The sequence below is a fragment of the Pseudomonas sp. Z1-12 genome, from assembly GCF_051132015.1.
GTDB classification, from domain to species: domain Bacteria; phylum Pseudomonadota; class Gammaproteobacteria; order Pseudomonadales; family Pseudomonadaceae; genus Aquipseudomonas; species Aquipseudomonas zanjanensis.
This window is the reverse complement of record NZ_CP071647.1, coordinates 286,364-343,580: the sequence shown is the minus strand read 5'-3', so window position 1 is coordinate 343,580 and position 57,217 is coordinate 286,364. Positions and strand designations below refer to the sequence as shown.

53 protein-coding genes, 2 tRNA genes and 1 pseudogene (1 of these 56 only partly in view) are annotated in these 57,217 nt (G+C 60.3%); 34 read left to right on the top strand and 22 right to left on the bottom strand.

What is annotated here, in order from left to right:
• A protein-coding gene (locus J3P85_RS01530; RefSeq protein ID WP_434704658.1) for a methyl-accepting chemotaxis protein crosses the window boundary here: on the top strand, positions 1-1,099 show its 3' portion. It extends 794 nt beyond the left edge of the window; 1,099 of the gene's 1,893 nt are visible here — the last part of the coding sequence; the start codon falls outside the window, past its left edge; it ends in the stop codon at positions 1,097-1,099.
• 122 nt (positions 1,100-1,221) lie between these two features.
• On the opposite strand, the gene J3P85_RS01525 is transcribed toward J3P85_RS01530, so the two are convergent.
• From J3P85_RS01525 to J3P85_RS01505, 5 genes are all read right to left on the bottom strand, one after another.
• On the bottom strand, positions 1,222-1,818 hold the full coding sequence (locus J3P85_RS01525) for a DUF924 family protein (RefSeq protein WP_434704657.1): 597 nt from the start codon (positions 1,816-1,818) through the stop codon (positions 1,222-1,224).
• Positions 1,819-1,821: 3 nt separating this feature from the next.
• Entirely contained in the window at positions 1,822-2,832 is a 1,011-nt protein-coding gene (locus J3P85_RS01520) for a class 1 fructose-bisphosphatase (protein WP_030141457.1), read from the bottom strand.
• 245 nt (positions 2,833-3,077) lie between these two features.
• Positions 3,078-4,454: a DUF3999 domain-containing protein gene (locus tag J3P85_RS01515; RefSeq protein WP_434704656.1), complete on the bottom strand. Its 1,377-nt coding sequence runs from the start codon at positions 4,452-4,454 to the stop codon at positions 3,078-3,080.
• On the bottom strand, positions 4,451-8,074 hold the full coding sequence (locus J3P85_RS01510; protein WP_434704655.1) for a DUF2339 domain-containing protein: 3,624 nt from the start codon (positions 8,072-8,074) through the stop codon (positions 4,451-4,453). The genes J3P85_RS01515 and J3P85_RS01510 overlap by 4 nt, the downstream gene beginning before the upstream one ends.
• Before the next feature lie 291 nt (positions 8,075-8,365).
• Positions 8,366-10,816, bottom strand: coding sequence for a glycogen/starch/alpha-glucan phosphorylase (locus tag J3P85_RS01505; RefSeq protein ID WP_434572943.1), 2,451 nt, complete (start codon positions 10,814-10,816; stop codon positions 8,366-8,368).
• Positions 10,817-11,070: 254 nt separating this feature from the next.
• Here J3P85_RS01505 and J3P85_RS01500 point away from each other — a divergent pair, with 254 nt between their 5' ends.
• Positions 11,071-11,508 carry a YkgJ family cysteine cluster protein gene (locus J3P85_RS01500; RefSeq protein ID WP_024778075.1) on the top strand — a complete coding sequence of 146 codons (438 nt, stop codon included), beginning with the start codon at positions 11,071-11,073 and terminating at the stop codon, positions 11,506-11,508.
• A gap of 222 nt (positions 11,509-11,730) precedes the next feature.
• Here the strand turns inward: J3P85_RS01500 and typA are convergent, their stop codons facing one another.
• Both typA and thiI read right to left on the bottom strand, forming a co-directional pair.
• The gene (gene typA / locus J3P85_RS01495; RefSeq protein WP_212798610.1) at positions 11,731-13,551 is read right to left on the bottom strand and encodes a translational GTPase TypA; all 1,821 of its coding nucleotides are present in this window, start codon (positions 13,549-13,551) and stop codon (positions 11,731-11,733) included.
• A gap of 133 nt (positions 13,552-13,684) precedes the next feature.
• On the bottom strand, positions 13,685-15,139 hold the full coding sequence (thiI, locus tag J3P85_RS01490) for a tRNA uracil 4-sulfurtransferase ThiI (protein ID WP_434572946.1): 1,455 nt from the start codon (positions 15,137-15,139) through the stop codon (positions 13,685-13,687).
• Between the two features lie 328 nt (positions 15,140-15,467).
• Between thiI and glnA the strand changes: the two genes are divergently transcribed.
• From glnA to ntrC, 6 genes are all read left to right on the top strand, one after another.
• Entirely contained in the window at positions 15,468-16,874 is a 1,407-nt protein-coding gene (gene glnA / locus J3P85_RS01485; protein ID WP_014336114.1) for a type I glutamate--ammonia ligase, read from the top strand.
• A gap of 121 nt (positions 16,875-16,995) precedes the next feature.
• Positions 16,996-17,559, top strand: a complete 564-nt coding sequence (locus tag J3P85_RS01480) for a chorismate mutase (protein WP_434704654.1) — start codon at positions 16,996-16,998, stop codon at positions 17,557-17,559.
• Between the two features lie 232 nt (positions 17,560-17,791).
• Positions 17,792-18,310 carry a DUF4124 domain-containing protein gene (locus J3P85_RS01475; protein WP_434704653.1) on the top strand — a complete coding sequence of 173 codons (519 nt, stop codon included), beginning with the start codon at positions 17,792-17,794 and terminating at the stop codon, positions 18,308-18,310.
• The gene (locus J3P85_RS01470) at positions 18,307-18,930 is read left to right on the top strand and encodes a DUF4124 domain-containing protein (protein WP_434704652.1); all 624 of its coding nucleotides are present in this window, start codon (positions 18,307-18,309) and stop codon (positions 18,928-18,930) included. Before J3P85_RS01475 ends, J3P85_RS01470 begins: the two co-directional genes overlap by 4 nt.
• A gap of 253 nt (positions 18,931-19,183) precedes the next feature.
• Positions 19,184-20,269 (top strand): nitrogen regulation protein NR(II), encoded by a 1,086-nt coding sequence (gene glnL, locus J3P85_RS01465; protein WP_003186732.1) that lies wholly within the window; start codon positions 19,184-19,186, stop codon positions 20,267-20,269.
• Positions 20,266-21,702 (top strand): nitrogen regulation protein NR(I), encoded by a 1,437-nt coding sequence (gene ntrC, locus J3P85_RS01460; RefSeq protein WP_186706133.1) that lies wholly within the window; start codon positions 20,266-20,268, stop codon positions 21,700-21,702. Before glnL ends, ntrC begins: the two co-directional genes overlap by 4 nt.
• A 504-nt stretch (positions 21,703-22,206) precedes the next feature.
• Here ntrC and J3P85_RS01455 read toward each other — a convergent pair.
• Positions 22,207-22,647 (bottom strand): hypothetical protein, encoded by a 441-nt coding sequence (locus tag J3P85_RS01455; RefSeq protein WP_434704650.1) that lies wholly within the window; start codon positions 22,645-22,647, stop codon positions 22,207-22,209.
• Between J3P85_RS01455 and trmL the strand changes: the two genes are divergently transcribed.
• The gene (gene trmL / locus J3P85_RS01450; RefSeq protein ID WP_053117534.1) at positions 22,646-23,101 is read left to right on the top strand and encodes a tRNA (uridine(34)/cytosine(34)/5-carboxymethylaminomethyluridine(34)-2'-O)-methyltransferase TrmL; all 456 of its coding nucleotides are present in this window, start codon (positions 22,646-22,648) and stop codon (positions 23,099-23,101) included. The genes J3P85_RS01455 and trmL overlap by 2 nt on opposite strands.
• Positions 23,102-23,250: 149 nt before the next feature.
• On the opposite strand, the gene secB is transcribed toward trmL, so the two are convergent.
• The 3 genes from secB to J3P85_RS01435 are packed head-to-tail and all read right to left on the bottom strand — an operon-like array spanning position 23,251 to position 24,443.
• Complete coding sequence (secB, locus tag J3P85_RS01445; RefSeq protein ID WP_058546235.1) at positions 23,251-23,733, bottom strand: protein-export chaperone SecB; 483 nt, start codon at positions 23,731-23,733, stop codon at positions 23,251-23,253.
• A 40-nt stretch (positions 23,734-23,773) separates the two neighbouring features.
• Positions 23,774-24,028 (bottom strand): glutaredoxin 3, encoded by a 255-nt coding sequence (gene grxC, locus J3P85_RS01440; RefSeq protein WP_186710850.1) that lies wholly within the window; start codon positions 24,026-24,028, stop codon positions 23,774-23,776.
• A 1-nt stretch (position 24,029) separates the two neighbouring features.
• Entirely contained in the window at positions 24,030-24,443 is a 414-nt protein-coding gene (locus J3P85_RS01435; protein WP_186710851.1) for a rhodanese-like domain-containing protein, read from the bottom strand.
• Positions 24,444-24,595: 152 nt separating this feature from the next.
• Between J3P85_RS01435 and gpmI the strand changes: the two genes are divergently transcribed.
• From gpmI to J3P85_RS01415, 4 genes are all read left to right on the top strand, one after another.
• On the top strand, positions 24,596-26,125 hold the full coding sequence (gpmI, locus tag J3P85_RS01430) for a 2,3-bisphosphoglycerate-independent phosphoglycerate mutase (RefSeq protein WP_434704649.1): 1,530 nt from the start codon (positions 24,596-24,598) through the stop codon (positions 26,123-26,125).
• 272 nt (positions 26,126-26,397) lie between these two features.
• Positions 26,398-27,690 carry a murein hydrolase activator EnvC family protein gene (locus J3P85_RS01425; protein WP_434704648.1) on the top strand — a complete coding sequence of 431 codons (1,293 nt, stop codon included), beginning with the start codon at positions 26,398-26,400 and terminating at the stop codon, positions 27,688-27,690.
• 31 nt (positions 27,691-27,721) lie between these two features.
• Positions 27,722-29,047, top strand: coding sequence for a S41 family peptidase (locus tag J3P85_RS01420; protein WP_434572961.1), 1,326 nt, complete (start codon positions 27,722-27,724; stop codon positions 29,045-29,047).
• Position 29,048: 1 nt separating this feature from the next.
• Entirely contained in the window at positions 29,049-29,828 is a 780-nt protein-coding gene (locus J3P85_RS01415; RefSeq protein WP_411386236.1) for a divergent polysaccharide deacetylase family protein, read from the top strand.
• 272 nt (positions 29,829-30,100) lie between these two features.
• Here the strand turns inward: J3P85_RS01415 and J3P85_RS01410 are convergent, their stop codons facing one another.
• Positions 30,101-30,856, bottom strand: coding sequence for a substrate-binding periplasmic protein (locus J3P85_RS01410; protein WP_434704647.1), 756 nt, complete (start codon positions 30,854-30,856; stop codon positions 30,101-30,103).
• Positions 30,857-31,061: 205 nt separating this feature from the next.
• Between J3P85_RS01410 and J3P85_RS01405 the strand changes: the two genes are divergently transcribed.
• Entirely contained in the window at positions 31,062-32,561 is a 1,500-nt protein-coding gene (locus J3P85_RS01405; RefSeq protein ID WP_434704646.1) for a trypsin-like serine peptidase, read from the top strand.
• A gap of 31 nt (positions 32,562-32,592) precedes the next feature.
• Here the strand turns inward: J3P85_RS01405 and hisF are convergent, their stop codons facing one another.
• The 6 genes from hisF to J3P85_RS01375 form a co-directional block, all read right to left on the bottom strand.
• Positions 32,593-33,363, bottom strand: a complete 771-nt coding sequence (gene hisF / locus J3P85_RS01400; RefSeq protein WP_186613228.1) for an imidazole glycerol phosphate synthase subunit HisF — start codon at positions 33,361-33,363, stop codon at positions 32,593-32,595.
• Between the two features lie 9 nt (positions 33,364-33,372).
• The gene (gene hisA, locus J3P85_RS01395) at positions 33,373-34,110 is read right to left on the bottom strand and encodes a 1-(5-phosphoribosyl)-5-[(5-phosphoribosylamino)methylideneamino]imidazole-4-carboxamide isomerase (RefSeq protein ID WP_014336098.1); all 738 of its coding nucleotides are present in this window, start codon (positions 34,108-34,110) and stop codon (positions 33,373-33,375) included.
• 42 nt (positions 34,111-34,152) lie between these two features.
• Positions 34,153-34,407 carry a DUF2164 domain-containing protein gene (locus J3P85_RS01390; RefSeq protein WP_030141479.1) on the bottom strand — a complete coding sequence of 85 codons (255 nt, stop codon included), beginning with the start codon at positions 34,405-34,407 and terminating at the stop codon, positions 34,153-34,155.
• Entirely contained in the window at positions 34,407-35,045 is a 639-nt protein-coding gene (hisH, locus tag J3P85_RS01385) for an imidazole glycerol phosphate synthase subunit HisH (protein WP_186707248.1), read from the bottom strand. Before hisH ends, J3P85_RS01390 begins: the two co-directional genes overlap by 1 nt.
• A complete protein-coding gene (gene hisB / locus J3P85_RS01380; RefSeq protein WP_003186751.1) occupies positions 35,045-35,638 on the bottom strand; it encodes an imidazoleglycerol-phosphate dehydratase HisB in 594 nt (197 codons plus the stop codon). The genes hisH and hisB overlap by 1 nt, the downstream gene beginning before the upstream one ends.
• Positions 35,639-35,928: 290 nt before the next feature.
• Complete coding sequence (locus J3P85_RS01375; RefSeq protein WP_434704645.1) at positions 35,929-37,590, bottom strand: OFA family MFS transporter; 1,662 nt, start codon at positions 37,588-37,590, stop codon at positions 35,929-35,931.
• Between the two features lie 386 nt (positions 37,591-37,976).
• Between J3P85_RS01375 and J3P85_RS01370 the strand changes: the two genes are divergently transcribed.
• The 9 genes and pseudogenes from J3P85_RS01370 (at position 37,977) to J3P85_RS01330 (ending at position 44,526) form a co-directional block, all read left to right on the top strand.
• Positions 37,977-40,208 (top strand): AsmA family protein, encoded by a 2,232-nt coding sequence (locus J3P85_RS01370; RefSeq protein ID WP_434704643.1) that lies wholly within the window; start codon positions 37,977-37,979, stop codon positions 40,206-40,208.
• The gene (gene mutY / locus J3P85_RS01365) at positions 40,205-41,272 is read left to right on the top strand and encodes an A/G-specific adenine glycosylase (protein WP_186707252.1); all 1,068 of its coding nucleotides are present in this window, start codon (positions 40,205-40,207) and stop codon (positions 41,270-41,272) included. Before J3P85_RS01370 ends, mutY begins: the two co-directional genes overlap by 4 nt.
• Positions 41,269-41,541 (top strand): oxidative damage protection protein, encoded by a 273-nt coding sequence (locus J3P85_RS01360; RefSeq protein ID WP_434704642.1) that lies wholly within the window; start codon positions 41,269-41,271, stop codon positions 41,539-41,541. Before mutY ends, J3P85_RS01360 begins: the two co-directional genes overlap by 4 nt.
• Before the next feature lie 102 nt (positions 41,542-41,643).
• Positions 41,644-41,719: transfer RNA gene (locus J3P85_RS01355), tRNA-Phe, on the top strand.
• A 115-nt stretch (positions 41,720-41,834) separates the two neighbouring features.
• Positions 41,835-42,164, top strand: a complete 330-nt coding sequence (locus J3P85_RS01350) for a DHCW motif cupin fold protein (RefSeq protein WP_186707254.1) — start codon at positions 41,835-41,837, stop codon at positions 42,162-42,164.
• A gap of 61 nt (positions 42,165-42,225) precedes the next feature.
• On the top strand, positions 42,226-42,633 hold the full coding sequence (locus J3P85_RS01345) for a hypothetical protein (protein WP_434704640.1): 408 nt from the start codon (positions 42,226-42,228) through the stop codon (positions 42,631-42,633).
• A 220-nt stretch (positions 42,634-42,853) separates the two neighbouring features.
• Complete coding sequence (locus tag J3P85_RS01340; RefSeq protein WP_434704639.1) at positions 42,854-43,912, top strand: PDDEXK nuclease domain-containing protein; 1,059 nt, start codon at positions 42,854-42,856, stop codon at positions 43,910-43,912.
• Positions 43,913-43,914: 2 nt separating this feature from the next.
• A pseudogene (locus J3P85_RS01335) lies at positions 43,915-44,039 on the top strand (ATP-binding protein); the annotation flags it as partial.
• Positions 44,040-44,079: 40 nt separating this feature from the next.
• The gene (locus tag J3P85_RS01330) at positions 44,080-44,526 is read left to right on the top strand and encodes a hypothetical protein (protein ID WP_434704638.1); all 447 of its coding nucleotides are present in this window, start codon (positions 44,080-44,082) and stop codon (positions 44,524-44,526) included.
• A 9-nt stretch (positions 44,527-44,535) separates the two neighbouring features.
• Here J3P85_RS01330 and J3P85_RS01325 read toward each other — a convergent pair whose 3' ends face one another.
• On the bottom strand, positions 44,536-44,985 hold the full coding sequence (locus tag J3P85_RS01325; protein ID WP_434704636.1) for a carboxypeptidase regulatory-like domain-containing protein: 450 nt from the start codon (positions 44,983-44,985) through the stop codon (positions 44,536-44,538).
• Between the two features lie 182 nt (positions 44,986-45,167).
• Here J3P85_RS01325 and vapB point away from each other — a divergent pair, with 182 nt between their 5' ends.
• From vapB to J3P85_RS01270, 11 genes are all read left to right on the top strand, one after another.
• Positions 45,168-45,398: a type II toxin-antitoxin system VapB family antitoxin gene (gene vapB / locus J3P85_RS01320; RefSeq protein ID WP_058546214.1), complete on the top strand. Its 231-nt coding sequence runs from the start codon at positions 45,168-45,170 to the stop codon at positions 45,396-45,398.
• Positions 45,398-45,817, top strand: coding sequence for a type II toxin-antitoxin system tRNA(fMet)-specific endonuclease VapC (gene vapC / locus J3P85_RS01315; RefSeq protein WP_434704635.1), 420 nt, complete (start codon positions 45,398-45,400; stop codon positions 45,815-45,817). The genes vapB and vapC overlap by 1 nt, the downstream gene beginning before the upstream one ends.
• Positions 45,818-45,992: 175 nt before the next feature.
• Positions 45,993-46,493: a hypothetical protein gene (locus J3P85_RS01310; RefSeq protein ID WP_434704634.1), complete on the top strand. Its 501-nt coding sequence runs from the start codon at positions 45,993-45,995 to the stop codon at positions 46,491-46,493.
• A 299-nt stretch (positions 46,494-46,792) separates the two neighbouring features.
• Positions 46,793-47,566 carry an ABC transporter ATP-binding protein gene (locus J3P85_RS01305; protein ID WP_014336086.1) on the top strand — a complete coding sequence of 258 codons (774 nt, stop codon included), beginning with the start codon at positions 46,793-46,795 and terminating at the stop codon, positions 47,564-47,566.
• A gap of 13 nt (positions 47,567-47,579) precedes the next feature.
• Positions 47,580-48,332, top strand: a complete 753-nt coding sequence (locus J3P85_RS01300; protein WP_434704633.1) for an ABC transporter substrate-binding protein — start codon at positions 47,580-47,582, stop codon at positions 48,330-48,332.
• A 78-nt stretch (positions 48,333-48,410) separates the two neighbouring features.
• Positions 48,411-49,106, top strand: coding sequence for an ABC transporter permease (locus J3P85_RS01295; protein ID WP_434704632.1), 696 nt, complete (start codon positions 48,411-48,413; stop codon positions 49,104-49,106).
• Complete coding sequence (locus tag J3P85_RS01290) at positions 49,103-49,792, top strand: ABC transporter permease (protein ID WP_039592683.1); 690 nt, start codon at positions 49,103-49,105, stop codon at positions 49,790-49,792. Before J3P85_RS01295 ends, J3P85_RS01290 begins: the two co-directional genes overlap by 4 nt.
• On the top strand, positions 49,773-51,005 hold the full coding sequence (locus tag J3P85_RS01285) for a methyltransferase (RefSeq protein WP_434706308.1): 1,233 nt from the start codon (positions 49,773-49,775) through the stop codon (positions 51,003-51,005). The genes J3P85_RS01290 and J3P85_RS01285 overlap by 20 nt, the downstream gene beginning before the upstream one ends.
• Positions 51,006-51,336: 331 nt before the next feature.
• The gene (locus J3P85_RS01280; protein WP_434704631.1) at positions 51,337-52,161 is read left to right on the top strand and encodes an FkbM family methyltransferase; all 825 of its coding nucleotides are present in this window, start codon (positions 51,337-51,339) and stop codon (positions 52,159-52,161) included.
• A 75-nt stretch (positions 52,162-52,236) separates the two neighbouring features.
• Positions 52,237-52,312, top strand: a tRNA-Thr gene (locus tag J3P85_RS01275).
• Between the two features lie 171 nt (positions 52,313-52,483).
• On the top strand, positions 52,484-53,806 hold the full coding sequence (locus J3P85_RS01270) for a tyrosine-type recombinase/integrase (protein ID WP_434704629.1): 1,323 nt from the start codon (positions 52,484-52,486) through the stop codon (positions 53,804-53,806).
• Positions 53,807-54,005: 199 nt separating this feature from the next.
• Here the strand turns inward: J3P85_RS01270 and J3P85_RS01265 are convergent, their stop codons facing one another.
• The 3 genes from J3P85_RS01265 to J3P85_RS01255 are packed head-to-tail and all read right to left on the bottom strand — an operon-like array spanning position 54,006 to position 56,444.
• Entirely contained in the window at positions 54,006-54,542 is a 537-nt protein-coding gene (locus J3P85_RS01265) for an ATP-binding protein (RefSeq protein ID WP_434704628.1), read from the bottom strand.
• A complete protein-coding gene (locus tag J3P85_RS01260) occupies positions 54,539-55,006 on the bottom strand; it encodes an ASCH domain-containing protein (RefSeq protein ID WP_065946692.1) in 468 nt (155 codons plus the stop codon). Before J3P85_RS01260 ends, J3P85_RS01265 begins: the two co-directional genes overlap by 4 nt.
• Positions 54,966-56,444 (bottom strand): GNAT family N-acetyltransferase, encoded by a 1,479-nt coding sequence (locus J3P85_RS01255; protein ID WP_434704627.1) that lies wholly within the window; start codon positions 56,442-56,444, stop codon positions 54,966-54,968. The genes J3P85_RS01260 and J3P85_RS01255 overlap by 41 nt, the downstream gene beginning before the upstream one ends.
• Between the last annotated feature and the right edge of the window lie 773 nt (positions 56,445-57,217).

Here is a 57,217-nt window from a genome sequence, read left to right as displayed (position 1 = left end):
GGACACCGCCCTGGCGATGCTCAGTGAGTTCCGCACTTCGGCGCTGATCGCCATGGTCATCGCCGTGGTGTTCATCATCGCCCTGCTGGGCATGTTGATCCGCGTGTTGATGCAACCGCTGCTGACCATGGGCCGCGCCATGCATGACATCGCCGAAGGCGAAGGCGACCTGACTCGGCGCCTGGTGATCCACGGCCAGGACGAATTCGGCGCCCTGGGCACGTCGTTCAACCGTTTTGTCGAGCGCATTCACACCTCGATCCGCGAAGTGGCCTCGGCCACCGGCCAGGTCAACGAAGTCGCCCTGCGCGTGGTCAGTGCATCCAACTCGTCGATGTTCAACTCCGACCAGCAGGCGTCGCGCACCAGCAGCGTGGCCGCGGCCATCAACCAGCTCGGCGCCGCCGCCCAGGAAATCGCCCAGAATGCCGCCCTCGCCTCGCAACATTCCAGCGAGGCCCGCAACCTGGCCGAAGATGGCCAGCAAGTGGTGGATAAAACCATCGCGGCCATGCAGCAGTTGTCAGCCAAGATCAGCGATTCGTGCGGCAACATCGAAACCCTGAACAGCAACACGGTGAACATCGGCCAGATCCTCGAGGTGATCACCAGCATCTCCCAGCAAACCAACCTGCTCGCCCTCAACGCCGCCATCGAAGCGGCCCGGGCCGGTGAAGCCGGGCGCGGCTTCGCGGTGGTGGCCGATGAAGTGCGCAACCTGGCCCACCGCACCCAGGACTCGGCGCAGCAAGTGCAGAAGATGATCGAAGAACTGCAAGTCGGCGCACGGGAAGCGGTACTGACCATGACCGACAGCCAGCGCCAGAGCGAAGGCAGCGTCAGCATCGCCAACCAGGCCGGCGAACGGTTGGGCAGCGTGACCCAACGCATCGGTGAAATCGACGGCATGAATCAATCCGTGGCGACCGCCACCGAAGAACAGACCGCCGTGGTGGAATCGATCAACGTCGACATCACCGAGATCAATACGCTGAACCAGGAAGGCGTGGAAAACCTGCAAGCCACCTTGCGGGCCTGTGCCGACCTCGAGCAGCAGGCGGCGCGGTTGAAGCAGTTGGTGGGCAGTTTCCGGATCTAGTGCTTTCAAGGGCCATTTCGCGAGCAAGCCCGCTCCCACAGTTGACCGCGTTCCGCCAGGGAAACCTGATCAGCTGTGGGAGCGGGCTTGCTCGCGAAGACGGCATCAGCCTCGCAAAAAATTCAGAACCTGGACCCAGGCCTGCTCAAGAACGCCACTTCCTCCGCCGTGGACTCGCGCCCCAACACCGCATTGCGGTGGGGAAAGCGGCCAAACCGCGCAATGATCTTCTGATGCCGTTCGGCATAATCCAGGTTGTCCTCAAACACCGCACGCTGCGCCTCGGGCTGTTCTCGAACCAACTCGATGAACCGCGACACGGCTTCGTTCTGCACCGCGAGGTTTTCGCAGTGTTCGAGTACGAGGTAGATGAATACGCGCTGGATGGGTTTGAGTTGCCGGTCGAAGCCCGCCGCCAGTCCTTGAGCCACCAGCGCTTGGGCACGCAGGTCGCCGGAAAAACCTTCGGGGGTGTTGCGATAGATCATCCGGGGAAGTTGATCCAGTAGCAGCACCAAGGCCAGCCAACCTTCCGGGCGTTGCGCCCAATCGGTCAATCCGCCGGCCAGTGCCTGCTCGACCTGATCACCGAAGCGCTCTTGCGCCTGGCGATCATGGCCTTTGCCAAACCATAGCTTGCCCTTGTCAGCTGCGATCTCATCTGGTTTTTCGGCTGTGCCAAACCACCAATCGAGCAACGGCTGCCAGGGCTCGGCCATGATTTACTCCTTGTGGTAAGCCGTGGCGCGGGCCACTTCTTCCTTCGAACCGAGGAACACGGCCACACGCTGGTGCAGGCCTTCAGGCTTGATATCGAGAATGCGCTGGTGGCCATCGGTGGAAGCGCCACCGGCCTGCTCCACCAGGAACGACATCGGGTTGGCTTCGTACATCAGGCGCAGCTTGCCTGGCTTGGAGGGCTCGCGGCTGTCGCGCGGATACATGAACAGGCCGCCACGGGTCAGGATCCGGTGCACATCGGCAACCATCGCGGCAACCCAGCGCATGTTGTAGTTCTTCTTCAGCGGGCCTTCTTCACCGGCCAGCAACTCACTGACGTAGCGTTGTACCGGAGCTTCCCAGTGACGCTGGTTGGACATGTTGATGGCGAATTCCTGGGTGGTTTCAGGAATGGTGATGTCTTCGTGGGTCAGGACGAAGCTGCCCATCTCGCGGTCCAGGGTGAAGCCCTTGACGCCGTCGCCCAGGGTCAGCACCAGCATGGTCTGCGGGCCGTAGATGGCATAACCGGCGGCAACCTGCTCGGTGCCTGGCTGCAAGAAGGCCTTTTCATTCAGGGCTTCGTTCTGGCTCAGGTACTCGTTCGGGCAACGCAGTACCGAGAAGATGGTGCCCACCGGCGCGTTGATGTCGATGTTCGACGAACCGTCCAGTGGGTCGAACACCAGCAGGTAGGCACCCTTGGGGTATTTGCCCGGGATCTGGTAGGCGTTGTCCATTTCCTCGGACGCCATGCCCGCCAGGTGACCGCCCCATTCGTTGGCTTCGAGCAGGATTTCGTTGGACAGCACGTCCAGCTTCTTCTGCACTTCGCCCTGCACGTTTTCGGTGCCCATGCTGCCCAGGACACCACCCAAGGCGCCTTTGGAGACGGCGTGGCTGATCTCCTTGCACGCACGCGCCACCACTTCGATCAAAAAGCGCAGATCGGCAGGGGTATTGTTGCTGCGGGTCTGCTCAATCAAATAGCGACTCAAGGTAACGCGGGACATGGACGGCTCCGAAGAATAGGGGGCGGAAAACCCGCGCAGTTTAGCGCGAGTCGGGACTTAATTCCTCCTATGAGACGGGATATGGAGGATTGAGTTCACGGCGCAGCGGTTCGCTTGGGTATTTCTGTTGAATGACAGGGCGCCATCGCGAGCAAGCTCGCTCCCACAGTTGACCGAGTTCTTTCGAGGAACACGGTCCAGTGTGGGAGCGAGCTTGCTCGCGATCCGGGTGCGAAGCGCCCGCCTCAGGATTTGACCGGCGGCTTGCGCAGCAGGCTGAAGGCCATCGCCGCGAGGAACAGCACGCTCAGCAGCAGCACCGCCCACAAGCCGATTTTCTTCCAGTTGGTATCGACCGTCGCCGGCACAGTGGTAGCGGCCGCAGTCGGCGTCGAAGTGGCCGAGCCGTTCACCGTCGCCGTCCCCAGCGTCGCCAGGCGCGACGGTTTGTAATCGGGCACCAGCGTGGTCAATGGCAAGCTGGCCGCCTTGGCTGTCGCGCTGCCCAGCGCCAGGCGGTAGGGGCCTTCGCCCCGCGCCAGGAACACCACTTGGGTCGGACGCACGGCAAAGCGCAACGCCGGGGCTTCGGTTCCCAGGCCACCGCCGCGCTCGTCCACGGTCAATTTCAGTTGCTGCACGGTCTGGCCGGACAGTTGCAGGCGGTTTTGCAGCACGTCCTGGCCGTTCTGGGTCAGGCGATAAAGCAAACCAGCGCCCAGCGGCTGCCACGGATGGCTGCTTTCGCGGCGGCCAGCCAGGGTCACCGGCGCCAGGCTGTTGGCCTGGCTCAGTTCGACCTCCACCTGTTCGATGTTCAGCCCCATGGGCAGCAGCCAGGTGTATTCACCGGTCTTCGTCGTGCTGCCGGCCAACGGCTGCGACCAGGCCAGTGGCAACGGCAGGTTTTCGCGGCTGGCGCTTTGCAACTGGGCCGAGGTCAGCACCGGCGCCGAGGACGGCGAATCCCACAGCAGCCGCAGATAGCGCGCCGGCTGCCCCGGCAGGTTCACTTCATGCTGTTCGACCTGCTCGTCGGCAAAGGTCAGGCGCGCCACCTGGCCTTCGCCCCATGACTGCCAGTGCTGCAAATCGTCGCTGGCTTCGATGGTGAATCGCTGGAAGCCGTCGCGCTCGCTGGTCCAGTCGAGGATCAACTGTTGCAGCGGTGCCTTGATCGCACTGGCATCCAACAACCAGCCACGCAACGCCTCTTCCCCGGCTTCGAGCCGGCTGGCGGGTTGCACTTCCACCAGGGTGCCATTGGCGTTCGATTGCACCCGCACACTGGGCGCGCGCTCGTTGTCATCGGCGGCGTTGTACAGCGGGAACCACTTCACGTCGGTGAAGGTGCGGTTTTCCCGGCTCTGGGCCGACTCGCGCACCAGGGCGTAGGCCTGGGCCTGGCCGGCGGCGTTGAAGACCCGCAGGTCGCTCAGGTCGGTCTGCCGCGCTTGCAATTGAACGTCCAATGGCAATGGCAGGCGATACCACGGCCCTTCGCCGCTCAAGGCCAACGGCACCTGATGGGCGAAATCCGCCGGTTGCTCCTGGGCCGTAGCCGACAAGGCCACCCACAATCCAACCACCCCCAGCCCGATCCGATTCAACGTGCGACTCAAGATGACACTCCCTCACTGACAGGCATCGGCGGCTCGACCGGTGAGGCCGTTTCCGGACGTTTTGGCGGCAGCGGCGCGAAGTAGCCCACCACCAGCAACAACACGCCCACGCCGATAAACGACACGATCCGCGCCAGACCGCCACGGTTACTCAATTCGACAAAGAACAGCTTCGCCACGACCACGGCGATCAACGCCGCGCCCACCAGCCACACTTCCCGGCGATGGCGCAGGTGCCCCCCGATCATCAGGCCCAGGGCGATCAGGGTCCAGGCAATGGACAAGCCGGCCTGCACGAACATTGACTCGAGCAGCGCATCCAGCTCGTACGGGACACCCATCCACTGGTGAGCCGTACGCATCACCAGGGCAGTAAAGAACGCGAACAGCGACACACCGGCGATCAACTGGGCGATGTGCCCGACGCGACTCCAGCGGTTCGTCGATTGCGCCACGGCGTTGCGGGCCCACACATAGATACCGAACAAGGCGAACAGCAGGCCCAGTTCCAGGGGATTGAGCAACGGCACATAAGGCAGTGGCTCTGAGTTGCCATCGCTGAAGGTGTTGGTCAGCCAGAACCAACCGAGCATCAATAGCGCCATGGGCGCCGCCGCATAGACCCGGTATTCGCGCGGCTGGGCCGAGACCGGCCATGGCAAGGCACGCGGCGTGGCCATCAGCACCAGGTACAAGCCCGGCAGGATCGCCCAGGCCAGCCAGCGCCAGGCATTGTACTGCTCGGACAGCAACAGCAGGCCGTAACGCAACTCCAGCATCAACACCGCCATCAGCAACCAGCAACCCAGGACGTGGGCCGTACTGCGCGCCTGCGCCGGTAGCGTCTCGGCCAAGCGCTTGAGCGAGAGGAAATGCACGGCGAATACCGCCAGCCAGGCCAGCCAACCAAAGTTCGCCGCCGGGTGGTAATGGCTGTGCCCCGTTGCCACCAGCACACAACCCGCCGCCGGGATCAACAAGGTGCACAGCAGCCCCAGCGCCGGCCATTTCAAGCGCAGCGACAATACGCTCCACACCGCCACGCTGAGCGCCGCGACCGCCAACAGCAAGCTGCCTTGCAGATTCGCCGGGGCGAAGCGCAGCACTTCGCTGACCCACGCCAGCGCCCACCAACCGGCGCCCCAGATCAGCAGCAGCTCGGACAGGCGCTGCAAGCTCAAGGCATCGAGTTCCTGCGCGGCATGCGCCCGTTGCAGGCGCCATGCCCCCACCAGCGCTGCCAGCCCCAGCACCAACGGCGTCCAGAAGCCGCTATGGGCCAGGGGCCGCAGATCCTCGGCATTGAGCGGCCCCAACAGCGCCGGCCCCGCCGTCAGGAACGCCGCACCGCCCAGCAGTTGCAACAGCAGGCCGAAGACAAAGCTCACCCGTTGTTTCAGGTACAGGCTCAGCCAGATGATCAACAGGCCGCTGGCCGCCCATACGCCGCTCGCCGTTTGCCACGGCAGGACGAATAGCACCGCGAGATTGATCAGCACCAGCCCCGCCAGCAATACCACCGACAAGCCGCGCAGCAACCGCACATCGTTGCGCACCATGTCGTCGCGCGCCGCCAGCAACATGCCGCCGATCAACGCCAGGCCGATCAGCGAAGCACTGAGCAAACCGCTCCAACCCGCGCTGAACACCGCTGACGCATCGCCCTCGGCACCTTGCAAGCGCAACAGGAACAGCGCGCCGCCGAGCAATTGCACCGCAAACGCCGTGAACAGGAAGCTACGCGATTGCAGGCGCAGGCCGACAAACAGCGTCGCCAAACCGGCGAGGGCCCAGGCAATGGCGGTGCCGTGGGTGAGGAAGAACAGCGGTGCCAGCAGATAGAGGAAACTCAGCCCCAGCACCGCCAGCATCGGCCGGCCTTGGCGTTCCCAATGCGAACAGTGTCCGGGCTCAGCCTTGAGCAACTGGTAGAAGGTGAACAGCAAGGCGCCGCCGAGCATCAATGCTCCCAGCGGTGAACCATCGAGCAGGCTGCCGTCGCCAGTGCGCAACTCGCTGAGGAACGCCAGTGCCGAACCCAATTGCAGCAACAAGGCAAAAGCCCGGGCCAATGGACGTTGCTGGCGCAGGCCCAGCCAGAAGATTCCCGCGCCTTCCACGGCCCACGCCGCCGCGGTCCAACGGGCATCGAGCCCCAACGGGATCGCCAGGCTGGCAAAAATCACCCCCAGGGCCAGGCAGGTTTCCGCCAACAGCAGGGCGCGCCCACCCATCAATAGCCGAGCCAGGCCCATGTAGATCATGCCCAGGGCCAGGGCGCTGAAGGCGGCGGCGAATTCCAGGTGCTGCACCAACGCGAACTGCAAGCCGAAGCCCACCAGCGGCGGGCCGAACAGCATGCTGCCGTCCACGTAATCGCCCTTGCGCGCCGACCAGCGCAGCAACGCCTCGCGGCTAGCGTCTTCGGGAGCATCGCTCATTTCCAACAATTTGCGCCGCGTGAACAGCAAGCCAATCGCCAGGTAGATGAGGAAGAACAGGATCAGGAACGGCTCGGTGCTCCACAGCAGTTCCGGTGTGTAGGAACGCAGGCCCCAGGCGAAACCGATGCCGAAGGTGCCGACAAAACCGATCAGGTTGAGCAGGCGCCAGGCCTTGAACCAGGCGATTGCGAGGATGCCGGCATTGAGCAGGATGAAATAGCTGAACAGGGCAACGTGGTTGCCGCTGCCGGTGGAGGTCAGGATCGGGGCGGCAAACCCGCCCAGCGCCGCGGCCGCAGCCAGGCCCATGGCGTTCTGGGTAACCGCGAGGATCGCCGAGAACACCGTGACCGCCACCAGCAAGCCCAACGCGGCCTTGGAGTCGAGCAACGGATGCAGGCGCATGGCGGCGAACACCGTCAGGTACAGCACGGCGATCCCGGTCCCCTGGAGCATCAGCGCATAACTGCTGTTGCGTTGGCGCAACCACCAGCCCAGGCCCAGCAGGCCCAACGCACTGGCCGCGACACCGGCGTAGCGCACTTCGATTGGCACCACCATGCCTTCGGTGGCGTAGCGCAGCAGGAACGCCAGGCCGAGGAACAACAGCAGCACACCGACTCGCAGCACGGTGTTGCCGCCAAACAGCCAGTTGCGCGCGCCCGTCACGGCGCGGTCGAACAGATTCGGGCCGCGCGGGGCCGCCGGCTCCGCAGCAATCGGCTCCAGGGGCAAAGGGGCAAAGTCGCGGTTGGCACGTCGACTGGACGTCTCTGGCGCGGGCGTCCAAATGTCATCGGGCAAGGGCTGGCTGGCCTGGCTGGCCATCGCGGAAACGGGTTCGAGGTCTGGCGGCAACTCCCAGACGAGCTGCGGCTCGGTGCGCGTTGCAGGCCGCGCGGCCTGGGGCTCGACTACCTCGGGCGCTGGCGCCGGATCAGGCGGTTCGGCCACCTTGCCGCGTTCGAGAACCGCCAGGCGGGCTTCCAACGTGAGCACGCTCTGCTGGGCCTCTTGCAACAAGATCTGTTGCTTGGCCGCCTGGATAGCCAGGCGCCCCAGTCGAAACGACTGGGCGATGCCAAGCCCCACCAGTGCGCCTAGCAGCGCATCGGCGAACGACTCGTCCACCACCCAGCCGAGTGCCAGGCCCAACAACGTCAAGATCCATTGCATGGTCGATATCCCTAAGCGGCCCGTTGCGGGCGTAACCGGGGTGATGCGGTGCCTGGATCAGTCTAGTGGAAAACCCCCAAACCCTGTGGGAGCGAGCTTGCTCGCGATGCGGTGTGTCAGGCGACATTGATGTTGCCTGACAGGCTGCTATCGCGAGCAAGCTCGCTCCCACATTGGATGGTTGGCATTTCCAGTACCGAGTCCGGCTGCACAGCCCGGCGAAACTGGCGCCTAGTATATCGACGAAGCCCAACCGCCGTTGGGCTTCGCTCACATTTCTTGCAGTAAAGGCTACTCCAGGGCTTTCCAGATGTCGGTGGCGTATTCCCGGATGGTCCGGTCCGAGGAGAACCAGCCCATGCGCGCGGTGTTGAGCACCGCCGAGCGCCACCACTGCTTGGAGTCGTGCCACTTCTCTTCGACCTTGGCCTGGGCGTTCCAGTAGGCGTCGAAATCGGCGCAGACCAAGAAGCGGTCGTAATCCACCAGTGAGTCCACCAGCCCGGTGTAGCGCATCGGATCGTCCGGCGAGAACACCCCGCCACGAATCGCCTGCAGCACATCGTTGAGGCGATGGGACGCAGCGATGTCCGGCGCGGCGCTGAATTCGCCGTTGCGCTTGCGCGCCTCCACCTGCTCGGCGGTCAGGCCGAAGATGAACATGTGCTCGCCACCGACGCGGTCATGCATCTCCACGTTGGCGCCGTCCATGGTGCCGATAGTCAGCGCGCCGTTGAGGCCGAACTTCATGTTGCTGGTACCCGAGGCCTCGAAACCGGCGGTAGAAATCTGCTCCGACAAGTCCGCCGCCGGGATGATGCTTTCGGCCAGGCTGACGTTGTAGTTGGGCAGGAACACCACCTTGAGCAAGCCCCGCACGGTCGGGTCGTTGTTCACCACCCGGGCGATGTCGTTGGTCAGTTTGATGATCAGCTTGGCCTGGTGATAACTGGCGGCGGCCTTGCCGGCGAAGATCTTCACCCGCGGCACCCAGTCCACTTCCGGCTCGGCACGAATCGCCTGGTACAGCGCCACGGTGTGCATCAGGTTGAGCAGCTGGCGCTTGTACTCGTGGATCCGCTTGACCTGCACGTCGAACATCGCCGCCGGGTTGACGGCGATGCCCAGTCGTTCGTGAATCAGGTAAGCCAGGGCCTTCTTGCTGTGCAGGCGCTGCTCGGCGAACTGCTTGCGAAACGCCGGCTTATCGGCAAACGGTTCCAGTTCGATCAAGCGCTCCTCGGGGTTGTCGAGCACGCTCGGGCCGAGGGCGTCGACCATCATCGAAGTCAATTCAGCGTTGGCCTGGAACAGCCAGCGGCGGAAGGTGATGCCGTTGGTCTTGTTGTTGATCCGCTCCGGATAGAGTTTGTGCAGCTCGGAGAACACCGTGCTGCGCATCAACTGGGTATGCAGCCCGGACACGCCATTGACGCTGTGGGAACCGAGGAACGCCAGGTTGCCCATGCGCACCCGGCGACCGTTGTCCTCCTCGATCAGCGACACCGCGCGCAGGACGTCGAAATCATGCACACCCTTGGCCCGCAGCGAATCGATGTGCTGGGCGTTGATCAGGTAGATGATCTGCATGTGCCGAGGCAACATGCGCTCCATCAGCCCCACCGGCCAGGTTTCCAAGGCTTCGGGCAGCAGCGTGTGATTGGTATAGGACAGCGTGTCCTGGGTGACCTGCCAGGCCGCGTCCCAGGCCACGTCGTAGACATCCACCAATTGCCGCATCAACTCGGCCACGGCAATGGACGGGTGCGTGTCGTTGAGCTGGATGGCCGCGTGATCGCCCAGGGTCAGCACCGAGGTGTGCATGTTGCGATGGCGGCGCAGCAAGTCCTGCAACGAGGCGGCGACGAAGAAATACTCCTGGCGCAGGCGCAGCTCCTGGCCGGCTTCGGTGCTGTCGGCCGGGTACAGCACGCGGGAAATACTCTCGGCCCGGGCCACTTCCGCTACCGCGCCCAAGTGGTCGCCGGCATTGAAGCGTTCCAGGTGCAGCTCTTCCATGGCCCGGGCACGCCACAGGCGCAGGGTGTTGACGCTCGCGCCGCGCCAGCCCACTACCGGCGTGTCATAGGCAATGGCCCGTACAGTTTCGGCCGGAGACCAGACCTGGCGAGTCTTGCCGGTGTCGTCGGTGACGGTTTCGACGCTGCCGCCAAAGCCGATCGGGTAGACCACTTCCGGACGTTCGAACTCCCACGGGTTGCCGAAATCCAGCCAGTGCTCGGTCTGCTCCTGCTGCCAGCCATCGACAATCGCCTGGCGGAACAGGCCGTGTTCATAACGAATACCGTAGCCATGGCCGGCAATACCCAGTGTGGACATGCTTTCCATGAAGCACGCCGCCAGGCGGCCAAGGCCACCGTTGCCCAACGCCGCGTCGGGCTCGAGCAGGCGGATGCGCTCCAGGTCCACGCCCAACTCAGTCAAGGCCTCACGGGCGGTGTCCAGCAGGCCGAGGTTGCTCAGGCTGTCGTAGAGCAAGCGACCGATGAGAAATTCCAGGGAGAGGTAATAGACCCGCTTCTGACCCTTGCGGTAGATCTGCCGCGTGTGGTCCATCCAGTGTTCGACCATGTGGTCGCGGGCGGCGAGGGCAATGGCTTCGAACCAATCGTGATCAAACGCATGATCGGGGTCCTTGCCGACGGCATAAGTGAGTTTGGTCAACACGGCGTCGCGAAATGCCGCAACTTCAGCTTCGCGAACAAGTGGTTCTTGAGTCATTGATAAGACCTCGAACGAGCATGGAATTGTCTGAGCCTAGACGGTCTGACAGACGGTACAGGCTCTTGGTTCGGTGGATTTCCCCGAGTGCCGGAGAATCGCCGCCATGAAATTGCCGGATGGTCGAATGAATGCAGGGGCCGTGCCGGTCCGGACAGGTTTTACCGAGATGCAAAAAAAACCGGCAGATGGTCGTTCAAAATTTCACCAGTCCCGGTATGATCGCGCGCCCTGATGCATGCTGGTAAACCGTGATGATGAAGCCCAACCTGATCGCCGCCGCGGAGATCGACCGACTCGATACCTGGGCCAAGTACTCCGCCCCGATGTGCGGTTCCTGCGTGTCGAGCTGCTGCACGCTGCCGGTGGAGGTCAAGATCAAGGACCTGATCCGCATTGGCATCGTCGATGAGTTCGAGCTGGGCGACCCACCGAAGAACATCGCCAAGCGCCTGCAAAAGGAAGGGATCGTCGAGCGCTACAACCAGAAGTCGGAAATCTTTACGCTCCAGCGCATGAGCAACAACGATTGCCTTTATCTGGACCGCAAGAGCCGGCTGTGCACCATTTACGAGAAGCGCCCGGACACCTGCCGCAACCATCCTCGGGTCGGGCCACGGCCGGGATATTGCGCCTACAAGCCCAAGGAAGTGGAGCGCGAGCGCAATCCTCGGACGTTGGATCGATTCTGATCAGCCGTTGGTTATCTAGCGCCTGAACCGTCGCCATCGCGAGCAAGCTCGCTCCCACAGGGGATTCATGTCGGCACAAAATCTGTATCCACTGAGAATCTACTGTGGGAGCGAGCTTGCTCGCGATAGGCCCTGACAGCCGCCACATAACTTCCAGGCATAAAAAAACGCCCCCGATCTCACGACCGGGGGCGTTTTTTTAGCTGCTAACTAAGTCGAAACTCAGTTGCCGCTTTTCTTGGCAGCGCGGGTACGCTCGCTTTCGCCAAGGATTTTCTTACGCAGGCGAATCGACTTAGGCGTCACTTCGCACAGTTCGTCTTCCTGCACGAACTCCAGCGCTTGTTCCAGGGTGAACTTGACCGGCGGAACCAGGGCGATGGTTTCGTCCTTGCCCGAAGCACGCATGTTGTCGAGCTTCTTGCCTTTGGTCGGGTTCACGCCCAGGTCGTTGTCGCGGCTGTTCAGGCCGACGATTTGACCTTCGTAGATATCCTGGCCGTGCTCGACGAACAGCTTGCCGCGCGCTTGCAGGGTTTCCAGCGAGTAGGTCAGGGCCTTGCCGGTGGCAACCGATACCAGCACGCCGTTCTGACGGCCGGACATGTCGCCGGACTTCATCACGTCATAACGATCGAAGATCGAGGTCAGGATGCCGCCACCGGAGGTCAGGGTCAGGAACTCGTTACGGAAACCGATCAGGCCACGGGCCGGGATGTTGTACTCAAGGCGCACACGGCCCTTGCCATCCGGAACCATGTTGGTCAGGTCGCCTTTACGCAGGCCCATTTGTTCCATGATCGCGCCCTGGGATTCTTCCGGCAGGTCGATGGTCACGTTTTCGTACGGTTCGTGCTTGACGCCATCGACCATGCGGATGATCACTTCAGGACGACCCACGCCCATTTCGAAGCCTTCGCGACGCATGGTTTCGATCAGTACCGAGAGGTGCAGTTCGCCACGGCCGGAGACCTTGAACTTGTCGGCCGAGTCGCCTTCTTCAACGCGCAGGGCAACGTTGTAGAGCAGCTCTTTGTCCAGGCGTTCCTTGATGTTACGGCTGGTCACGAACTTGCCTTCGCGGCCGCAGAACGGCGAGTCGTTGACCTGGAAGGTCATCGAAACGGTAGGTTCGTCAACGGTCAGCGGCTTCATCGCTTCGACGTTCAGTGGGTCGCACAGGGTGTCGGAGATGAACAGCTGGTCGAAGCCGCTGATGCAGACGATGTCGCCGGCCGCTGCTTCTTCAACGTCGATGCGGTGCAGGCCGTGGTGACCCATCAGCTTGAGGATACGACCGTTGCGCTTCTTGCCGTCGGCATCGATGGCGACCACCGGGGTGTTCGGCTTGATGCGACCACGGGCGATACGGCCAACACCGATCACACCCAGGAAGCTGTTGTAGTCCAGTGCCGAGATCTGCATCTGGAACGGACCGTCACGGTCGACTTTCGGTGCCGGTACGTCGTCGACGATCGACTGGTACAGCGGGGTCATGTCTTCCGCCATGGCGGTGTGGTCCAGGCCGGCAATGCCGTTCAGGGCCGAGGCGTAGACGACTTTGAAGTCCAGCTGCTCTTCGGTGGCACCCAGGTTGTCGAACAGGTCGAAGATCTGGTCCAGAACCCAGTCCGGACGCGCGCCTGGACGGTCAACCTTGTTGATGACCACGATTGGACGCAGGCCGGCTTCGAACGCCTTCTTGGTCACGAAACGGGTTTGCGGCATCGGGCCGTCTTGAGCGTCAACCAGCAGCAGCACGGAGTCGACCATCGACATCACGCGCTCTACTTCACCACCGAAGTCGGCGTGGCCCGGGGTGTCCACGATGTTGATGTGGTAGCCGTTCCAGTTGATGGCGGTGTTTTTCGCCAGGATGGTAATACCGCGCTCTTTTTCCTGGTCGTTGGAGTCCATCACGCGCTCGTCGTTGAGCTCGTTGCGCTCCAGGGTGCCGGATTGACGCAAGAGTTTGTCTACCAGGGTGGTCTTACCATGGTCAACGTGAGCAATGATGGCGATGTTGCGTAGATTTTCGATCACTTGTGTATCTCGATCAGAGGATTCGGTGTGCTGACAGGTCGTGGCAGCGATTTACGTTGAGTCCGACAGTTACAGCGTGTCGGCGGCGTCGGGGGGCCGGTGACGCAGGCCACAGGCAAACAGCCCCGGGCACTTAGCTCGGTCGATAAACGCGCACATTGGCATGCCCCTCACTGAGCAAATGGTGGGCATGCAGGCGACTCATCACGCCTTTGTCGCAATACAGCAGGTACTGGCGAGTAGGGTCCAGTTCCTTGAAACGCGCGTTCACGGCATAGAACGGCATCGTTTTTACCTCGATGCCGGCGACACTCAGCGGGTCGTCTTCAGCGTCATCCGGGTGGCGGATGTCGATGATGATCTGACCGGCCAGCGCTTCGCCGACTTCTTCAATTTGAACATCCTGGCCCAATTCATCGATAACCCGATCAATCGGCACCAGCCTGGCGTTTTCGAGCGCTCGCTCGAGCACCGCCATATCGAATTCTTTCTCTTCGTGCTCTACCCGCCCGCGCTTGGCCGCCGTCTTCGGATTGACCGAGATGACGCCGCAATACTCCGGCATGTGCCGGGCAAACTCGGCGGTGCCGATTTCATTGGCCTGGTCGATGATGTCCTGCTTGTGGCTGGCGATCAGCGGCCGCAAGACCAGCTTCTCGGTCACGCAGTCGATCACCGACAGGTTCGGCAACGTCTGGCTCGACACCTGGGAGATCGCCTCGCCGGTCACCAGCGCGTCGATTTGCAGGCGGTCGGCAATTCGTGAAGCGGCGCGCAACATCATACGCTTCAAAATGACGCCCATATGACTGTTATCGACTTTGCCGAGAATCTCGCCCAGGACTTCCTCGAACGGCACACTCACAAATAACACGCGTTGGGAGCTGCCGTACTTCTTCCAGATGAAGTGCGCCACTTCCATCACGCCCAATTCATGGGCGCGCCCGCCCAGGTTGAAGAAGCAGAAATGGCTCATCAACCCGCGACGCATGATCTGATAGGCGGCTACCGTGGAGTCGAAGCCACCGGACATCAGCACCAGGGTCTGCTCCAGCGAACCCAGCGGATAACCGCCGATGCTGTTGTGCTGGCTGTGGATCACAAATAGCCGCTGGTCGCGAATTTCGATGCGGACTTCGATTTCCGGATCTTTCAACGAAATACCGGCCGCGCCGCATTGCCGGCGCAATTGGCTGCCGACGTACTTCTCCACATCCATCGAGCTGAACGCGTGCTTGCCCGCACGCTTGCAACGCACCGAAAAGATCTTGCCGGTCAGTGCGTCACCATAATGAAGCATGCACTTGGCAAGGATGTCGTCGAAATCACCCAACGGGTATTCGTCGACTTGCAGAAAATGCGCGATGCCCGGCATGCAGCTCAGGCGCTCGGTCATTTCCTTGAGGACCTTGGGTTCGCTGACACGGGTTTCCAGCTCGAGGTTGTCCCACACGCCATTCACCACCACGGCCGGGTCCAGGTCTCGGAGCACGGCACGGATGTTCTTGGCCAACTGGCGGATGAAACGCATCCGTACCGGGCGGCTCTTGATGGTGATCTCGGGGAAGACTTTTACGATTAGTTTCATGAAAACAGCGCGCGAACGGCCAGCCGAAAAAGGGGGGCGCGGATTATAGCGGAAATTGCTCAAGGTTTAACCAGTTTCTGTGCAGACGGTTTTGCATGCACCAAAACAGGTCATTATCGATTGACGGCGCCACATTGCAGTGCGTTATTGTCTGACAATCTGTGATTTACGCCTTTAAAAGCGTGGATTTGGTGCAAAAAACCCATGGTGGGGCACTGGCATGCAATTTGCTCCCTTGTGAGGCAGGTTGCCTTGGCAGAGTATTCGCGCCGGCATCACCCATATCTAAGGGCACTCCACTACCCGCCCGAAGCCACCCGGAGGACATATGTCGAAGTCGGTTCAACTCATCAAAGATCATGACGTCAAGTGGATTGATCTGCGCTTCACTGACACCAAAGGCACTCAACATCACGTGACCATGCCGGCCCGTGATGCGCTGGACGACGAATTCTTCGAAATCGGCAAGATGTTCGACGGTTCCTCCATCTCCGGCTGGAAAGGCATCGAAGCCTCCGACATGATCCTGATGCCGGACGACGAAACTGCCGTCCTGGACCCGTTCACCGAAGAGCCGACCCTGATCCTGGTCTGCGACATCATCGAACCTTCGACCATGCAAGGCTATGACCGCGACCCACGCGCCATCGCCCACCGCGCCGAGGAATACCTGAAGTCCACCGGTATCGGCGACACCGCTTTCTTCGGTCCTGAGCCTGAGTTCTTCATCTTCGACTCGGTCAAGTTCAAGTCCGACATCTCCGGCTCGATGTTCAAGATCTTCTCCGAACAAGGTTCGTGGATGTCCGACCAGGACGTGGAAGGCGGCAACAAAGGCCACCGCCCAGGTATCAAGGGCGGTTACTTCCCGGTTCCACCGTTCGACTTCGACCACGAAATCCGTACCTCCATGTGCAACGCACTGGAAGAAATGGGCCAGACCGTCGAAGTTCACCACCACGAAGTGGCGACTGCCGGCCAGAACGAAATCGGCGTGAAATTCAACACGCTGGTCAAGAAGGCTGACGAAGTTCAGACCCTCAAGTACTGCGTACACAACGTGGCTGACGCCTACGGCCGCACCGCGACCTTCATGCCGAAGCCTCTGTACGGCGACAACGGTTCGGGCATGCACGTCCACATGTCGATCTCCAAGGACGGCAAGAACACCTTCGCAGGCGAAGGCTATGCCGGCCTGTCGGACACCGCCCTGTACTTCATCGGCGGTATCATCAAGCACGGCAAGGCCCTGAACGGCTTCACCAACCCGTCGACCAACTCCTACAAGCGTCTGGTCCCAGGCTTCGAAGCACCGGTCATGCTGGCCTACTCGGCTCGCAACCGTTCCGCCTCGATCCGTATTCCTTACGTGAACAGCCCTAAAGCCCGCCGTATCGAAGCACGCTTCCCGGATCCGGCTGCCAACCCGTACCTGGCCTTCGCTGCACTGATGATGGCCGGCCTGGATGGTATCCAGAACAAGATCCACCCTGGCGATGCCGCTGACAAAAACCTGTATGACCTGCCGCCTGAAGAGGCCAAGGAAATCCCACAGGTCTGTGGCAGCCTGAAAGAAGCCCTGGAAGAGCTGGACAAGGGCCGTGCGTTCCTGACCAAGGGCGGCGTATTCAGCGATGACTTCATCGACGCTTACATCGCACTGAAAAGCGAAGAAGAAATCAAGGTTCGCACCTTCGTACACCCACTGGAATATGAGCTGTACTACAGCTGCTGATCCAGTAAGCGCCGCCACGCACGGCGTGAACTAAAGAGAGGCCTCCTTCGGGAGGCCTTTTTTATGGGTGCAGGTTAAGTGCATGATGCCTCGTCGCTCCCCACAGAAGACGAGACTGACCATGACGTTGCGCTTCAAGCTCTGCCTTGCCCTGTCTGCCGCGCTGCTGGCTACCACTGCCGAAGCCGCCTCGACCCGTGCCCCTGACGACCTCACCCCGCTGCTCAACGCCATCGGCGAACGCCTGGCCATCGCCGACCAGGTAGCGTTGAGCAAATGGGACAGTGGCAAACCCGTAGAGGATCGTCAGCGCGAGCGTGAAGTCATTGCCGCCGCCGTTGCCCAGGCGCCGGCCTACAAGCTGAGTGGTGAAACCGTGGAAGCGTTTTTCGCCGCCCAGATAGAAGCCAACAAAATGGTGCAATACATCAACTTGTCCGACTGGGCCCTGGACGGCAAGGCCCCGGACCTGCCACGCCCGGACTTGGTAGGTGAGATCCGCCCACAACTTGATCGACTGCAAAAACGCCTGCTGCAACAACTGGCCGATTTCGCCCCCTACCGCACCGACCCGCACTGCCCGCAATGGCTGGCCCAAGCCACCCACCACAACAAACAGCACCCGATACACAGGCTCGCCTTGATCCGGGCAACCGGCGGACTTTGTATCTCCCCGAAATCCTGAGCCCCCCCCTTCCCCCTGTGGGAGCGAGCTTGCTCGCGATAAGGCCAGCCTATCCAACACCTCACTGCCTGACACACCGCCATCGCGAGCAAGCTCGCTCCCACAGTGGTTTTGCATCGAGCCCAAGATGTGTGCTCACAGCAAATCCCCTGTGGGAGTAGCACAACAACTTGGGCCAACCCTCCGCCCTGGCCTATGCTGCATCCATCACTTTGGTTTCGGTCGATTTCCCATGGGTCGCGGTTTTTCAATCATCCTGTTGTTGCTGCTGGCACTGCCCGCCGCCGCGCAGATCTACAAGTACACCGACGCCGAGGGCAACACCGCCTACAGCAACCAGCCACCCCAAGGCGTACCGGCGCAGACGGTGGAGTTGCCGCCGCTCAACAGCATCGAACGCCAATCCCCGGCCAGCCCGGACACGCCACCAGCTCCCGCGAACAGCGACGAGCCGCGCAATGCCTATGAGATCCTGGAACTGATCGACATCCCCACCGAGGAGGCCCTGCGAGCCAACAACGGCACCTTCACCGTGGGCGTGCGTGCCCAACCGCGCCTGCGCAGCCCCCATCTGTTCCGTTTGCTGCTGGATGGGCAGCCCTATGGCCAGCCGAGCAACGTGCCGCGCCTGCAATTGATGAATATCGATCGGGGCGAACACAGCCTGGCGGTTCAGGTCATCGACGGAGAGAACCTTGTGCAGCAAAGCGAAACCGTCACGTTCACCGTGCAACGGGTGCACCGACCATGATCCGCTGGTGGCTCGCCCTTGGCCTGGCATTGGCGGCGCTGCCCGGGGTGGCGCAGGTCTACACCTACATCGATGCCCAGGGTAATCGTGTGTTCACCGATCAGCCGCGCCCCGGCAACGCAAAGAAAGTCCAAGTGTCACCCGGCAACCGGATGCCGACGCCGCCCGCGAGCACACCCTCGGCGCCTGCGGCCGAAGCCCGGCCCGAGCCGCTGTTCCATTACGAAATGCTGCGGCTGTTGATACCCGAGCCGGACGCGACGATACGCAGCACCTCAGGCGAACTGATCGTCAGCGTCACCAGCGAGCCCGGCCTGAAAAAAGGCCACCGCTACCGCCTGTTGCTCGACGGCCAGCCGACGGGCGCGCCGGGGCCGAGCCCGGTATTCGCCTTGAGTAACATTGATCGAGGCACTCATCACCTGGCGGTGGAAATCCTCGACGAGCAGGACCGCATCGTCGAACGCACCGCCAACCAGCCCTTCCACATGCAGCGCATGTCCCTGGCGCAAAAGCGCCGCATCAAGCCCTGCGCCACGGCCGACTACGGTCAACGGCCCGAGTGCCCTCTCGCCGAAAAACCTGAAGAAGAAAAAAGCAGCATCTTGCCGTTCTTCTAACACCACCGAGACCTTCGCACTATATTGGTGCGATAGCTTGCACGATACCCAGATCCAAAACCCATTTTGGTTCGAAAGTACCCGAAAAAGCTGGCAGAACGCCACGCAACCGACCGAAAAACACCCTTTTGAGGCTCTAAACGCTTCTTTTCGGAGCCTTGGTTTGGTTTTTGCATTTTCCTCGCAACAGCGCATTAATCGCGCGCGCAATTTGGGATCGGTCCCCAGTTGCTACGCTCCAAAAGAGGTCCTGATGACCATTAGCGACGCACTACACCGCTTGCTGCTCGACAACCTCACCACCGCGACCATCCTGCTCGACGCCGAACTGCGCCTCGAGTATATGAACCCGGCGGCGGAGATGCTCCTGGCCGTCAGCGGCCAGCGCAGTCACGGACAGTTCATCAGCGAGTTATTCACCGAATCCGCCGAAGCGCTCAATTCCCTGCGCCAAGCGGTGGAGCAGGCCCACCCGTTCACCAAGCGCGAGGCGATGCTCACCGCCCTGACCGGCCAGACCCTGACCGTGGATTACGCAGTCACGCCGATCCTGAACAACGGTGCCACTTTGCTGCTGCTGGAAGTCCACCCCCGTGATCGCTTGCTGCGCATCACCAAGGAAGAGGCGCAATTGTCCAAGCAGGAAACCAGCAAGATGCTGGTGCGCGGTCTCGCCCACGAAATCAAGAATCCCCTCGGCGGGATACGTGGCGCGGCGCAGTTGCTCGCCCGCGAACTGCCGGAAGAAAGCCTCAAGGACTACACCAACGTCATCATCGAAGAAGCCGACCGCCTGCGGAACCTGGTGGACCGTATGCTTGGCTCGAACAAGCTGCCGTCCCTGGCGATGTGCAACGTCCATGAAGTGCTGGAACGTGTCGGCAGCCTGGTGGAAGCCGAAAGCCAGGGCTGCATCACCTTGGTGCGCGACTATGACCCGAGCATTCCCGATGTCTTGATCGACCGCGAGCAGATGATCCAGGCCGTACTGAACATTGTGCGCAACGCCATGCAGGCCATCAGCAGCCAGAACGAACTGCGCCTGGGCCGCATCAGCCTGCGGACCCGCGCCATGCGCCAGTTCACCATCGGCCACGTGCGCCATCGCCTGGTGACCAAGATCGAAATCATCGACAACGGCCCGGGCATCCCTGCCGAACTGCAGGAAACCATCTTCTTTCCCATGGTCAGCGGCCGTCCGGACGGTACCGGGCTGGGCCTGGCCATTACCCAGAACATCATCAGTCAGCATCAGGGCTTGATCGAATGTGAGAGCCACCCCGGCCACACCACCTTCTCGATCTTCCTGCCACTGGAACAAGGAGCCACATCGACATGAGCCGTAGTGAAACCGTGTGGATCGTCGATGACGACCGTTCTATCCGTTGGGTCCTGGAGAAAGCCTTGCAACAGGAAGGCATGACCACCCAGAGCTTCGACAGCGCCGATGGGGTGATGAGTCGCCTGGCGCGTCAGCAACCGGACGTCATCATCTCCGACATCCGCATGCCGGGCGCCAGCGGCCTGGATCTGTTGGCGCGGATTCGCGAACAGCATCCGCGCCTGCCGGTGATCATCATGACCGCCCATTCCGACCTGGACAGCGCCGTGGCGTCCTACCAGGGCGGCGCTTTTGAATACCTGCCCAAGCCATTCGACGTCGACGAAGCGGTTTCGCTGGTCAAGCGCGCCAACCAGCACGCCCAGGAACAACAGGGCCTGGAAGAAGTGCCGGCCTTGGCCCGCACCCCGGAAATCATCGGCGAAGCACCGGCGATGCAGGAGGTGTTTCGCGCCATCGGGCGCTTGAGCCACTCCAATATCACCGTGCTGATCAACGGCGAGTCGGGCACCGGCAAGGAGCTGGTGGCCCACGCCCTGCATCGCCACAGTCCACGGGCGGCGTCGCCGTTCATCGCGCTGAACATGGCGGCGATTCCCAAGGACTTGATGGAGTCCGAACTGTTCGGCCATGAGAAAGGCGCGTTCACCGGCGCGGCCAACCTGCGCCGTGGGCGCTTCGAGCAAGCCGACGGCGGCACGCTGTTCCTCGATGAAATCGGCGACATGCCGGCTGACACCCAGACCCGCCTGCTGCGCGTATTGGCCGATGGCGAGTTCTATCGGGTCGGCGGCCATACGCCGGTCAAGGTCGATGTGCGCATCATCGCCGCGACCCACCAGAATCTGGAAACCCTGGTACACGCCGGCAAATTCCGTGAGGACTTGTTCCACCGCCTGAACGTGATCCGCATCCATATCCCGCGCCTGGCGGACCGTCGTGAAGACATCCCGACCCTGGCCCGGCACTTCCTCAGCCGCGCGGCCCAGGAACTGGCGGTCGAGCCCAAGCTGCTCAAGAGCGAAACCGAGGAATACCTCAAGAACCTGCCGTGGCCGGGCAACGTGCGTCAGTTGGAGAACACCTGCCGCTGGATCACGGTGATGGCTTCGGGTCGCGAAGTGCACATCAGCGACCTGCCGCCGGAGCTGTTGAGCCTGCCGCAGGATTCGGCCCCGGTGACCAACTGGGAACAAGCCCTGCGCCAGTGGGCCGACCAGGCCCTGGCCCGTGGCCAGTCGAGCCTGTTGGACAGTGCCGTGCCCAGCTTCGAGCGGATCATGATCGAAACCGCCCTCAAGCACACCGCCGGCCGCCGCCGCGACGCCGCCGTGCTACTGGGCTGGGGCCGCAATACCTTGACCCGCAAGATCAAGGAATTGGGGATGAAGGTCGATGGTGGGGATGATGATGACGGGGATGAGGGCTGATCAGCCTTTGACCCTTCGCTGAATTTGGAGGCCCCATCGCGAGCAAGCTCGCTCCCACAGGTTTTGTGAACGACACAGAGCTACTGTGGGAGCGAGCTTGCTCGCGAAGCTTTTAAAAACTGTGTGCACCGCTTCAATGCACTACGAACCGCAATTGCACATGCACCACAAGCCAAACCCCATCGGCACAGCTCGAAAAAAACCGCACAAACAAAAGCAAAAGCCCCGGAATACGGGGCTTTTCGCATCGCCAGCGGTCTTTTTGTGACAAACCATTTAAAACTGGCACGCCCCCTGCAATAGCTAGATCACTACCCAGTTTAGGGGACCTTGGTACAGGCAGGCCGGGGATTCCCCATTTTATACGGGCTCAGCGAGCCCACTGTTTTGGGGGCCTTGATACAGGCAGGTCAAGGTTTCCCTTCTTTACACCCAGGGCCACGCGCTCAGCGCGGCCCTCCCGTTTTGGGGACCTTGGTACAGGCAGGCCGGGGATTCCCTCTTTTATTGCTCCTGGAGACGGACCTCCAGCCGCCAGCGGTCATCGACTTCGCTGCCGGTCCACTCCCCTCGCAACGGACGCGCCGCCACCAGCGTCAGCAACAACCCCTTGTCACTCAAACGCACCCGCCAGTTCACGTCCTTGCCGTTGACTTTCAACTGGCCCTTCTGCGGCCGGCCTTCTGCCTGGAACAGCAGCGCCACCGAGCCGTCGACGATTTCCCCATGGAGCTTGGGTTCATTGTTGAACCAGGCCACCAGCGCCCCGTCTGTCACTTCGACCTGTTGCAACGCGCTCGGGTCAGGCGTGGTCAGGCGCCCGATCATCAGCCCCACCATCATGCCGACGATCGCCAACGAACCCATCACCCGAGGCATTAGCTTCGAACGTCGGTCGGTTTGCGGCGTAGAATGCCGCTCATCTTTATCTGCGGAGCCGTGCATGTTTCACGTCATCCTTTTTCAACCGGAAATACCGCCCAATACCGGCAACGTCATCAGGCTGTGCGCCAACAGCGGCTGCCACCTGCATTTGATCGAACCGCTGGGCTTCGACATGGACGACAAGCGCTTGCGCCGGGCCGGCCTCGACTACCACGAGTATGCCACCTTGCAGCGTCACGCCGACCTCGCCAGTTGCCTGGAGAGCCTCGGGCATCCGCGCCTGTTCGCCTTTACCACCAAGGGTTCGCGGCCGTTCCATGACGCCAGCTTCGTCGCCGGTGATGCGTTCCTGTTCGGCCCGGAAAGCCGTGGCCTGCCGGCTGACGTGCTGGACGCCCTACCCGCCGAGCAGCGCCTGCGCCTGCCGATGCGCGAAGGCTGCCGCAGCCTGAACCTGTCCAACACCGTGGCGGTGGCGGTTTATGAGGCGTGGCGGCAGAACGGCTTCGCCTGAGCCCTGGCTGCTAGCCAGAAACACCTGTGGGAGCGAGCTTGCTCGCGATGGCGCTGGGTCAGTCGACTTTGTTGTTGACTGATACACCGCTATCGCGAGCAAGCTCGCTCCCACAGGTTTTGCATCTTGGCTTACAAGCGCGAGATCGTTTACTGAACGGTCGCGCCGCCTTCTTGCTGCATGCGCTGCAGTTCTTGCGCGTACAGGGCATCGAAGTTCACCGGAGCCAGCATCAGGGCCGGGAACGAACCGCGGGTCACCAGGCTGTCCAGGGTTTCGCGGGCGTAAGGGAACAGGATGTTCGGGCAGAACGCGCCCAGAGTGTGGCTCATCGAAGCGGCGTCCAGGTTCTTGATCAGGAAGATACCGGCCTGTTGCACTTCGGCGATGAACGCCACTTCGTCACCGTTCTTCACGGTCACCGACAGGGTCAGCACCACTTCGTGGAAGTCATCTTCCAGGGCTTTCTGACGGGTGTTCAGGTCCAGGCCTACGCTCGGCTCCCACTGCTGGCGAAAGATCGCCGGGCTTTTCGGGGCTTCAAAGGACAGGTCGCGAACGTAAATGCGCTGCAAGGAGAATTGCGGTGCGGCTTCTTCTTCAGTGGCAGCTGTGTTCTGTTGGTCAGTCATCGCAGATCCTTCTTACTTTCAGGTTCTATTAATTGGGAATTCAGGCCTTGAGCAGCGCGTCGAGCTTGCCGGCGCGCTCCAGGGCGAACAGGTCATCGCAACCGCCCACGTGGGTGTCGCCGATCCAGATCTGCGGCACGGAGGTGCGCCTGGCCTTCTGGGTCATCTCGGCGCGCAGTTGCGGCTTGCCGTCGACCTTGATCTCTTCGAAAGCCACGCCTTTGTTCTGGAGCAGGTGCTTGGCTCGGGAGCAATAAGGGCAGTAATCGCTGGAATAGACAACTACGTGGGGCATGTCACTTCACCAGGGGCAGGTTGTCGGCTTTCCAGCTCGCAACGCCACCGGACAGTTTGGCGGCGGTGAAGCCGGACTTCATCAGTTCGCGGGCAAGGGTACCGGCCTGCTGGCCCTGGGCGTCCACCAGAATCAGAGTCTTGGCCTTGTGTTTTTCCAGTTCGGCCGCACGAGCGATCAGTTTGTCTTGAGGAATGTTCAGCGCGCCGACAATGTGACCGGCGGCGTAGTCCTTGCTCGGGCGGATATCGACCACGACGCCGGCGTCCTTGTTGACCAGCGCGGTCAGCTCGCCGGTGCTCAGGCTGCGTCCGCCGCCCTGCATCGTGTGGGCAACCAGCAACGCCAGCAGTACGACGAAGATACCGACGAGAATGTAGTGGTTAGTGGCAAATTCAATCAGGTGAGCAACCATCGAAGGAGGTTCCAGGGCGTTAAAATGTCGGCCAGTATACACAGCACGCAAGGCCGGCCAAACCCCGCCCGGCGGTGACGCCGTCGGAACTTACCTTTAAACTGCCCGTCCCTTTTCCATCGTCTTCTTTTAACCCGCCACGAGTGGATTCCATGACTACCACGCCTAAACCTTTGGTCCTGATGATTCTCGACGGCTTCGGTCACAGTGACAGCCACGAATCCAACGCCGTGTATTCGGCCAACAAGCCGGTGCTGGACCGTTTGTGGGCCACCGTGCCCAACGGCCTGATCTCCGGCAGCGGCATGGATGTCGGCCTGCCGGACGGGCAGATGGGCAACTCCGAAGTCGGCCACATGAACCTCGGCGCAGGCCGTGTGGTGTACCAGGACTTCACCCGCGTGACCAAATCGATCCGCGACGGCGAATTCTTCGAAAACCCGACTATCTGCGCCGCCGTGGATAAAGCCGTGGCCGCCGGCAAGGCCGTGCATTTCATGGGCCTGTTGTCCGACGGCGGCGTGCACAGCCACCAGGACCACCTGGTCGCCATGGCCGAACTTGCTGCCAAGCGCGGTGCTGAAAATATTTATCTGCACGCCTTTCTCGATGGCCGCGATACGCCACCGAAGAGCGCCGAGTCGTCGATCAAAGTATTGGACGACGCGTTCAAGGCGCTGGGCAAAGGCCGGATCGCCAGCCTGATCGGTCGCTACTTCGCCATGGACCGCGATAACCGCTGGGACCGAGTCGCCCAGGCTTACAACCTGATCGTCGATGGCAATGCCGAGTTTCACGCCGCCACCGCGCAAGAAGGCCTGCAAGCCGCCTACGAGCGCGGCGAAAGCGACGAATTCGTCAAGGCCACCACCCTCGGCGCGCCGGTTAAAGTCGAAGACGGCGATGCCGTGGTGTTCATGAACTTCCGCGCCGACCGCGCCCGCGAACTGACCCGCGTATTTGTCGAAGACGATTTCAAGGAATTCGAACGCGCCCGCCAGCCGAAACTGGCCGGTTTCGTGATGCTGACTCAATACGCCGCCAGCATTCCCGCGCCATCGGCCTTCGCCGCCGGCAGCCTGGAAAATGTGCTCGGCGATTACCTGGCGAAAAACGGCAAGACCCAGCTGCGCATCGCCGAGACCGAAAAGTACGCCCACGTGACGTTCTTTTTCTCTGGCGGCCGTGAAGAGCCTTTCCCGGGTGAGGAACGCATCCTGATCCCGTCGCCAAAAGTCGCCACCTACGACCTGCAACCGGAAATGAGCGCGCCGGAAGTGACCGACCGCATCGTCGATGCCATCGAGAACCAGCGCTACGACGTCATCGTTGTGAACTATGCCAACGGCGACATGGTGGGCCATAGCGGCGTGTTCGAGGCGGCGGTCAAGGCCGTTGAATGCCTGGACACCTGCGTGGGTCGCATCGTCGAGGCTTTGGAAAAAGTCGGCGGGGAAGCGTTGATCACGGCCGACCACGGCAACGTCGAGCAGATGTCCGACGAGTCCACTGGCCAGGCCCACACCGCCCACACCACCGAGCCGGTGCCGTTCATCTATGTCGGCAAGCGTGACTTCAAGGTTCGCGACGGCGGCGTGCTGGCTGACGTAGCGCCGACCATGCTGATGTTGCTGGGCATGGAGAAGCCGGCGGAGATGACCGGGACTTCGATCCTGATCTGACCAGGCGTCGCAGCATTGAGCAGGGCTTTTGTGGCGAGGGAGCTTGCTCCCGCTCGATGGCGCAGCCATCGCAGATGCTTCTGGCTTGATCTATTGTCGAGGGGCTGCTTCGCAGCCCAGCGGGAGCAAGCTCCCTCGCCACAGCAAGCTCGCTCCCACATTGGTTTTTGGTGTTTTTTCGGCCAGTTATCACACAGCCCCAAATGGGCGTTTTTTTTGCAGCGTGGGGCGGGCATACTAGGCCGTCCCTTTCCCTGGTGTCGCCCGCCTCTATGCTTCGCGTCCTGATAGCCCTCGCTCTGACCTGCCTGCTCCAACCGGCCTTTGCCGACGAGCGCGCGCAAACCCAACAGCAGTTGGAAGCCACGCGCCAGGACATTGCCGAGCTGAAAAAACTGCTGGGCAAGTTGCAGGAAGAGAAATCCAGCGTGCAGAAAGACCTGCGCGGCACCGAAACCGAGATGGGCAAGCTGGAGAAGCAGGTCGACGCCCTGCAAAAAGAGCTGAAGAAAAGCGAATCCGAGCTGCAGCGGCTCGATGGAGAGAAAAAAAAACTCCAGGGCGCGCGCACTGAGCAGCAAAAGCTGATCGCCATCCAGGCCCGGGCCGCCTACCAGAACGGCCGCCAGGAATACCTCAAGCTGCTGCTCAACCAACAGAACCCCGAGAAATTCGCCCGCACCCTCACTTATTACGACTACCTGAGCCAGGCCCGCCTGGAGCAACTCAAAAATTTCAACGAAACCCTGCGCCAACTGGCCAATGTCGAAAAAGACATCGAGCTGCAGCAAGCCCAATTGCTGGTGCAGAAAAGCAGCCTCGACACCCAGCGTGAAGAACTCGAGAAGGTTCGCAAGGAGCGCCAGGTGGCCCTGGCCAAGCTCAATGACGACGTGAAGGCCCGCGACAGCAAGCTCAAGGCTCGCGAGCAGGACCAGGCCGAACTGGCCAATGTGTTGAAAACCATCGAGGAAACCCTGGCCCGCCAGGCTCGAGAGGCAGAAGAAGCGCGTCAGAAAGCGCTGATCGCCCAGCAGGAAGCCGAAAAAAAGCGCTTGCGTGAAGCCCAGGCCGACGCAGACGCCGGCGACGCCCCGCGCAAACCGGCAAAATCGAGCCCCGGCGCGCTGGTTTCCAGTGACGGCGAAACCTTCGGCGGTGCTTTTGCTTCAGCCCGAGGCAAACTTCCATGGCCGGTCAATGGTCGATTGCTTGCGCGCTTCGGTGAAACCCGCGGCGACGACACCCGCACCAAGTGGGACGGGGTCATGATCAGCGCTTCCGCCGGCAGCCAGGTGCATGCCGTGCATGGCGGGCGCGTGGTATTCGCCGACTGGTTGCGTGGCGCCGGCCTGTTGGTGATCCTCGATCACGGCAACGGTTACTTGAGCCTGTACGGCCACAACCAGACGCTGCTCAAGGCGGCGGGCGATGTGGTCAAGGCCGGTGAGTCCATCTCCACGGTCGGCAACAGTGGCGGGCAGGATACGCCAGCGCTGTATTTCGCTATTCGTCAGCAGGGTCGCCCCAGTGACCCGGCCCAATGGTGTCGTGCGCAAGGATAGCGCGCCCATCCTATTAAGGAGTTCGTTCGACATGCTGCATTTGTCCCGCCTCACCTCGCTGGCCCTGACGATCGCCCTCGTGATCGGTGCGCCCCTGGCTTTTGCCGCCGAACCGGCCCCATCGGCACCCGCCGCCACCGCCGCCACCGCAGCGACCACCAAGGCGCCGCTGCCGCTGGACGAACTGCGCACCTTTGCCGAGGTCATGGACCGGATCAAGGCCGCCTATGTCGAGCCCGTGGATGACAAGATGCTGCTGGAGAACGCCATCAAAGGCATGCTCAGCAATCTTGACCCGCACTCGGCCTACCTGGGGCCGGAGGATTTTGCCGAGTTGCAGGAAAGCACCAGCGGCGAGTTCGGCGGCCTGGGCATCGAAGTCGGCAGCGAAGACGGTTTCGTCAAGGTCGTGTCGCCGATCGACGACACGCCAGCCTCGAAGGCTGGCATCCAGGCTGGTGACTTCATCGTCAAGATCAACGGCCAACCGACCCGCGGCCAGAGCATGACCGAAGCCGTGGACAAGATGCGCGGCAAGATTGGCCAGAAGATCACCCTGACCCTGGTACGCGACGGCGGCACGCCGTTCGACGTGACGCTCACCCGCGCGGTCATCCAGGTCAAGAGCGTGAAGAGCCAGTTGCTGGAATCGGGCTACGGCTATATCCGCATCACCCAATTCCAGGTCAAGACCGGCGAAGAAGTCGCCAAGTCCCTGGCCAAGCTGCGCAAGGACAACGGCAAGAAACTCAACGGCCTGGTCCTGGACCTGCGCAACAACCCTGGCGGCGTGCTGCAATCGGCCGTGGAAGTGGTGGATCACTTCATCACCAAGGGCCTGATCGTCTACACCAAGGGGCGCATCGCCAATTCCGAGCTACGTTTCTCGGCCACTGGCAACGATTTGAGCGAAGCCGTGCCACTGGTGGTGCTGATCAATGGCGGCAGCGCCTCGGCCTCGGAAATCGTCGCCGGTGCCCTGCAGGACCAGAAACGCGGCGTGGTCATGGGCACCACCAGCTTCGGCAAGGGCTCGGTGCAGACCGTGTTGCCACTGAACAACGAGCGCGCCCTGAAGATCACCACCGCGCTGTACTTCACGCCTAACGGCCGCTCCATCCAGGCCCAGGGCATCGTCCCGGACATCGAAGTGCGCAAGGCCAAGATCACTAGCGAGGCGGATAGCGAATACTTCAAGGAAGCCGACCTGCAAGGTCACTTGGGCAATGGCAACGGCGGCGCCGACAAACCGACCGGCTCCGGCGCCAAGGCCAAGCCAATGCCGCAGGACGACGACTATCAATTGGCCCAGGCCTTGAGCTTGCTCAAGGGGTTGAACATCACGTCCGGCCGCTGAGATGGTCCTGCGGTTTACCTTCGTCCTGCTGTGCCTGCTGGCGGGGGCCGTTAACGCGGCCCCCGCCACACCTTCTTCGCCGCACAAGGCGTACCTGAGCCTGATCATCGACGACCTGGGGCAAAACCTGCCTCGGGATCGCCGGGTATTGGCCCTCCCCGGCCCGGTCACCGCCGCAATCATGCCCGACACGCCCCATGCCGCCGAATTCGCCCGCGAAGCCCATCGCGCCGGCAAGCTGGTCATGCTCCACATGCCCATGGACCCGGCCACCGGGCCATTCGCCTGGCATCCGGAACTGCCCATCGAAGAACTGGGCAAACGCCTGGACGCCGCGTTCGCCGCCGTGCCCTATACCAGCGGGATCAACAACCACATGGGCAGCCGCATGACCGCCCAACCCCAGGCCATGGCCTGGCTGATGGCGAATTTGCAGCAGCGTCACAAGTTTTTCGTCGACAGCCGCACCAGCGCCCAGACCGTCGCCGCCGCCGAAGCGCAGAAGATCGGCCTCGCCAGTGTGTCGCGGGATGTGTTCCTGGATGACGAGCGCACCGAAGCGGCCATAGCCGGCCAGCTCCAGATCGCCATTGACCTGGCCCGCCGGCAAGGCTCGGCCGTGATGATCGGTCATCCCTACCCGCAGACCCTGGCCGTGCTCGAACGCGAACTGCCCAAGCTCAAGGCCCAGGGCATCGAATGGATCGACATCAAGTCGATGATCAGCCTGCGCAGCAACCGGGCGATGGTTGGGCATGGGAAAGATGGGGTTTATCGGTAGCAGCCCATCGCGAGCAAGCTCCCTCCCACAGGGGGCCTGTGGCGGGCACCGCATCTGTGAACAACCGGTTGACCTTGTGGGAGCGAGCTTGCTCGCGATGGGCCAGCACATCCAACATCTCTACAAGCTGATCCACCGCTTTCGCGAGCAAGCTCGCTCCCACAGGGGATCTATGGCGGGCACCGCATCTGTGAACACCCTGGCAACCTTGTGGGAGCGAGCTTGCTCCGGGCGGCGATCCGACGATGGCGGCCGCACGGCGAGTAAAACCCTTAGAGATACCGCGCCATGATCGCGTCCACTTCACCTTCCTTGCGCAGCTCATCCAAGGCCTTTTGCAGCCGGGCCACCACGTCGTCAGGCACGTCCTTGTTCAACGCCAGGTACAACTCGGCACTGTTGAATCGCAGCACAGTCTTGAGATCGCTCACCCCTTCCTGACGCGCCAGGTAACGGCCGGCCGGGTCGCCGGTGGCCCACAGGTCGATCTGGCCATTGACCAGCTTGCGGGCATTGTCCTGATCCCGCAGCACGACCATCGGCTTCAGCCCTTGCTTGGCCAACGTCTCGGCGATCGCGTCGCCCTTGTAGGCACCGATCTTGTATTGGCGCGCCTGCTCCAGCGAGTCGAGGGTGATCTTGCTGTCTGCCTTGGCGAGCAAGATCCAGTCGTCCGGACCGATGGGGCCAACCCATTTGAACAGCTTTTCACGCTCCGGCAACCGCGCCATGACAAACACACCGTAGCCCGGATTTTCCAGGGCGAGTTTGTAGATGCGCTCCCAAGGGAAACGCAGCGTCAGACTGTAGGAAATATCGGCGCGCTTGAATATTTCGCGCACGATGTCCACGGCGATGCCATGGATGTTTTCGTTCTGGGCGAAATTCTTGCCGTTGATGGCCATGTTGTATGGCGGAAAATTTTCCGTCAGCAATACCACGCCGACGTCGCGATGTTCTTGCGCCTGCGCCCCGTTGATAAACAACAGCACGGTGCCGGCAAGGACGAAAACCAAACGTCTGAACATGTCTGACTACCGAAGATCCATGGCGAGCCAAGAGTGCCTCAGGGCCGCAATCGTGTCTACGGTCTTCACCTGCACAACCTTTCAGGCTAGAGATCCCAGCCTTCAAGGGTGAGGTAATTAGTTACCGCCAACCCACAGTCGCGCTCTGGTTAATTGAAGTTCACCGGCCTTACCGGTTCATTCAATCACCAGAGGAAGCGTTTTTATGAAATTGATCTCTTTTCCGTTAATCGCCGCACTGTGCATGTCGGTTTTGCATGGCAGTGCCCACAGCAAGGACTATGGCGATGGCTTGGAAAATTTTGCAGGGTCCAGGGTCCTGGAAAATGCGGATGGCAAATATGACCACTGGCGGGGTATCGGCCGGCTGTATACCGACAGTTATTGCACCGCGACCCTGCTCGACACCTTGGATTCCACTGTCGTCGGACCAACCCCCGCCTATGTGGTCACTACGGGTTTCTGCACGAGGCAAATCGATCAAAGCAACATGACGGACACCCCCATAAGCGGCCACATCTATTTCAGCTATTTCGCCGACACCGTGGTATTCCAGACCTACCCGGTAAAAAAAGTGGCCTGGCGAAGTATGCACGGTAGCAATATTTCCATTATTGAATTGGACGTCAGCCTTCAGGAACTCATCAAGGCCGGTATAACACCTTTGAAACTGGCCCAGGGTCACCCGAGTGATGGAACTGATGTATTGACTGTCGGTGCCTCGCTGGGTTTTCCAAAGACCACGTTGCGCATGGCCGCGTGTACATTGCAATCCGCCGAGGAGATCGTCAAAGGTCAGTTTGTATGGCGAAACAACGTGATGAATCATTGCAAGGATCTGACGGGAGGCAGTGAAGGAGGCCCAATCCTTGATCGTTACTCCAACGAGATTGTCGGTGTGCTGAATACCGCCACCCCACCTGACGGCTTCGCTCCATGCGAATGGCATGCGCCTTGTGTGCGCACCGACAGTGGCTATGAATCAATCCCTGACAACCGCTATGGAACTGCGACGGCTTTTCTCAACGGGTGCTTCGTGCAAGGCCATCTGGTCAAGGACGTGACGTCATCTTGCGCACTCTACCCGTCATTTTCCGTGGACCTGGAAGCCAATAGCCCGGCGAGGTATCAGCGGGTGGTAAAACAACCCGACGGGACGACAGCAATCCCGACTTGGAACTACCGCTTCAATATCAGCACTGCCTTCTATCGCCACAAGACAGTTCGTGCCGCAAAGCACTGCGAAAGCGGCCACAACTATAGCGATCCAACCAGCTCGGTCGACGCGTTTATAGACACTGATATCGGCACTCAGCCAGGCTTCTATTTCCTATGCATTATTGGTGTTGACTCCTCGGGACCGGCAGAGCCACTCACTACCCTTTCGCTGCCGGTAGAAATCCTGGACGGCGTTCCGACAGCCCAGCCGAACTTGTCAATCTACGCAGGCATCGGAGTGGCGCTGGAACAGTCCGAGGATCAATACCATACCTACACCGTCAAGTTCGGCCCGCTGGAAACTACGGATTGCACTGAAGCGGAAGACTACGAACCCTATAACCAGAAAGGCTACTTGTTGATAAACGAAGAACTGCCGCAGAGGTTCTGCAGCATCGCTTACGACAAAATGGGTCAGGCATCCAAGCCCAGGGAAGACCTGCTGAGTTCTACCACGAGCCGGCAAGACACCAGCCCGACACCCTGACAGGGCACCGAGCTGTTTTCGATGAAGGTACCTACCGAATGCAGATACCGCGCTGCGCCATATAAGCCTTGGCTTCCGGCACCGTGTACTCGCCGAAGTGGAAAATACTCGCCGCCAATACCGCACTGGCGTGACCTTCAAGAATGCCGTCGGCCAGATGCTGCAGGTTGCCAACACCGCCGGAAGCGATGACTGGAATGCCCAGGGCATCGCTGATGGCACGGGTGACACCGAGGTCGAAGCCGTTTTTCATGCCGTCCTGGTCCATGCTGGTCAGCAGGATTTCACCCGCCCCGAGGCCTTCCATCTTCTTCGCCCACTCGACGGCGTCCAGGCCCGTGGGTTTGCGCCCGCCGTGGGTGAAGATTTCCCAGCGCGGGGTTTCGCCCGGGCCGGAGACCTTCTTCGCGTCGATGGCCACGACGATGCACTGCGAGCCGAAATGCTGGGCCGCTTCGCCGACGAATTCCGGATTGAACACTGCGGCAGTATTGATGGACACCTTGTCCGCCCCGGCATTGAGCAGGTTGCGGATGTCCTGCACGGTGCGCACGCCACCGCCTACGGTCAGCGGGATGAACACCTGGCTGGCCATGCGCTCGACGGTATGCAGCGTGGTATCGCGGCCATCGACGCTGGCCGTGATGTCGAGGAAAGTAATCTCGTCCGCACCCTGTTCGTCGTAGCGACGGGCGATTTCCACCGGGTCGCCGGCATCACGGATGTTCTCGAACTTGACGCCCTTGACCACCCGGCCGTTGTCCACGTCCAGGCAAGGGATGATGCGTTTGGCCAGCGCCATGGTCAGTCCTCAGCCTTTGTACGAATCGCAGAAAGCTTGCGCTTCAGCGACGTCGAGGGTGCCTTCATAGATCGCACGGCCGGTGATTGCGCCGATGATGCCCGGCGCCTTGGCGTCGAGCAGCGACTTGATGTCACCCAGGTTATGGATACCACCGGACGCGATCACCGGGATCTTGGTGGCAGCGGCCAGCGCCGCGGTGAACGGCACGTTGCAGCCCTGCATCATGCCGTCTTTGGCGATGTCGGTATAAACGATCGAGGATACTCCATCGGCTTCAAACTGCTTGGCCAGATCGATGACCTGCACGGTGCTGATTTCAGCCCAGCCATCAGTGGCGACGAAACCGTCCTTGGCATCCAGGCCAACGATGATTTTGCCAGGAAACGCGCGACAGGCTTCGGCGACGAAAGCCGGATCTTTCACAGCCTTGGTGCCGATGATCACGTAGCTCACGCCAGCCTTGACGTAGTGCTCGATGGTTTCCAGCGAGCGAATGCCGCCGCCGATCTGGATCGGCAGGTTCGGATAGCGCTTGGCGATGGCCGTGACCACTTCGCCATTGACCGGTTGCCCTTCGAAGGCGCCGTTGAGGTCGACCAGATGCAGGCGACGGCAGCCGCCTTCCACCCACTTGGCAGCCATGCTCACCGGGTCATCGGAAAACACCGTGGAGTCTTCCATACGGCCCTGGCGCAGACGTACGCAAGCGCCGTCCTTGAGATCGATAGCGGGGATAATCAGCATCTGGCAAACCCTTAAATACGAGTATTCAGCTTGGCTCGGGAATCAGTTTTTCTCGAGCGCCCACAAGTCGCTTTCAATGCTTTCGAACCTTTCTTTAAGGTGCGCCTGCACATCGAAAATCGCCCTGTTGTAATAGTGCGGAGCAATTTCGCGGGTAAACAGGTCAAGAATTTCCGCCGCCTCGAACGAGCCCAGGTCCAGCTCGAAACGTTCCTCCATGAACCGCTGGATCTTGCGGTTCGCTTCACTCTCCTGCTCGGGCGTGAGGGTGAGGATCGGCGGTTTCTTGCGGGCCATTACCAGCGCCCGTCCCACGCCGCGAAGTTCTGCAACAGTTGCAGGCCATGGGTATGGCTCTTCTCCGGGTGGAATTGCACGGCGAAGCGCGAACCGTCGGCCAGGGCCGCGGCGAAATCGACGCCATAGTGACCGCTGCCCACCACCTGCCGCGCATTGCCGGCGGCGATGTAGTAGCTGTGCACGAAGTAGAAACGCGCCAGGTCCGGAATGTTGTGCCACAGCGGGTGATCCACCGCCTGCTTCACTTCGTTCCAGCCCATGTGCGGGACTTTCAAGTGCTCGCCGTCTTCATGCAGGCCCTTGCCAAAGAACTTCACCTGGCCTGGAAACAGCGAAATGCAATCGACACCGTCGTTCTCTTCACTGCGATCGAGCAAGGCCTGCATGCCCACGCAAATACCGAGGAATGGACGGTCCAGGCTGACTTCGTGCACCAGCTTGTCGAAGCCCAGGCGACGAATCTCGGCCATGCAATCACGAATCGCCCCGACGCCGGGGAATACCACCCGGTCGGCTTCGCGAATCACGTCGGCATCGCTGGTGATCAGCACCTTGCCGGCGCCCACGTGCTCGAGGGCCTTGGCCACCGAGTGCAGGTTGCCCATGCCATAGTCGATAACCGCGACCGTCTGCATTACAGGACGCCCTTGGTGGAAGGCATCTGGCCGGCCATGCGGTCGTCGAGCTCCACAGCCATGCGCAGCGCGCGGCCGAACGCCTTGAACACGGTTTCGATCTGGTGGTGGGTGTTGTGCCCGCGCAGGTTGTCGATGTGCAGGGTCACGTTGGCGTGGTTGACGAAGCCCTGGAAGAATTCCTGGAACAGGTCAACGTCGAAGCCGCCGACGGTGGCACGGGTATAGGGCACATGCATTTGCAGGCCAGGGCGGCCGGAGAAGTCGATGACCACGCGCGACAGCGCTTCATCGAGCGGCACGTAGGCATGGCCGTAGCGGCGGATGCCCTTCTTGTCGCCGATGGCCTTGGTAAAGGCCTGGCCCAAGGTGATACCGACGTCTTCCACCGTGTGGTGGTCGTCGATATGCAGGTCGCCCTTGCTGACGATGTCCAGGTCGATCAGCCCGTGACGGGCGATCTGGTCCAGCATGTGCTCAAGAAAGGGCACACCGATATCAAACCGGGCCTTACCGGTGCCATCCAGGTTGATCGAGGCTTTGATCTGGGTTTCCAGAGTGTCGCGCTCGACAGACGCCTTACGTTCGGCCATCACCAGCTCCGCAAAATCATTGGGCGAAAAAGGCAGCCATTATAGGGGCGCGAGCGGCAAACAGAAACAAAAGAGGTGACATCACTGACGGGCTGAAGCCCGGGCTGTCGGTGCTAGACATGTGCGTACAAGTCTGTGCCGTCACCCAAAACGACTGTGGGAGCGAGCTTGCTCGCGATAGCGGTGGGTCAGCAGACAATGATGTCGACCGACACGCCCCCATCGCGAGCAAGCTCGCTCCCACAAGGTTGGCCCGTCTCCAATGGATTCGGGCCTATCCATATTGTCGCTTAGCGGAACAACACCGCCGTCTTCTGCAGGGTCACCCACACACCCCACGCCAACGGAATGCCCACCACCAGCCAGGCGGCGATCGCCAGGGGCTTGGTGCCCGGTGCGGCTTTCCATTCCAGCGAAGTGGTGCTGTCGGCGCCCTTGTCATGGCCCAGCGCCTGTTCGGCGGCCAGTTCGGCGTCGGTCATGAAGTACTTGTCGGCGACCGGACGGACCAGCAGGTTGCACAGGAAGCCCAGCACCAGCAGGCCGGCAAGGATATACAAGGTGATGTCATAGGCCGCGGCACGTTCAACGCCGATGCTCAGCTGATATTCACGCAGGTAGTTCACCAGTACCGGACCCAGAACGCCTGCAGCAGCCCAGGCAGTCAGGAGACGACCGTGGATTGCGCCAACCATTTGCGTACCGAACAGGTCCGCCAGGTAGGCTGGCACGGTGGCGAAACCGCCGCCGTACATCGACAGGATGATGCAGAACGCCGCCACGAACAGCGCGACGCTGCCCAGGTGGCCGAGGTTCGGGATCAGCGCGTACAGGGCAAAGCCCAGGGCGAAAAACACGAAATAGGTATTTTTACGACCCAGGTAATCCGAGAACGAGGCCCAGAAGAACCGACCGCCGATGTTGAACAGGCTCAACAGACCGGTGAAGCCGGCCGCGATGGCCGCGATCTGGCCCAGTTGCACTGCGTCCAACTGACCGAACGGCAGGTCATTGCCCAGCAGCTTGCCGCCGAACACTTCCTGCAACAATGGCGAAGCCATGCCGAGGATGCCGATACCGGCGGATACGTTCAGGCACAGCACCAGCCATACGAGACGGAACTGCGGGGTTTTCCAGGCGACATTCACGTGAACGTGGCGATGGGTGATCATCGCGTTCGCGGCTTTCTTCGGTGCCGGGGTCCAGCCTTCAGGCTTCCAGCCAGTCGGCGGCACGCGGTACGACAAGGCGCCACCGATCATGAACACGAAGTAGATCGCGGCCATGACCAGGAAGCTCTGCCAGACGCCCACGCCCGTCGGCGAAGCGAAATGACTCATCAGCGCCGCAGCCAGCGGAGCACCGACCATCGCACCACCGCCGAAGCCCATGATCGCCATGCCGGTCGCCATGCCGCGCTTGTCCGGGAACCACTTGATCAGCGTGGACACTGGCGAGATGTAGCCCAGGCCCAGGCCGATACCGCCGATCACCCCGGAACCGACCCACATCAGCCAGATCTGATGGGTATAGATACCCAGCGCGGAAATCAGCAGGCCACCGCACCAGCACAAGGCCGATACAACGCCGGCCTTGCGTGGCCCGGCGTGTTCCAGCCAGCCGCCCCAGATCGCTGCCGAGCAGCCCAGGAAGATGAAGAACAGGGTGTAGATCCAGCCGAGCATCGAGATCGGCCAGTCACATTGGGACGAAAAGACTTGCGAGATGAAGCTCATATCCGGTGCACAGGCCACAGGCTTGGTAATCCCCAAGGCTTTGGACAGTGGCAACCAGAACACCGAGAAGCCGTAGGCCATGCCTATGCACAGGTGAATGGCCAACGCGGCCGGTGGAACCAGCCACCGGTTGAAACCCGGCTTGGCGATGATGCGTTCCTTGGAGAGGAACGCTGGCTGGTCGGCGACGCCGTCCGCCGTGATGCTCGTGCTCATTGTGTATCCCCCAGTTATTGGAATGGTTCGTCAGCCACGCATCACCCTCAGCCTTCATTGCACGCAGGCATGGCTGTATTTTCTGGTGAAGCTCCATAGTGTGCGACATCACGTCGCAGAAGGACGGACGAACGGGCAAAGGTTACCATTTGCTCGCGGCAGAAAAACCAAAGTGATATCACCTTTTTCGTGCCATCTGTCTTATCGCACGCTTGCTCGCTTTCTGTAGGGGACTAACGATTTATTTTTTCCGCGGCTGAAACCAGCCCCGTCCCCATGGGTCTTTGTTCGGCAGGCCTGCCGGAAGAACGATCACTCAACGCGCCACCAACTCGGGGCGTTATACTCGCGGCTAAATTTTGAACTCAACCTACAAGGATTCGCCCATGAAAGCGTTCGGCAAAATCCTGGGTCTGGTACTTCTCGGGCTGTTGCTGATCATTGTGGCCCTGGGCTTTGCCCTGACCCACCTGTTCGATCCCAACGACTACAAAGAAGAGATCCGCCAGATAGCCCGCGACAAGGCCCACATCGAGCTGACCCTCAATGGCGATATCGGCTGGAGCCTGTTTCCATGGCTGGGCCTGGAGTTGCACGACGCCAGCGTCGCGACCTTGGCCAATCCAACCCAACCTTTCGCCGACCTGCAGATGCTCGGTCTTTCGGTCCGGGTCATCCCGCTGCTGCGCCGGGAAGTGCAGATGAGCGATGTGCGCGTCGAAGGCCTGAACCTGCGGCTCAACCGTGACAAGAACGGTCACGGAAACTGGGAAGACATCGGTAAAGCGCCGGCCTCCGCGACGACGGCGAACACCCCGGCACCGACGCCGGCCGAACAGCCAGCCCCGCCTGCTAGCACCCCGGCAGAAAAACCTGCCCAGCCGACCCGCCTGGACATCGACAGCCTGACCGTGAACAACGCCCGGGTCGAATATACCGACGAGCAGACCGGCAAGCTGTTCACCGCCGAAAGCATCCAACTGAGCACCGGCCCGGTCCACGACTCCACCAATATTCCGGTGACCCTGACTGCATTCCTGTCCAGCAACCAGCCGGCCGTGCGCGTACGCACCGAAGTGACCGGCGAATTGCGCTTCGAGCGCGCCTTGCAGCGCTACAAGTTCGAAGACCTGAAACTGTCCGGCGAAGCCACCGGCGACCCGTTGCAGGGCAAGACCCTGAACTTCGCCGCCCAAGGGCAACTGTTCCTGGACAAGGCGGCCAATGTCGCCGAATGGACCGGCATCAAGCTGTCGCTCAACCAACTGCGCGCCCTCGGTGAGCTGAAGGTCAACGACCTCGACAAGAGCCCGCAATTGAATGGTGGAATATCGATCGCCCAGTTCGACCTGGCGAAGTTCGTCGACAGCGTCGGCCAGACACTCCCGGCCATGGCCGAAGGCAGCCTGAGCAAGGTCGAATTGGCCAGCCGCATTGCCGGCACGCCAAGCAGCGTCGAATTCAACGACATCAACTTGAAGCTCGACGACAGCCACTTCAGCGGTCGTATCGCCGTGGCAGACTTTGCCAAACAAGCCCTGCGCGTGCAGCTCAAGGCCGACACTTTCAACGTCGACCGCTACCTGCCACCAAAATCCGCCGAAGCCGACAGTTCCAAGGCGGCCCGTGAGGCTGAAGTCAGCAACACCGAAGCCAGCGCCATGGCCGGTGCCGGCAGCACACCGTTGCCGAGCGCTCCGACCCAGGGTGCCTGGAGTAACGATCGGCTGTTTCCGGTGGAGCGCCTGGGCAAGCTGGACCTCGATGCCGACCTGACCTTCGGGCAACTGACCCTCGATAAACTGCCGATCGAGAACGCCGCGCTCAAGGCCACCGGCCTGGGTGGCCTGCTGACCCTGGAGAATCTGCGGGGTGACCTGTACAGCGGCAACTTCGAAACCAAGGGCACCCTGGATGTGCGTCAGCCTACGCCACAGTTGAGCCTGCAAACCCGCATCAACCGGGTCCCCGCCGAGAAGATCATCGAAAGCCAGGGCAAGAATCCGCCGGTCAAGGGCCTGGTCACGCTCAACAGCGCAATCACCGCCAATGGCAATAGCCAGAAGGCCCTGATCGACAGCCTCAACGGCAACGCCGGGTTCGTCATCAACGATGGCGTGCTGCTCAATGCCAACCTCGAACAGCAATTGTGCAAAGGCATCGCCACCCTCAATCGCAAGTCCCTCAGCGGCGAACCCCGGGGCAAGGACACGCCGTTCCAGCAACTCAACGGCAATCTCACCTTCAACAATGGCGTTGCCCACAACCCGGACCTGAAAGTCCGCATCCCCGGCATGACCGTCAACGGCAACGGTGATATCGACTTGCGAGTGCTGGGCATGGACTACCGTGTCGGCGTCATCGTCGAAGGCGACAAGAGCGACATGCCCGACCCGGCCTGCCAGGTCAACGAGCGCTACGTCGATGTCGAATGGCCGTTGCGCTGCCGCGGTCCCCTGGAGCTGGGGGCGAAGGCCTGCCGCCTGGAAAACGACGGGCTGGGCAAGGTCGCGGCGAAGCTGGCCGGCGACCGGCTCGGCGACAAGATCGATGAGAAGCTCGGCGACAAGGTCAGCCCCGAACTGAAAGATGCGCTCAAGGGGCTGTTCAAGCGATGAGAGCCGAGCAGTTTTCCACGGCCGTCCTGGATTGGTTCGACCGCCACGGGCGTCACGATTTGCCCTGGCAACAAGACATCTCGCCCTATCGGGTGTGGGTCTCGGAAATCATGTTGCAGCAGACCCAGGTCAGTACCGTGCTCAATTACTTCGACCGGTTCATGGCCTCGCTGCCCACCGTTCAAGCCTTGGCCGCCGCGCCGGAGGACGAAGTGCTGCACCTGTGGACCGGGCTGGGTTACTACACCCGTGCACGCAACTTGCAGAAGACCGCGAAAATTGTCGTCGAGCAGTACGGCGGCGAATTCCCCCGAGACGTGGAAAAACTCACCGAGTTGCCGGGCATCGGCCTGTCCACCGCCGGCGCCATTGCCAGCATCAGCATGGGCCTGCGGGCGCCGATCCTCGATGGCAATGTCAAGCGGGTGCTGGCGCGCTTCACCGCCCAAGAGGGCTACCCAGGCGAACCCAAGGTAGCGAAACAGCTCTGGGCCACCGCCGAGCGCTTCACCCCACAAGACCGGGTCAACGCCTACACCCAGGCGATGATGGACCTGGGCGCCACGCTCTGCACCCGCAGCAAGCCCAGTTGCCTGCTCTGCCCGCTCAAGCAAGGCTGCGAGGCCCACATGCTGGGCCTGGAAACCCGCTACCCGATCCCCAAGCCGCGCAAGGAGGTGCCAAAAAAGCGCACCTTGATGCCCATGCTGGCCAACCACGAGGGCGCAATCCTGCTTTACCGTCGCCCGTCCACCGGACTGTGGGGCGGGCTGTGGAGCCTGCCGGAACTCGACGACCTCGATGACTTGCAGCACCTGGCCCTGCAACACTCGCTGGAATTGGGCAGCCAACACGAAATGCCAGGCCTGGTGCACACCTTCAGCCACTTCCAGTTGGCGATCGAACCCTGGCTGGTCCGGGTCCGGGAAACCGGCCATCACGTGGCCGAGGCCGACTGGCTCTGGTATAACCTCGCCACCCCGCCGCGCCTGGGCCTTGCCGCCCCGGTCAAAACCTTGCTCGAACGCGCGGCCGCCGTAATGAACGCAGGAGAGTTGCAATGACCCGCACCATCATGTGCCGAAAGTACAAAGAACAACTGGAAGGCCTGGAACGTGCTCCATTCCCGGGCGCCAAGGGCCAGGACATCTACGATAACGTCTCGGCCAAGGCCTGGAGCGACTGGCAGAAACACCAGACCCTGCTGATCAACGAAAAGCGCCTGAACATGATGAACGCCGAAGATCGCAAATACCTTCAGGGCGAGATGGACAAGTTCTTTTCCGGCGAAGAATACGCCAAGGCCGAAGGCTACGTACCGCCGTCCGAATAAGCTGTTCAGCGTGGGGGCGGATCGTAAGCGACGGTAATAATTAAATATTTTTTGAAAACTTGCTTGACGCCCCCCTGAAAAACCCGTTTAATGCGCCCCGTTGCCCAGATAGCTCAGTCGGTAGAGCAGGGGATTGAAAATCCCCGTGTCGGCGGTTCGATTCCGTCTCTGGGCACCAAATACCGAAAACCTCGATCAAGCAATTGATCGGGGTTTTTTATTGCCTGGATTTTCTTCCTCAGCCTTAACGACTCAGCTACATTCGTCCGCTCCCCTCCAGCAAGCGAGTCGACATGGACATCACCGGCATTCCCTTCGGCACCACCGATTGGTCAACTATCGAACCCACCGAGCACAAGGGCATCACCGGAACCGCTTATTGGCGCACGCGGCAATTCGGGCATATTCGGGTACGGATGGTGGAATACACAGCCGGTTACCTGGCCGACCATTGGTGCACCAAGGGCCATATCCTGTTTTGCCTCAAGGGCGAGCTCAATACTGAACTCGAAGACGGTCGGCAATTTTTGCTCAAGGCCGGCATGAGCTACCAGGTCGCCGACCAAGCCGAGCCCCATCGGTCTTCCACCTCATCAGGGGCTACGCTGTTCATCGTGGATTGAGATTCGAAGCGTCTGCGTTGAAGCTGTAGGATAGATGCCCTTATCCATCAGGAATCCGACTATGTCATCGGTCAACAAACAGCAGAAACGAAACCAGCGCGCCAAGGCGAAAGCCAAGCAGAACCGGGTTAAGCGTGCCACTGCGCCGAATGACTTCCTCGACCCGAACGATGAGCGCATCGACCTGGAGACCGTGGACTTATCGGACCTGTTCCAACTGATGGACGCTGCCGAGAAAGTCAGCCAACAGGCCATGTGCACGGCCTTCCTGGGGCATCCACTGCTGGAGTTGGTGCTGGAGCAGGAAGGTGAGGAAGAAGCCACTGACTTCATCATTACCGCCTTGATCGAATATCGCCGCCTGACCACGGGTGTCGATGAGCAGACTGCGCTGGACTGGGTGGAGAGCAAGCAATTCCAGGCTGATTATGTGGCCGCCTCCCAGGCTCTGGCGCAAGGTAAGGTCTGATTCTCGCCCGTTAAACACTTTGTGCCGATGGGGTTCGCAGTGGCTGACAGGCTGGGGGGATAGCTCCTACAAGCCAAGGCCAACGGACATAGGACGGCGTCATACCCGTCCTGCATAAATCAGTTATTTTTCCTTCCAAGCAATCAGCCCCGTCCGGCATCATCGAAACGTCGCCTGGAGCATCCTTCCGGTCCGCCCCTCTCAATGGCTGGACACTGCGATGACGCCACTGCTGCCCCAGGATGACCCACAGCTCGCCCCCTTGATCAACGAACTCGGCGAGCTGATTCGTCAGGCTCGCCAGAAGGTCCTGCGAGCCGTCGATACGCTCCAGGTACAAACCTGCTGGCAGATCGGCCGGCATATCATCGAGTTCGAACAGGGCGGCGCCGAACGGGCGGCTTACGGCGCAAGGTTGCTACCGTCGCTGGCGAAGGTGCTGACGGTGCGGTTTGGGAAGGGATTTGATGAACGTAACCTGCGGCACATGCGAGATTTTTATCAGAAGTTCCCAATTTGGAACGCAGTGCGTACCGAATTGAGCTGGACCCATTACCGCACGCTTTTTCGCGTAGATCACGATACCGCCCGTCACTGGTACATGAACGAAGCCGTCACTCAAAACTGGTCCACCCGCGCGCTGGAACGCCAGATCGGCACGCTCTATTACGAACGTCTCCTGGCAAGTCGCGACCGACCTGCGGTCGAGCAGGAAGCGGCCATCAATCTTGAGAAACTGGATTTCGGTCCCAGGGACATCGTCAGGGATCCGGTGGTCCTTGAGTTCCTGGGGCTACCCAATACCGGCATGCTGCTGGAAACCGATCTCGAACAGGCCTTGATCGACCAGCTACAAGGCTTCCTTCTGGAACTGGGAAAAGGCTTCGCCTTCGTCGCACGCCAACAGCGCATCAGCACCGAAAGCAAAGACTTCTACATCGACCTGGTCTTCTACAACTACCTGCTCAAGTGCTTTGTGATCGTCGATCTCAAGCGCGGCGAGCTCAGCCACCAGGACATCGGCCAGATGGATATGTATGTGCGTCTCTACGATGACCTCAAGCGCGGCCCCGACGACAAACCTACCGTGGGCATCATTCTCTGCGCTCAAAAGGATGAGTCGGTGGTGCGTTATTCCGTATTGCAGGGCAATGAACAGCTATTCGCCAGCCAGTATCAATTGGTGCTCCCCACTGAAGAAGAGCTGCGCAACGCGCTGGATCGCGAACAGGCACGCCTTGAGGAAGGGGCAATCGGGCGCAGTGACTTCAAGGAATAAAAGCCGGCGCCGGGCTGGGATTGTACATTTCCAAGGGGATTGTCCAGGCCCATGGCGGTAAACTGCACGCCGAAAGCCAGCCAGGCCAGGCAGCGAATTCCGCTTTACCGTGCCTAAAATCGACTGAGCCGCGCACCGTCCCCTAACGAATTGGAAACCGAAGCCCAATGGCCTCATTGAACAAACAGCAAAAACGCGCCAAGCGCGCCAAAGACAAAGCCAAGCAAATCCGCATGACCGGGCGCAAATCGATCCCGATGTATGGCGACCCGGCCCACGCCACCGCCCAGCCACCGGCCTACGTGCTGGAGCTGTTCGCCAAGCTGCGCGACGCCGAGGCCATCAGCCGCAGTGAAATGCTCGATACGCTGCTGGCAAACGTTAGCGAAATGATCATCGAACGCCCGGGTCTGCTCGACCTGAAAAACGCCGAAAACGAAAGCATGGCGGCGACCAACCTGGCCGCCGACATGCTGGTGGACTACCGCATGTGGGTCGATGAGATAGACCGCGAGACCGCCCAGCGCTGGCTCAGCACACCGGAGTTCATCAAGGACTTCAGCGAGGCGCTGGACCGCTATCGCCAAACCCTGGAAGAGCCGGCCAGCGAATAAGCCCGCCGGCTATTCGTCACTGTTCCAGTGGAACACCAGTTTGCGCGCGGCCCCGCTGCCTACCTCAGCCGTGTCGCGCCGCGCTTCACCATTACGGGTCGCCACCACGTTGTACTTGCCTGGCGGCAGTTGCACATAAACCAGCGGCCCTGCATCGCTGAGGGTCAGCAATGTTTGTCCCGATGCGTTCTGCACGGTCACGTCCACATCCGGGACGTATTTGTTTTCCGGGCCGATCGCAAAGGTCATATGCAGGTTGTAACCCTGGGCCTGCTCGATGGCCCGGGCTTCGTCCTCGCCGATGCCGCCGGACAGATAGGTTATGCCTTTGTACTGCATGGGCTGGACCTGCACACCTGCGTTGTCTACAGGGGCGAGGTTGGTGGCGTTGAGCGCGATGGGGAACAGCAGGATGCTGATGGCGATGAAAGGTAATACAACATAATGAATGAGCTTCATGGCGAGGACTCCAGGTTCTGGAAACAACTCACATGAGTTTTTGTTGGAGCACAGGTGCGCTTTAAGGTTTAGATCGATTGGGACTATGGGTTAGGACGAGATCATTTCTGCAGCCGGTATATCCCATTGACATATCCCTTCACTGTCCTATGCTTCCCACTGCATTTAATGGAGGACTGCACATGGAACAAACCACCCTTTTCATGAGCAACCGCAGCCAAGCGGTCCGGCTCCCCAAAGCAGTGGCGATGCCAAGCGACGTAAAGCGTGTAGATGTGATCGCCATAGGCAGAGCGCGCATCATTACACCGGCCGGCGAAGCGTGGGATAGCTGGTTCGATGGCGATAGCGCGACAGCAGACTTCATGGCAGAGCGTGAGCAGCCTGCCGATCAGGAGCGCGAGTCTTTCTGATGATCAAATTCATGCTCGATACCAACGTCTGTATCTTCACCATCAAGAACAAACCCCAGATTGTTAGAGAAGCCTTCAATCGTCATCACGGCCAGCTCTGCATCAGCGCCGTCACGCTGATGGAGTTGATCTACGGTGCAGAAAAATCATCCGCCCCAGAGAAAAATCTCGGCGTCATCGAAGGGTTCTGTGCCCGACTTGAGGTTTTACCTTTTGGTTATGAGGCTGCAGCACATACCGGAATGATCCGTGCAGAGTTGGCAAAGATTGGCAGACCAATCGGCCCCTACGACCAGATGATTGCCGGCCATGCCCGTTCCCTCGGACTGATCGTGGTCACAAATAACCTGAAAGAATTCGAAAGAGTCCCGGGACTGCGCATCGAGGATTGGACCACTGCGCCGAAGCGGGGGTTGTAACTTCGGTGGTTTGAAGTTAGAAACACAGCTCCATCGAGCCCCTGTGGGAGTGAGCTTGCTCACGATGAGGCCATCAACTTCACATCTGCGTTGGCTTTTCTGCCGCTATCGCGAGCAAGCTCGCTCCCACAGGTTTTATGGCCACTTTTCTTTAATGAGTAACGGAACCACGCCCATGGCCTCCGCGAACAAGCAACAAAAACGCGCCAAGCGTGCAAAAGCAAAAGCCAAGCAAATACGCATCAGTCGTACAAAGCCTGCTGCCACCACGTTTGATCTTCCCGAATACGACGATCCCTACTTCCTGGATGCCCTGCAGGATGAATTCGCAGAACGCCCCAGAGACTTCCTGTCGCTGTTTTATGAGATGAAAGACGCCGAAGAAGAGGCGGGGCGCATCGACATGATGGTCAGGATGATGGGATTACTTTTTGCCATGACCAATGAACAGCCCGAGCTGCTGGATAACGAAAATGCTGAAAACGAAACCATGGCGGTCCAGATTCTGACCGAGAATACCTTGGTCGCTTACCGAAAGTGGGCTGACGATATCGACCAGGAAGCAGCGGAGGATTGGCTTCACAGCCCTGAAGTACAGGCAGATTTCGTAACTGCACAAGCCAGCTTCAAAGAGGTTCTCAGAATACTGTGGGATCTGAAGGACGCTCCCGAATAACCCACCGGACTTTGATTGCGGCAACGCTCATCCGGTTAACCCTTCCAACCCCCGCCCAAAGCTGGCACCATCGCGCCTTTTTTTACGCGACTCCCCGGGCCTTTCACCGGTAAACAAGGTTCAAACGGCCGTTCGGTTGTTGATGGCGCGACAGTCTGCTGTGCCGATGCGACAACCTGCCGCACATCACCGGTTTACCGCCCGTCGCGCTGTTGGCGGCCATTCGGACGCATGCTAGCTTGGCCGCCTCGCCAAGGAAGGCTGCCAACAGCAAGGAGCACATACCATGAGGACCGCACATGGCCCAGGCCACGCCCGCGCTTGAAATTCGCAATTTGCACAAACGCTACGGACAGCTGGAGGTGCTCAAGGGCGTCTCGCTGACCGCCCGCGACGGCGATGTGATCTCGATCCTCGGATCCTCCGGGTCCGGCAAGTCCACATTCCTGCGTTGCATCAACCTGCTGGAAAACCCCAACCAGGGCCAGATCCTGGTGGCTGGCGAAGAGCTCAAGCTCAAGGCCGCGAAAAACGGTGAACTGGTGGCCGCCGACGGCAAACAGATCAATCGCCTGCGCAGCGAGATCGGTTTTGTCTTCCAGAACTTCAACCTTTGGCCGCACATGAGCGTGCTCGATAACATCATCGAAGCCCCGCGCCGGGTGCTTGGCCAGAGCAAGGCCGAAGCCGTCGAAGTGGCCGAAGCGCTGCTGGCCAAGGTCGGTATCGCCGACAAACGCCACGCCTACCCGGCCGAGCTGTCCGGCGGCCAGCAACAACGCGCCGCCATCGCCCGCACCCTGGCGATGCAGCCCAAGGTGATTCTGTTCGACGAACCCACCTCCGCCCTTGACCCGGAAATGGTCCAGGAAGTACTTAGTGTGATCCGCGCCCTGGCCGAAGAAGGACGCACCATGCTGCTGGTCACCCATGAAATGGGCTTCGCCCGTCAAGTTTCCAGCGAAGTCGTGTTTCTTCATCAAGGCCTGGTCGAGGAGCAAGGATCGCCACAGCAGGTCTTCGAGAACCCGCTTTCGGCGCGCTGCAAACAATTCATGTCCAGCAACCGCTAACGGAGCAGTACACATGCAGACCTACAAGAAATTCCTCCTGGCCGCAGCGGCCAGCCTGGTCTTTTCGGCCAGCGCCATGGCAGCCGAAAAGCTGAAGATGGGCATCGAAGCAGCCTATCCGCCGTTCAACAACAAGGACGCCAGCGGCCAGGTCGTGGGGTTCGATAAAGACATCGGCGATGCCCTGTGCGCCAAGATGAAAGTCGAGTGCGAAGTGGTCACTTCCGACTGGGACGGCATCATCCCGGCCCTGAACGCCAAGAAGTTCGACTTCCTGGTCTCGTCGCTGTCGATCACTGAAGAACGCAAGCAGGCCGTGGACTTCACCGACCCGTACTACTCCAACAAACTGCAATTCATCGCGCCAAAAAATGTCGACTTCAAAACCGATAAAGCCTCACTCAACGGCAAGGTCATCGGGGCACAACGCTCCACCCTCGCCGGCACCTGGCTGGAAGATGAAATGGGCAGCGACATCACCACCAAGCTTTACGACACCCAGGATAACGCCTACCTGGACCTGACCTCCGGCCGCGTCGACGCGATCCTGGCGGACAAATACGTGAACTACGACTGGCTGAAAACCGATGCTGGCCGTGATTATGAATTCAAGGGCGACCCGGTGGTGGAAAGCGACAAGATTGGTATCGCCGTGCGCAAGGGTGATCCGCTGCGCGACAAGCTGAACGCTGCCTTGAAAGAAATCGTGGCCGACGGCACCTATAAAAAGATCAACGACAAGTACTTCCCGTTCAGCATCTATTGATACTGACGTGCCTGGCCGGCGCAGCTGCCTGGCAGCGCCGGCCCTTAGCAAAGCCTGCCGCGATATGAATTCTTACCCATGATGATCGATCTCTACGGATTCGGCCCGGCGCTCGCCGCTGGCGCGCTGATGACCGTCAAGTTAGCGCTCACAGCCCTCTGCCTGGGGCTGGTGCTCGGCCTTCTAGGCGCCTTGGCCAAGACCTCGCCGCACAAGCCGCTGCAATGGCTGGGCGGCACCTATTCGACACTGGTTCGCGGCGTCCCGGAATTACTCTGGGTACTGCTGATCTATTTCGGCACCGTCAACCTGATGCGTGCCCTGGGTGAGTATTTCGGCAACCCCGACCTCGCCCTCGACGCCTTCGCCGCCGGGGTCATTGCCCTGGGCCTGTGCTTTGGCGCCTACGCCACCGAAGTGTTTCGCGGCGCGATCCTGGCGATTCCCAAGGGCCATCGAGAGGCCGGCGTCGCCCTGGGCCTGTCGAAGTGGCGGATCTTCACCCGGTTGATTATGCCGCAGATGTGGCGCATCGCCCTGCCCGGCCTGGGCAACCTCTTCATGATCCTGATGAAGGACACCGCGCTGGTCTCGGTGATCGGTCTGGAAGAAATCATGCGTCATGCGCAAATCGGCGTGACCGTGTCCAAGCAACCGTTCACCTTCTATATGGTCGCAGCCTTCATGTACCTGGGCCTGACGGTGCTCGCCATGATCGGCATGCACCTGCTGGAACGACGCGCCGCCCGTGGATTTACCAGGAGCACCCAATGAACTGGGACGTCATCATCAAGTGGCTGCCGAAGCTGGCCCAGGGCGCGACGCTGACCCTGGAGTTGGTGGCCATCGCCGTGATCGCCGGGCTGCTGCTGGCGATTCCACTGGGCATCGCTCGCTCTTCACGCCTGTGGCAAGTGCGGGCGTTACCCTACGCCTACATCTTCTTTTTCCGAGGCACGCCGCTGTTGGTCCAGCTGTTCCTGGTCTACTACGGCCTGGCGCAATTCGATGCCGTGCGCAGCAGTGCGCTGTGGCCGTACCTGCGGGATCCGTTCTGGTGCGCCACGGCCACCATGACCCTGCACACGGCCGCCTACATCGCCGAGATCCTGCGCGGCGCGATCCAGGCCATCCCCCGTGGCGAGATCGAAGCCGCGCGGGCCCTGGGCATGTCGCGGCCCAAGGCGCTGTTCTACATCATGCTGCCCCGCGCCGCGCGCATCGGTCTGCCGGCCTATAGCAACGAAGTGATCCTGATGCTCAAGGCCAGCGCCCTGGCGAGCACCGTGACCCTGCTGGAACTCACCGGCATGGCCCGCACCATCATTGCCCGGACCTATATGCCGGTGGAGATCTTCTTCGCGGCGGGCATGTTCTACCTGCTGATGTCCTTCGTCCTGGTTCAAGGTTTCAAGCAACTGGAACGCTGGTTGCGTGTCGATGCCTGCCAAGGACGCTGACAGCGGCGTTCTGACGGGCGAGGCACTGCTCGCCCGCTTCACGGCGCTGGAGGTTTTTCTCACAGCGCACCAGGCACTGTGGAAACCACGTCCGTTCACCCATCTGCATCTGCCTTGGGAAACATCCCACCCGGAATTGGCCCAATGGCTACGACAGCGATCGCTGGAAGCTGCGGAAAACGATCATCACCAGCCATGGTTGATGGAAGACGCACCAGCGCCCTTTCCGGAACTGGCCGCTACGTCTCACGCGTTGAGCGCTGTCGCAGCATTACCCGCCAGCACGCTCAAAGCGCCAAGCCATCGCCTGAACGTCGACGTGCCCGGGCGCAAATGGCAACAGATCGAAGCCTTCGCCAGCCGCCTGCGCTTCACCACCCCTCCGAGCCACTGGCTCGATTGGTGCGCCGGCAAAGGCCACCTCGGTCGACGCCTGCTGCACGATGAGCAGCAACTGACCTGCCTGGAGTACGACCCCGCACTGGTCGCCAGCGGCCAATTGTTGAGCCAGCGCCATCACCTGCCCGCCACGCACCGGCAACAAGATGTGCTCGCGGCGGACGCGGCCCAGGCACTGCATCCGGAACACACCCCCGTGGCCCTGCATGCCTGCGGCGACCTGCATGTGCGCCTGATGCACCTGGCCAGCGCCGCTGGCTGTGCACAACTGGCTATCGCGCCATGCTGTTACAACCGCATCAGCAGCGAGCGCTATCAAGCACTGTCCGACGCTGCCAAAGTCTCTGCCCTACAGCTATCACTCGACGATCTCGGCCTGCCGCAGACCGAAACCGTCACCGCTGGCGCGCGTGTAAGAAGACAGCGGGACCAATCGATGGCCTGGCGCCTGGGTTTCGACCTCCTGCAACGGCAGATCAGAGGGTGCGATGACTACCTGCCCACCCCGTCGTTGCCCAGCGCCTGGCTGGAAAAATCCTTCGCCCAGTACTGCACCGATCTGGCGGCCATGAAAGACTTATCCACAGTCGGCACGCCTGATTGGGTCGCTCTGGAAGCAGCAGGTCACCAGCGCCTGGCCGAGGTGCGCAACCTGGAGTTGCTGCGAGGCCTTTTCCGACGGCCACTGGAGCTTTGGCTGGTCCTGGACCGAGCCCTTTTCCTCACGCAAAAGGGCTACGACGTTCACCTCGGCACCTTCTGCGAAACCCCACTGACGCCGCGCAATCTGCTGTTGCTGGCAGAACGTTACTGAGACGAAACAGCCTGTGGATAACTCTGTTGATGAAATAAACTCGAATCCAAGAAATCCGTGATTTCCTGACCGAATCAGCATTGGTCATTTTTTGTTCATATGGATAAAAAACCATGAAAACAGGCATTTGCGACGAAACGCGAAAGCGGTCACAAAATCGCAAGATACCCTGCGCGTCATCCAGCCCGTTGTGCATAAGCGTCTAAGCAAAACGACATAACCGCCGAATTCAGTGCTGCCCCGCGCCAATAATTGCGTCCACCGCGCCCGTGCTATACAACAGCCCAACGTATCGTGATTGACACAATGCCGACACACTCAAGGACTGGCCGTGACGTTCATTTCCTACGCACAAAACTTCGAAGACATACGCCTGTGGCGCGCCCTTCAATCGGTGGAAAACGGCTTTTACCTCGACGTCGGCGCCAACCATCCGACAGATGATTCGGTCACCCGCGCGTTTTACGACCGCGGCTGGCGCGGCATCAACATCGAACCGGTGCCAGCCTACCACGACGCACTCTGCCAACAACGCCCGGACGACATCAACCTGCAATGCGTGGCCGGCGAAAACGCCGACAGCCTGACTTTCTACACCATCGCCGACACAGGCTTATCCACAGTAGAAACCAGCGTCGCCCAACAACACCGCGACGCCGGCATGGACGTGCGCACCCAGACCGTCCAATCCCGCACCCTGGCCTCCATTTGCGAGCAATACGCCCAGGAGCGCCCCATCCACTTCCTGAAAATCGACGTCGAAGGCCATGAAGAAACCGTGCTGCGCGGCATGGACTTCAGCCGCTGGCGCCCTTGGATCATCCTCATCGAAACCCCATGGGCCCGCGACCAGACCTGGGAAACCCTCATCACGGATGCCGGCTACCAGTCCATCCTGTTCGACGGCATCAACACCTACTACCTCGCCGAAGAACACCGGGCCCTCAAACCCGCCTTCGACATTCCCCCGTGCAACCTCGACGGCTTTCAACTTTGCAAAGGCCACAAATTCAGCCACCCGATCGACGATGCAGACCTACAGCTCAGCGCCGCACTGCAACGGGCGGAACAGGCCGAAGCCCAACTCCACGCCATGCAAAACAGCCGTGCGTGGCGAACCTTGCAGAAAGTACGCGCCCTGCTGCGCCGCGCTTGAGCATGGGTCGTGCAAAAATAGTCAGAATTCAGGGGTTTACAGAACGCGCCCAATCGCTATAATCGTCGCCCACACGCCGGTATAGCTCAGTTGGTAGAGCAACTGACTTGTAATCAGTAGGTCCCGGGTTCGACTCCTGGTGCCGGCACCATACAAGGTTCCAGAGAAGGCTTTCAAAATCTCTGGAACCCCCGAAAAACCCGCCTTCTGGCGGGTTTTTTCGTTTTGGCGTTCCGTCGGTTTCCGTCAGAAACTGGTGGATTCCAACCGTTTTAGGGGTAGTGTTAGGGGTAAGGTAATTCGATAAAGGGGGAGTACCCTTATGTCGCGCACCACTGCTCCACTCTCCGATTCGGCTTGCCGCTCAGCCAAGCCCACCGACCGCGCCTACAAGCTTTTCGACGGCGATGGCCTCTACCTTCTAATCCAGCCCAATGGCCGTAAAGGCTGGCGTCTCAGGTATGTAAAACCTGACGGACGCGAAGGACTGACCTCGTTCGGCAGCTACCCCGTGGTCAGCCTCGCCGATGCGCGCAACAAGCGCCTGGAGGTCAAGCGGATGCTGGCGAAAGGCATCGACCCCATCGAGACCAAACACCAAGCCAAGACGCAGGCCGCAATCAAAGGCCGTACCTTTGAAAGCGCTGCACTGGAATGGCACAACGCGATGTCTGCCAAATGGGCACCGGGTCATGCCAAGACGGTTCTGAGCCGCCTCAAAACCCATGTATTCCCGCTGATCGGCGCTCGCTCTATTGTCGATCTGGACACCCATGACCTGATGCAACCTCTGGAAGCGATCCAGAAACGCGGCACGATTGACGTCGCTTTAAGGGTACAAAACTACCTGCAAAGCATCATGCGCGAGGCAAAGCGTTCTCGGCAGATCACCGCAAACCCTGCCTACGACCTTGAAGGCTTGATCAAAGCCCCGAGAGTGGTTCACCGCCCCGCTCTACCCTTATCGCGTCTGCCTGAATTGCAGGAGCGTATCGACACCTACAAAGGCCGCGCACTTACCCGTCTGACGGTCATGCTCTCGCTGCATGTGTTCGTACGCTCCAGCGAACTGCGCTTCGCCCGCTGGAGCGAGTTCGACCTCAAGCGCGGCACCTGGGAGATACCGGATACTCGTCCGGCATTGGACGGAGTGCCCTTTTCCACAAGGGGTACAAAGATGGCCGGGGACATCCACCTTGTACCCTTATCGCCGCAAGCTGTGGCCCTGCTTGAACAGATCCACGCCCTCACCGGCAAATTCGACCTGGTGTTTGCAGGCGATGCCAAGCCCTGGAAGCCCATGTCTGAAAACACGGTGAACAGCGCACTCAGAAAGATGGGGTACAACACCAAAGCCGAAATATGCGGGCATGGGTTTCGGTCGATGGCCTGTAGCGCGCTGATTGAGTCAGGGCTGTGGTCGGAGACAGCCATTGAAAGGCAGATGAGCCACAAGGAGAGGAATAACGTCCGAGCGGCCTATATCCACAAGGCTGAGTTCATCGAAGAGAGGAGGCTGATCATGAACTGGTGGAGCCGATATCTTGAGGTCAATCGGCAGGAGCATGTCACCCCGCACGAATTTGCGAACCAGACCGGCGCAAATGTCACTCGGCTAAGGACAAAACGTGGCGCAACAGACTAAGCGCTCGGCCTCCGGGCCACAGCTCCGCACAAGGAAAATGGGCTTGTATTGATTACCGCTTGCATGCACGTTGAATAGTAAGGCCATTGACGACTGGCTGCGTTCGCCCCTAGCCGGTCGAAGTGAAGCCAAAGTACGCATCCCCATAGCATAGGCAGAATCGTGCACGTCGTCCGGCCTTTCACTTGGGTAGAATTGCTTATTGGTCGGCTTTCAAAATTACTGCTGCGACCGCTGCGGCGAAGGTATCAGGGCCACATGTCCCTATAATGTGAAGTGGTATTCCGAGTTCATCGCACACTAACTGCGCCTGAGCGCGCTCCGCGGCTAAGAACTTGATAGTGTGGTCAATATCCAATTCCCGGCTATCTCGTTCTCGTATGCGAGTCGCAATTGTATTAGCGTCCGCCTCCAGCAGCAAAACTCCATCGAGGCGAAGAGCCTTAAAAACGTCCGCAGCCAAAGGTGAAAATTCACCCTGAGCATCCAGCAACACAAAATGCCCGTCCAGCAGTAACCGAGTGCCGGCCTCATTGTGGCGAGTGACAGCATTCGCCAGTGCTATCTGATTGGCGTCCACATCACCGACCCGTTTATCCGTCCCCCAGTCAGGTAACGCGCGCTCCTCCTTGATCAGCTTACTGGCTGAGGTTTGCGTTAGACCTAAGGCCTTAGGAAGTTGAGAGGCTAGGAAAGTCTTACCAACACCATGTACACCCGCGACGAATATGTTCATACAGATCCCTCCGATGGAAACATGGCGCGCATTACGCGTGGGAAATCGTTAGGACCCAGATAGAGAAAGGACTGAGGTGGTGTGAAGTTCGCGAAAAGATCCTTCGGATCGACCTGAACTTCGGCGATCTTTATGCGCTGGATCATCACACCGAACGCAGTCTTCTTTCCTTTGACATAAGCCTTGAGTTCGTCATAGGTCACGCCGCCCCCGTTGGCATCTGCCAAGGTCCACAGACTCTCAAAGTCGCATTCCTCAATCCGATCGATAAAGGCTACTCCTACCAGCCTCTGCTTTGGTGCTGACGAGTACAACACCATGACGCCAATATCGTTGGACGGCCAGCTTCGACGTAACTCAACGCGCTTCGTCCCTGCAAGGATCAGGTCGGCGTATTTTGGCTTTATCGAAAGTAGGACAGCCCTACCGCTCGGTTGCTCGAATGATTCGGGAAAAAGACTCATCAGATATTTTCGTGATCGATTGAATGGGGCCCCTGACGATCCGCGAGCGCTTAAGGTCCGCATACTCTAGGGGGGGCTCGAAGTGACATATCAGACGGAATAGCATCACCTTGGTCTCAGTCCTGGCCATTTCCTCTATTTGTTCATCAGAGTACACGGTTCTACGGCTCACAATCTGTGCGATATCGTCAGCCGCTTCCGACCACTCGTATCGCTCAACAACACCCAGTGTCGTCAGCGCACGCATGTCGCGACTGCGATAGAACATTACGACATCGCCTGGACGCGGCTGTTTGCTGGGGGTGTGACAAAGATATGCGAGTTTGATCGCATTGCTGACATGCCTTTGCGGATGGTTACCAGGCAATGAATGCCCTGGACGCTGATAGTCCGGGAACAAAATGTCGTGGTACTGAGGCTGAATTGGCACTATAAATTTATGGACATAATCACCGCCCATGTAATGCGGATAATAGCGCTGGACGTACTGGAACGGGTCCATCTGCAGCGGAGGCGGGGCGACAGGATGCGCTTTTACGTAAACTGCGTCCCCTTGGTAAAGCCCCTCGTAGCGAAAACCGAAGTCTTCAATCAGTGTGATCAGTTGTGACTGCTGAACGTTGTTAGCGTGCAGAAAAATCGACTCACATTGGTGGTTTGTCGCGTACTTGAAGGCAGCCCGGAGAAACAACTCTCCGAGTTTCCTTCCACGAACGGTTTCGCCGACCTTGAACGTACAGAGCTTCAATGCCCTGCCGACAAGCACCTCACCATCGTCCGTTACAGCCTGGTCGGCCTGAACAGCGTAAATACAGATAGCCGCTATAGCCTGATGAGCGTCTTCGCGATAGACCCAAGCACGACGCCCTTCCATGGCCTTCCGACGAAACCAATCGTTAAAACCATCGTAGCCCGCACGGATACTGTCGAAGAATGGCACAGCCAGTTGGTGGGTCAACGTATGGATTTCAACGTCTTCAATGTGAGGGAGTCGCACCTCACCAGGCTCATGGAGCCGACGCAGCCAGTCGTCAGCAGTCTGGATGAAGTACACGCGGCTACTCAGTCCGCGTGCCCGCGCCTTACGGTGCAACCCCTGATCCTCGGTCACCAAAACGTGCGCTGCATCATTCTCTAATGCGTAGAGAATTTCATTGTCACAAGCGTCGTTTACCGAAGTTTCAGGCGAGTTCCATGGACAAGCCGGCCCAGCCTGCAGTTGAGTGTACTGACGGAGCCTGGCCAAAGTGCGCTCGCGCCGAGCCTCATCAGTGTCACGCCTGATGTCCGCGGCTGACGCAGGGTGGTAAAGCAGTTGGTAGCCGTGCGCACTGCACAACCTAACGAAGTTTGTAAGACTGGGCTGCAGTACCACCATGGAGTCCTGAAGCGGGATCAGGATGTTGGTGTCTAACAAGAAACGAAGACGCAATGCCAAGGATGCCTCCAGGTGGCGCGGTCTAATGCACGACATTAGCTGTCGAACACGAGGTTACGCCCGTTGACTACTCTCGCCACTCAACCCAAGACATTGCTGATGGACTGATGTTATTTAGCCACGGAGTCTAGGCAGACAGCCGGTAAACCGCAACGCACATCGCTGCCGAGCCCTGAATAGAGAAAATACAAGCAGTCGGTCAGATGGAGCGGGATAACGCAGCGTTCGAAATCTAGATGATCCGCTTGTCCTCGCGGGTCCATCCAAGCAGGGCTGCAAAGCCGCCCTGCTTGGATGGACCTCACTTAAAAAATCTAAAGCTCACGCAACTGTCTGTGGAAAACCACTGATTTCCACCGGTGGATAATTTCATCCACAGCCGCAGAACTCCCGGAAATTCGAGCCTTGACCCGAATTATCCACAGGCGTAGAAAAGATCGGGCAAAGCGCTGTCGTTGACAGCAACCCAGGTAGCCAGAACCTTTAAGGCTACGCCACACGGTGGTGGTTCTCCCAAAGTGCGATTAGCGTCCGGCGGCTCGCACGGTCACAGCGATGTGATGGATGCCTACTTTTACCAGTGTGCCCACTGCGGCAACTCACCCCCTTTCATAGCTGCCCTGCAGCAACCTCTCCGCTTGGCCATTCCCGTGCGCCAACCTGCGCCCGTCTCTTTCTCCCAGAAAGAGACGGGCGCTCCTACCACTGCTGCAGCCCAACTCGTACAAGGCTTTGCGGCATTCCCCCTCGTGACAATCGGCGTGACAAACACC

Coding starts and splice junctions, on each gene's coding strand:
- J3P85_RS01525 (WP_434704657.1), bottom strand. CDS start 1,818: ATGGCCGAGCCCTGGCAGCCGTTGCTCGATTGGTGGTTTGGCACAGCC.
- J3P85_RS01520 (WP_030141457.1), bottom strand. CDS start 2,832: ATGTCCCGCGTTACCTTGAGTCGCTATTTGATTGAGCAGACCCGCAGC.
- J3P85_RS01510 (WP_434704655.1), bottom strand. CDS start 8,074: ATGCAATGGATCTTGACGTTGTTGGGCCTGGCACTCGGCTGGGTGGTG.
- J3P85_RS01505 (WP_434572943.1), bottom strand. CDS start 10,816: ATGACTCAAGAACCACTTGTTCGCGAAGCTGAAGTTGCGGCATTTCGC.
- J3P85_RS01500 (WP_024778075.1), top strand. CDS start 11,071: ATGATGAAGCCCAACCTGATCGCCGCCGCGGAGATCGACCGACTCGAT.
- thiI (WP_434572946.1), bottom strand. CDS start 15,139: ATGAAACTAATCGTAAAAGTCTTCCCCGAGATCACCATCAAGAGCCGC.
- glnA (WP_014336114.1), top strand. CDS start 15,468: ATGTCGAAGTCGGTTCAACTCATCAAAGATCATGACGTCAAGTGGATT.
- J3P85_RS01480 (WP_434704654.1), top strand. CDS start 16,996: ATGACGTTGCGCTTCAAGCTCTGCCTTGCCCTGTCTGCCGCGCTGCTG.
- J3P85_RS01475 (WP_434704653.1), top strand. CDS start 17,792: ATGGGTCGCGGTTTTTCAATCATCCTGTTGTTGCTGCTGGCACTGCCC.
- J3P85_RS01470 (WP_434704652.1), top strand. CDS start 18,307: ATGATCCGCTGGTGGCTCGCCCTTGGCCTGGCATTGGCGGCGCTGCCC.
- glnL (WP_003186732.1), top strand. CDS start 19,184: ATGACCATTAGCGACGCACTACACCGCTTGCTGCTCGACAACCTCACC.
- ntrC (WP_186706133.1), top strand. CDS start 20,266: ATGAGCCGTAGTGAAACCGTGTGGATCGTCGATGACGACCGTTCTATC.
- trmL (WP_053117534.1), top strand. CDS start 22,646: ATGTTTCACGTCATCCTTTTTCAACCGGAAATACCGCCCAATACCGGC.
- J3P85_RS01455 (WP_434704650.1), bottom strand. CDS start 22,647: ATGCACGGCTCCGCAGATAAAGATGAGCGGCATTCTACGCCGCAAACC.
- secB (WP_058546235.1), bottom strand. CDS start 23,733: ATGACTGACCAACAGAACACAGCTGCCACTGAAGAAGAAGCCGCACCG.
- grxC (WP_186710850.1), bottom strand. CDS start 24,028: ATGCCCCACGTAGTTGTCTATTCCAGCGATTACTGCCCTTATTGCTCC.
- J3P85_RS01435 (WP_186710851.1), bottom strand. CDS start 24,443: ATGGTTGCTCACCTGATTGAATTTGCCACTAACCACTACATTCTCGTC.
- gpmI (WP_434704649.1), top strand. CDS start 24,596: ATGACTACCACGCCTAAACCTTTGGTCCTGATGATTCTCGACGGCTTC.
- J3P85_RS01425 (WP_434704648.1), top strand. CDS start 26,398: ATGCTTCGCGTCCTGATAGCCCTCGCTCTGACCTGCCTGCTCCAACCG.
- J3P85_RS01420 (WP_434572961.1), top strand. CDS start 27,722: ATGCTGCATTTGTCCCGCCTCACCTCGCTGGCCCTGACGATCGCCCTC.
- J3P85_RS01415 (WP_411386236.1), top strand. CDS start 29,049: ATGGTCCTGCGGTTTACCTTCGTCCTGCTGTGCCTGCTGGCGGGGGCC.
- J3P85_RS01410 (WP_434704647.1), bottom strand. CDS start 30,856: ATGTTCAGACGTTTGGTTTTCGTCCTTGCCGGCACCGTGCTGTTGTTT.
- J3P85_RS01405 (WP_434704646.1), top strand. CDS start 31,062: ATGAAATTGATCTCTTTTCCGTTAATCGCCGCACTGTGCATGTCGGTT.
- hisF (WP_186613228.1), bottom strand. CDS start 33,363: ATGGCGCTGGCCAAACGCATCATCCCTTGCCTGGACGTGGACAACGGC.
- hisA (WP_014336098.1), bottom strand. CDS start 34,110: ATGCTGATTATCCCCGCTATCGATCTCAAGGACGGCGCTTGCGTACGT.
- J3P85_RS01390 (WP_030141479.1), bottom strand. CDS start 34,407: ATGGCCCGCAAGAAACCGCCGATCCTCACCCTCACGCCCGAGCAGGAG.
- hisH (WP_186707248.1), bottom strand. CDS start 35,045: ATGCAGACGGTCGCGGTTATCGACTATGGCATGGGCAACCTGCACTCG.
- hisB (WP_003186751.1), bottom strand. CDS start 35,638: ATGGCCGAACGTAAGGCGTCTGTCGAGCGCGACACTCTGGAAACCCAG.
- J3P85_RS01375 (WP_434704645.1), bottom strand. CDS start 37,590: ATGAGCACGAGCATCACGGCGGACGGCGTCGCCGACCAGCCAGCGTTC.
- J3P85_RS01370 (WP_434704643.1), top strand. CDS start 37,977: ATGAAAGCGTTCGGCAAAATCCTGGGTCTGGTACTTCTCGGGCTGTTG.
- mutY (WP_186707252.1), top strand. CDS start 40,205: ATGAGAGCCGAGCAGTTTTCCACGGCCGTCCTGGATTGGTTCGACCGC.
- J3P85_RS01360 (WP_434704642.1), top strand. CDS start 41,269: ATGACCCGCACCATCATGTGCCGAAAGTACAAAGAACAACTGGAAGGC.
- J3P85_RS01350 (WP_186707254.1), top strand. CDS start 41,835: ATGGACATCACCGGCATTCCCTTCGGCACCACCGATTGGTCAACTATC.
- J3P85_RS01345 (WP_434704640.1), top strand. CDS start 42,226: ATGTCATCGGTCAACAAACAGCAGAAACGAAACCAGCGCGCCAAGGCG.
- J3P85_RS01340 (WP_434704639.1), top strand. CDS start 42,854: ATGACGCCACTGCTGCCCCAGGATGACCCACAGCTCGCCCCCTTGATC.
- J3P85_RS01330 (WP_434704638.1), top strand. CDS start 44,080: ATGGCCTCATTGAACAAACAGCAAAAACGCGCCAAGCGCGCCAAAGAC.
- J3P85_RS01325 (WP_434704636.1), bottom strand. CDS start 44,985: ATGAAGCTCATTCATTATGTTGTATTACCTTTCATCGCCATCAGCATC.
- vapB (WP_058546214.1), top strand. CDS start 45,168: ATGGAACAAACCACCCTTTTCATGAGCAACCGCAGCCAAGCGGTCCGG.
- vapC (WP_434704635.1), top strand. CDS start 45,398: ATGATCAAATTCATGCTCGATACCAACGTCTGTATCTTCACCATCAAG.
- J3P85_RS01310 (WP_434704634.1), top strand. CDS start 45,993: ATGGCCTCCGCGAACAAGCAACAAAAACGCGCCAAGCGTGCAAAAGCA.
- J3P85_RS01305 (WP_014336086.1), top strand. CDS start 46,793: ATGGCCCAGGCCACGCCCGCGCTTGAAATTCGCAATTTGCACAAACGC.
- J3P85_RS01300 (WP_434704633.1), top strand. CDS start 47,580: ATGCAGACCTACAAGAAATTCCTCCTGGCCGCAGCGGCCAGCCTGGTC.
- J3P85_RS01295 (WP_434704632.1), top strand. CDS start 48,411: ATGATGATCGATCTCTACGGATTCGGCCCGGCGCTCGCCGCTGGCGCG.
- J3P85_RS01290 (WP_039592683.1), top strand. CDS start 49,103: ATGAACTGGGACGTCATCATCAAGTGGCTGCCGAAGCTGGCCCAGGGC.
- J3P85_RS01285 (WP_434706308.1), top strand. CDS start 49,773: ATGCCTGCCAAGGACGCTGACAGCGGCGTTCTGACGGGCGAGGCACTG.
- J3P85_RS01270 (WP_434704629.1), top strand. CDS start 52,484: ATGTCGCGCACCACTGCTCCACTCTCCGATTCGGCTTGCCGCTCAGCC.
- J3P85_RS01265 (WP_434704628.1), bottom strand. CDS start 54,542: ATGAACATATTCGTCGCGGGTGTACATGGTGTTGGTAAGACTTTCCTA.
- J3P85_RS01260 (WP_065946692.1), bottom strand. CDS start 55,006: ATGAGTCTTTTTCCCGAATCATTCGAGCAACCGAGCGGTAGGGCTGTC.